This is a genomic window from Jatrophihabitans sp. (genome assembly GCA_036399055.1).
GTDB lineage: Bacteria > Actinomycetota > Actinomycetes > Mycobacteriales > Jatrophihabitantaceae > Jatrophihabitans_A.
Map to the genome: position 1 here is coordinate 1 of DASWNX010000019.1, position 55118 is coordinate 55118.

A 55118-nucleotide genomic window follows, 5' to 3' on the forward strand; every position below is an offset into this window, starting at 1 on the left:
TTGGTCCTGGTAGAAGGCCGCTGACTCCTGGTCCAGGGGCAGCAGCAGCCGCTCCAGCGAGCCCAGGGCGCGCGAGTGCAAGGTGTGGGCGTGGGCGGCGGCCTCGGCGTGGGGGTGCATCTCGTGGATGGCGGAGTGGATGACGAAAGCGCTCGGGTTGACCTTGTGCTTTCCTTCCACGACCACCCCGGCGCTGTCGACGCAGATCAGGTCCTGCACGGTCACCAGCTTGAACGAGACCCCGAACGGGTTCACCCAGAAGCGGTCGCGGTGCTCGGGGTCGCGCACGGAGATGTGCCCGGCGATCCCCTCTCCGAAGCCGAGCCGGCCGAAGATCCGCAAGGCCGCGGCCAGGCGCAGCTTGCGGTGCTCGCGCTCCTGCTGATGAGTGGCGAAAACCGGAGCGGAGGGCAGCGGAAGACCCGTGTGCGTGTCGGCCAGAAACGCCTGCTCCTCAGACTTGGTCATAGTCATGCCGGTGCTCCTTGAATGGTGGCCGCCGACGCCTGCGGGCCGAGGCGTTCTGGCGGAGCGGTCCGGCTGCGGATCGCCAGGTCGCGCGCGATGTCCACCGCGCGGTCGACCAACGACTGCACGCCGAAAGTGAAGAACAACGAACCCGAGGCCGGATCGCCCAGCGTGTAGAGCCGGGACGGCGACCCATCCGGGCGCCGGGCCCTGCTGTCAGCCCGGTCAGTGACCAGCCCGCCGTGGCGATGGCGTAGCGCCAGCCCGTGCTGGACCAGCGAGTCCGTCAGGTCGGCAGCGCCGAGGGAGTACCCCCGAACTCGCGCGTTCACCGCGCTGACCACGACGTCGGTGCTCTCGACCCGGCCGTCGACGGTCACGTCGAAGTGCGAGCCGCCGGCGCCTGGCCGGATGTCCTGCAGACCGGGCTCGACGCTCAGCTGTCCGTTGTCGGCCAACTCCAGCAGAAGACTGGCGCTGGTCGGGGGCATCGGGCAGCACAGGCTCATGATGATGCGGTAATGGCTGCTGAGCATGAGCTCCTGCTCGTCGCTGCTCAGGTACGGCCAGATGTCAGGGCCCACCTCAGGCACGGCTTGCTGGATCAGGCGAAGCGCCACAGAGGTGTCGTCCACCAGACTCAGATGCCGGCGTAGCCGGCTGATCCCGGACTCGTCGCGCACACCTGTTATCTCTTTGAGCAACTCGGTCGGATCCTCGCCCCAGTGCGCCAGCTCCTTCGACATCAGGTCGATGACGTCGGCGATGTGCAGCTGGCCCATGGAGGATTGCCGGAGCTCAGTGAGGGCCTCGGTGGTGAAGTGGCGCATCTCGAGGGTGACCGCGCGCTGACGCACCCCGGGGAGGGAGCCCGAGCGTGACAGCAGGCGAATGGGCCCCCGGTGTCCTTTGGCTCGTAGGCCCAGGGCCACATCGACCGCCGTCAGGCCGGTGCCGATCACCGCGACCGAGCTGTCGTCATCGAGCTCGAACAGCTTGTGCGCCACCGGATAGGGGTCGGCGATGAAGTTCTCGGCACCGGCCAGACCGTAGACGTCGGTGGGCGTGCCGGCGCCCGTCGCCAGGATCGCGTAGTCCACAACCTGGGTCTGGTCGGCGGACTGGACCGCGAGCCGGCCGTCGGGCAGTTGCCGGATCTCAGACACCAGCTCGCGGACGAATGTCACCCGCCAGCCACGGCGGCCCAGTGACATGAGCGCCTGCCGCGCCGACTGCTCGAGGTAGTCGCCGTACACGGCTCTGGGAATGAAGACGCTGCCGGACAGCTCGTCGGTGAGGACCGACTTCTCGAGCATGATTTCTCGAGCTTGGAGCCAGTTCATCAGATGGTGGGGGTCATCAGCGACCACCGACATGTCGGTGGGCACCGAATTGACCCGGACGCAGTCATCGTCTGGCTGGTAGGCCCGCCCTCGCCAGAGATACCTGGACGGGTCGTAGATGAACAGCTCGCCCGGGTCTAGGTCGTCTCTTTTGTCGAGCGCGGCCAGGAACGACACCGCGGATGCTCCGGCACCCACCACCGAGATTGAGATTCCCGTCACTCGATCATCTCCATCCTCGGTGTCCAGGGCATCGGCGATTGTTCCTGCGTAAGTTTACGAATCCGTCCGAATTGTGATGTGCAGAGCGCGCCTTGGCTCTGACGTATTTGCGCATGACTACTACGGGCGGGGCCCCATGACTACTGGCGGCGGGGCTGCATGACTACTGGCGAAAACATTTTCACAATCAGCGCCGAAGGTGCGTGGACGGGCCACAGCGCGTGCGCGGATAGGCAATTCGACGCGCTCTGCGAATGCGAATCTGTCACCGTGCAGAAACCAGCAGCCCTGCCGCCGACCTCGGGCGTCGCCGACGTGAGGGACGTCATGCGCTCCATCGTCACCGGCGTCTGCCTGGCTACCACCTACCGTGAGACGCCCGAAGGCCTCGAGCATGACGCGCAGACGGTCAACTCGTTGACCGAGGTCTCCATGTCCCCGCCGCTGGTGTCGATCTGCCTTCCCAGGGACTCACCCTTTCTCCAGGACCTGCGAAGCTCGCTGAGCTGGGGCATCTCGATCCTCGACGTGTGCGGCGACGACATCGCGGTGCAGTTCGCTCAGGACCGGCCGGCCCGGGCATCGGCACTGGCCGGCCTGGGGTTGACACCGGCTCCCCGAACCGGAGCGCTGGTCATGCCGGGGCGGAGCTGGCTGGAGTGCGAGCTGTTCCGATGCGTCGACGCAGGTGATCACACCGTCGTCATCGGCGAGGTCCTGAGCGCGCAGCTGGCCGTCGGCAGGCCGCCGCTGATCTACCTGGACGGGCAGTTCCGTGTCGCGTGACCTGTCGCGGTCCCCGGCGGACGGCGCGGCATCAGCTACCGACACAGAAGGGCAAGCCATGACTTCGCTCGACACCGAGCAGGAGACCAAGGGCGCCTGGGAGGCGCTGCTCAGCTCCGTCGTCGGCCCGGAGCGGGTGACGGCCGGAGCTCAAGCGCAGGAGCTCATCGCCCAGACGGCGAGCATGTCCGCGCCCAGATCGGTGCCGGTGCTGGTTCGGCCGCAGCACCCCGAGCAGGTAGCGGCCATCCTGAGCCACGCCAGCACCGAGGCCTCCGCCCTGCCGGTGCACGCGTTCAGCACTGGCCGCAGCTGGGGCATGGGCTCGCGGCTGCCGGCCGTCGGCCCGGTGACAGCGCTGGACCTGTCCGACCTGCGGCAGATCCGCGAGTTGGACACCGAGCGCGGATTCGCCGTCATCGAGCCCGGCGTCAGCCAGATGGAGCTGTCCACCGCGCTCGCCGGCAGCGATCGAATGATCAACGTGACGGTGTCCTCGGCGCACACCAGCTTCATCGGCAACATGCTCGACCGAGGGGTGGGCCTGCGGCACCAGCGCACCGAGGACGTGCTCGGCCTGGAGGTGGCGCTGCCCAGCGGCGACCTCGTCCGGCTGGGGTGGTGGCCCGAGAACGGCCGTGCCGCGGTGTACCGGCACGGGCTCGGACCGGATCTGCTGCCGGCATTCACGCAATCGAACCTGGGCGTGGTCACCGCTGCGGTCATCAAGCTGTTGCCCCGTCCAGAGGCCTCTCGGCTGATCCAGTTCGGAGTGCCGGCGGATCTGCTTGAGCCGGCGATGGAAGAGGTCCGTCGCTGGGTGACCCAAGGCATGGCCAGCGGCGTGGTGAAGGTCTACAACCCGGCAGCCGCTGTCCCCTACGGCGCGAAGTCCGAAAGCTATCTGGTCCACGTGGTGGTGGACGGCGTGGCGGCCTACGTCGACGCCGTCAGCGACGTGCTGGTGCGCCGGGCCCGCGAATGCGGGTTCTTCGACGATGTCGACCTGGCGGCCAACGCGGCGCGCACCCCGCAACAGCGTGACGTCGACGCCGAAGTGCAGGCCAGCTACCTCGGTGAGCTCGATTCCTCGGACCGGCTGTTCACGGCGAAGATGGGCGTGCCCGTCCCAGACATCGACACCAGCGTCGGCTTCCTGATGTTCCTTCCCCTGATCCCGTTTCGGGGAAGAGACATCCGAGCCGTGTCCGATCTGATTTCCGAGGCAGATCGGGCGCAATGCGGCGTGACGTTCAATGCCATCGACGACGACGTGATCGACTGCGTCGTGACGGTGCGCTTCGAGCGGACGCCCGAATCCCGCCAGGTGGCGCACGAGGTGCTCGGCCAGCTCGTCGCCGACCTGGCACAACGGGGGTACCAGCCGTACCGCCTCGGCATAGACCAGGCGGAGGACTTCACGAAACTGGTGCACCCGAACGTCCGAGAACTGGTTGAGAAGGTCCGCAAGGCAATCGATCCGACTGGCGTGATCGCGCCGGGCCGTTATTCGTGAAGGGGAAACACACATCGTGACCATGCTCACCGACCCTGCGACAAGCAACTCGACGAACCCTCCCACGACTCCCGAGGAGGTCCTGGAGCGGGCTCGGGCCGTCGTTCCTGAGCTGCGTGCCTGGACCGAGCGCATCACCGCGGCGCGGCAGCTGCCGAGCGAGGTGGTCGACATCCTGCGATCGACCGGTGTCTTTCGCATGGGCGTCACGACCGCGGCGGGTGGCCCGGGACTGAACTCCGCCCAGCAGACCGAGGTGATCGAGATCCTCTCGCAGGGCGACGCGTCGGCCGGCTGGTGCGCCATGATCGGAATGGACACCCCGCTCTACGCCGAGTTCTTGAGTGAATCGGTGGCCCAGGAGCTGTTCGCCGACCTCGACACCGTCACCGCCGGCCTGATCCTTCCGGTGGGTCGGGCGGACCGGGTCCCCGGCGGCTATCAGGTCACCGGGCAGTGGCCGTTCGGCAGCGGTATCACCCACGCCAAGTGGGTGGTCGCCGGATGCCAGGTGTACGAGAACGGCGAGCTGGTGCCCGGCCCTCACGGCATGCCGTTCACCTGGCGCATCATGGTCGTCCCGCGCTCGGACGTGACGCTGCTCGACACCTGGAACGTCTCCGGCCTGGCCGGCTCAGGCAGCCACGACTACCGGATGGACTCGCTGTTCGTGCCCGAAGAGCGGAGCTTCAGCTTCGGGAACCCGCGCAACCCCGGACCGATGGCCACTTCCGACGCGATCCTTCGCAACATGCCGGGAGTGCCCCTCGGCGTCGCCCGCGCGGCCCTCGACCATGTCAAGTCCCTGGCTGAGAATCGCGTGGATCGCGCGACCGGAACCAGCTGGCGTGACAGCTACCGGGTGCAGATGGCGGTCGCCTACGCCGAGCAGCAGCTCGATATCGCTCGCAGGGCGGTCTATCACGGGCTGGAGGAGCAGTGGGACCTGCTCGTCAGAGGCGTGGAGCCGACGCCCGAACAGCGGGTGGCGCCGGTGCTCGCCAGGGTTCACTCCTTCCGGGTGGCACGGCAGATCCTCAACGACCTCACCGACCTGGTCGCCACTCAAGCGGTGCGGACGTCCTCGCCGCTGGCCGGCTGGCTGGCTGACGTGACGGTCATGCGTCAGCACATCATCGCCCAGGACGAGGTGCTGCAGTCTGCCGGCGCCGTGCTGCTGGGAGGAACCCCCTCGAATCTGTTCAGCGTGGGGCTGGTTCCTGGCACCTGAGGGCGCCAGCCGACGGATCGAAGGACCTGACGATGGAATTCACCACGACTCTCGATCGGGATGGCGCCGTCCGGGCGGCGACGCGGATCTTTCGTGCCTACGGGTACTCAGACGCGACGCCGGTGTTGCTGGCCCACGCGGTAGGCGTGGCCAAGAGCGACCTGTACAGCGCCTTCGGCAGCAAGCACGACTTGTTCCTGACGTGCTTGACCACCTACGCCGATAGGGAGTTCGAGGAGTTTTCCGAACAGCTTTCCAAGGCAGGGCCGGCGCAGGAACGGATCCGGCGCGCTTTCGACGCGGCGGCGGCCGCGGATCAGGACGACCCCGACCACTGCGGATGCCTGATCGTGAGCACCGCTACCGAACGGGGGTTCTCCGACTCCGAGGCGAGCAAGATCGTCTGGGAGAGCATGTCGCGCACCAGAGCGGCGCTGCGAGGCGTGCTGGCTGACGGTGTGCAGGCCGGCGAGATCGACCTCGACCGGGATCTGGACGCGCTGGCCGACATGCTGCAGTGCACCATGATCGGCCTCCGGGTGCTGGGCTCCGCGGCGTCGAACTCGGCGAGCATCCGCGCCGTCATCGACAGCGCCGTCAGCAATATCTGACCCACCCGACGCCCTGTGTCAGGGCACGTACCCCACACACCCCCAGTCAAGAAGACGAACACCAGCCCGAATAGAGGAAAGATGTCCAGACAAGTCAACGATCAGGCAGACGCGATCGCCGCTGAGCCACCCCCACTGGCCGTCTGGTCCGGTCGCACCTGGGCCATGCTCATCGTGTTGTGCGGCGCGATGTTCCTCGACGCGTTGGACAACGCCATGGTCGGTATCGCCGTGCCGCCCATCCGGGATGAGTTCGGCATGTCGACCTCGGCGGTCCAATGGGTCGTCAGCGCCTACGTCCTCGGCTTCGGTGGCTTCCTGCTGCTCGGCGGCCGCCTGGCTGACATCGTGGGCCGGCGCCGGCTGCTGCTGATCGGCGTAGCCGTCTTCGCCGCCGCCTCGCTGGCCGGCGGCCTCGCGCAGAACGGCGTGTCGGTCATCGCCGCACGATTCGTGATGGGCGTGGCCGCGGCCTTCACCGCCCCCGCCGGTTTGGCGATCGTGATAACGACCTTCCCCGAAGGGCCGCAGCGCAACCGAGCGGTCGGCATCTACACCGCGTGCGGCGCCACCGGGTTCTCCCTCGGCCTGATCGCGGGCGGCCTGCTCACCGAGATCGGCTGGCGCTGGACGTTCTTCCTGCCGGTGGTCGCCGCTCTGGCCATCCTCATCGGCGCCCTGGTCTTCGTGCCCGCGGTCGGCAAGAACGCGAGCAGGCCGCAGATCGACGTCACCGGCGCGGTTCTGATCACCGGCGCCATGCTGATGTTGGTGTACGCGGTGGTGGAGGCGCCGACTCGCGGCTGGACCTCGGGGCTGATCCTCTCGCTGTTCGTGGCGTCGGCGCTGTGCATCGGCGCGTTCGTCCTCGTCGAGCGATCCGTGCCCGTGCCGCTGATCCGGTTGTCCTTCCTGCGCAACGGCGGCCTGGTCGGCGCCGCGCTGTTCGCGGCAGCCATCCTCGGCACGTACATGAGCTTTCAGTTCATCGGAGCGCTCTACCTGCAGCAGCTTCGGGACTGGAGCCCACTGGAGATGGCTATGGGCTTCCTGCCCTGTGGCCTGCTGATCGGATTCCTGGCGCCCCGGGCGGGCAAGTTCATCGGCATCGTCGGGGTCAAGTGGATGATCGTGATCGGGTTCATCGCCTACACCCTGGCCTACCTGGTCTTTCTCAGGATCGGCCTGGACTCGTCGTACGCGGTCTACATCCTGCCCAGCATGCTGCTCATCGGCATCGCGTTCCCGTTCTCCTTCACCGGCGCCTATGTTCAGGCGACGAGCGGCGTGGCCGACGACGAGCAGGGCCTGGCCGCCGGAGTTCTGCAGACCGGTTACCAGATCGGCGCGGCATTGGTGCTGGCCATCACCACCGCGACGATCAGCGCCAAGACCGGCAGCGGGCGAGAAGGAATCCTCGACGGTTACCACGCCGGTCTGTGGGTGGTGACCGCGGTGTCCGTCGCCGCGCTTATCGGAGCGGTGCTCTCGCTGGCTCGCAAGTCCGCGCGGAGCTGACCGCAGATGCCTGAGATGGAGGTGCTCGACGGCGGACCCGCTCCGGTCTTGGAGCACCTCCATCTGGCCGACCTGCTCCTCGGCGCCGCTCGGCGCCGTCCGTGCAACGGGATCAGCTCCATCGACGAGGCCGGCGGCTCCCGGCGTCGCAGCTATGCCGAGCAGCTGACGGTCAGCAGCCGGATCGCGCGCGAACTGCGGGCCGCCGGCCAACGATCCGGTGACCGGGTGATGCTGCCCGACATGCCCAACTGGGCCCTGATCGACGCATTCTGGGGATGCCAGCTCGCCGATGCGGTGCCCGTGGTGCTGCCCGCCGGAGCGCAGGTGGCGCCCGGGTATCACAGCCTCGTGGTCACGGGAGCGGACCTGAGCGTCGTGCAGCCGGAGCGAGGCCGCCCAGAGGCTCCGCACGAGCCGTTCGACGGTGCCGAGGGCGCCGCGGTGGTGTGCTTCACCGCCGGCGGCGGCGGCCGGCGACGGCCGATCACGCTGACCCACCATCAGGTGCTCAGCCGGACCGTCGCGACCTGCGAACACAACGGCTGGGACGACAGCGAGCGGACCTACAACTGCATGCCGCTGCGGCATGTCAGCGGCCTGCTCATGTTCCATGTCCGCGATGTCTACCTCGGCGCCGAGCAAATCCACGAGCTGCCGCAGGCCATTCTGAGCGATCCCGGGCTGCTGTTCGAGCGGTTGCGCCACACCCGCGCCAGCTTGTCCTGGATCTCGCCGCCGGTGCTGCGCTCGCTGGCCACTCGCCTGAGCAGCCCGGCGACGCCGGCCGGTTGCGCGAGGCTGGCCAACCCCGCGACGCTGCGCACCCTGATGGTCGGCGGAGACCGGATCGCCTCATCAGACGTGGCGATCATCGAGCGTCAGGCCGCGCTCAGCCCTGGGGTCATCGTCGCTGGTTACGGCCTGACCGAGGCCGGTTCGGGGATCGTGTCTGCTCCAGGGGCGGCCCCGTCGAGCAAGCCGGTGATGCCGGTGGGCCACCCTGAGCCGGGCAGCGCTGTTCGTGTCATCCCGCACGCGGGTAACGAGTTCGGTGACATCGAGGTCTCCAGCCCGTCGTGCGGTGGCGTGCACTGGCTCAGGACCGGTGACGTGGGCTTCATCGACGCCGACGGCTTGACCGTTCTCGGCAGCAAGGCCGACATATTTCAAGCGCAGGCGCGTCCGTACCACGCCAGCGAACTCGAAGAGTCACTGCGAGGGCTGCCGTGGCAGCATCCGGACCAGCTCGTCGCCTGCCCCGTCCGGGAGGACCTCGGCAAGGTAGTGCTGTACGTCTCGGCCAGCGACCTCGACGGCGAGGCGGCTCGCGCGGTGAGCGGGTTCCTTCACGAGGTCGCCGGTCTGGAGCTGGCGCAGATCAAGCGCCTGCCGCCGACCGGCATTCCGCGGGCCGCACATGGAAAGCCGCTGCGCGCACTGCTCGCCCAGTCCACGAGCTGACCCCGGGTAGGGCGGCCGGGTTCGGCCAGCGCCGCCATAGCGCTGGCCGAACCGGATGGCTCAGGCGCCTGCCTGGGTGCCGAGCCGCTTGAAGATCTCGTCGATCCAGTCGCTGTCGTGGCTGTCTACCACCGGGAAGCCCTCGGCCCACGGTCCCTGCCAGTGCACCGAGATGCCCGGGTTGTTGGCCTCCCAGCCGTCCGCCAGAAACAGGTGCGGGCTGCCCTTGACCTCGTCGCCGCTGCTGACCGCGAAGTCGTTCATCACGTCGATCCGGTGCCGGCCGGTGTCCAGCGCCTCGGTCAGAGCCGCCACGTCCAGACCGGGAACCTCAGCCGCGATGTCGAGGATGACCTGCCGGTGGGCGATCGAGCGCGAGGAGCTCCAGAACCCGCGGCGCAGGGCCAGGTCGAGCTCGGCGGAGAGGTTGAGGCTCTGCTCCTTCGCCGCCAGCACGGCCTCGGCGGCCAGCAGCACGGTGGACGGGTAAGCCCATTCCGGCCCGGTCCACAGCCGGAACTGGGCGTCCGGCTCGATCTGCCCCAGCCCGACCGCCTCGCTGTCGGTGCCCGGCCGCGGGTGCGGGCCGTTGAACAGCTCCAGCGGGAAGCAGTGGTGATCGATCTGAACCTGCTCGGTCAGTCCTGCCTTCTCGCGAGCCGCCATCAGCCGGTGGATGGCCACGTAGGCAAACGGGCAGAGCAGGTCGGACCAGATCTGGACGGTGTTCGGGGCGGGGACGGGCCGCTGCGCAACGGAGTGCGTCATTTAGGTTCCTCGTGGTCGGTGCCGGATGGGTTGGAGGAGAAGCGGATGGGCCGCAGCAGCACCGCGGTGCGACGCTCGGCGACCATCACCTGGTCATACTCCTCAAGGTCGGAATGCTTGCCCCCCGCGGCGTGATAGATGTCGCGGAACAGTTGGGCGTGCTCACTGGCCGGAAAGCCGTCGAGCTGGTCGTCGGGACCGACCAGCTCGACGGCTCCGGTGACGCCGATCCACTCCCACCCTGACCGGAACACCAGTTGAGCCCGGGGGGATCGACGAAGATTGGCAAGCTTGGCAGTGCTGCCGCGCGATACGAAGGCGAGCACCGATTCACCGGTGACAGGGTGGGGCATGATGCCCACGTTCACAATGCAGACGCTGGGATCGCGATCGCCGCGATGGGTGACCAGCACGGCGAGGTACCGCTCCGCTGCGGCAAGCTGCTCGACCTGGCGTAAGCCCTCGGCCGTGTCGATGGCCGTGGTCATCGGGCCAGCTCCGCGGCGTGCAGCAGCAACTCTTCATAGATCGCCGGAGCGTCAGAGTCGATCACCGGGTAGCCCTCGCCGAAGCCGCCATTGATCCAGTGCGCCTCGACGCCTGGGTTGGCGGCGTTGACGCCGTCGCTGAGGAAGATGTGCGGGCTGCAGATCACCTTGTCATCGCGAGCGCTCTCGAATTGGGCGAAGACAGCCGCCCGTGCCGAGCCGCTGTCCAAGTGCTTGGCCAGCTCGGAGACGTCCAACGCCGAGGTGGACTCGGCGATGTCAAGGATCTCGTGCCGCATGGTGATGCAGCGGCTCTGCTGCCAGAACGCTCGGCGCAACGCCAGGTCGAGCGCCTCGCTGGCATGCCAGCCCTGCGCCTTGGCAGCCTGGACCGCCTCGAGCGCGGGCAACGTGCTCACCGGGTAGCGCCAGTCCGGCCCCTGCCACAACCGCCAGCCTGCTTCGGGTTCGAGGGCGCCGACCACGGCGATCTCGGAGTCGACGCCCGGCCGCTCGTTGACCGACTTGTTGAACAGCTCCAGAGGGAACGCCCGGTGGTCGAAGTGGATGAGCTCCTCAAGGCCGAGCCGGCTGCGGGTCTGGTGCAGCCGGTACACCGCGACGTGCGCGAACGAGCAGTTGAGGTCGGTGTACACCGCGATGGTGTTGGCGGCGACCGGCAATCGAGGATCGTCGCGGGCGACGGTGGACATGTCCAAACTTGCGCTCATTGACTGTGGCCTTTCAATCTGCCGCCCGCGAGAACCGGCAATGGGAATGAACCTGACGGCGCGGGCGAGGCCGCTACCTTGCCGAGGGCCGCTGTCAGCACCCGCCGTTCGGCGTCAGTCAGATGGGAGGAGAAATGCTCTTCTATGCCGCGCAGGTAGCGCGGCGCGGTCTCTCGAAAGCTCTTGCGGCCGACATCGGTGATCTTGGCCCACACCACCCGGCGATCGTCGTCGTCGCGGACCTTCGCCACGAGGTTGTCGATGACCATCTCGTCAACCAGCCGGGAGACCCGCGTCCGGCTCAGGACCACCCGGTCGGACAACTCCTGCATGCGCAGTCTGCCCTCTGGCGCCGCGTTCAGCTCGAGCAGGACGTCGTACCAGGTGAGCGGGATGCTGCCGGAGGCTTCGAGGTCCGCGTCGATGGCTCGCATCGCTGCGTTGTAGGCGAGCAACATGGCTCGCCACGCCTGCAGTCCGTCGACGTCGCGGGGGGTCATGGTCACAGCATATAACCAGATGCGTGCGTACGCACGCATCTGCTTTTCTCATCACAGCCACCTACGTTTTCAACGTCAAACCGGTAGCGTGCGTTCGCACGCATCTGTTAATGTGACCGGGCTATTCGCTCCTATAGGAGCAACCATGCCGCAGAGGAGATTCCATGACAACTGCCAGTGCGGTCACCCGCACGGTTGATGGGCACGAGGTGCCGATTGCCGGCACATGGAACATCGATCCCGGCCACGCCCTCGTAGGTTTTCTTGGCCGGCACTTCATGTTGACCAAGGTCCGGGGACGGTTCACCCGCGTCGAGGGCAGTGTGGTCGTCGCCGAGAACCCGCAGGAGAGCAAGGTGAGCGTGACGATCGACATGACGTCGATCAACAGCGGTGATGACACGCGGGACAACCATCTGAAGTCCGAGGACTTCTTCGACATAGAGAAGTTCCCCAAGGCCTCCTTCGTCTCGGACTCGGTCACCTTCGACGGTGAGAACGGCTCGATGACCGGCGCCCTGACCATCAAAGACATCACCCGGCCGGTCACCCTTCAGTTCAGCTACGTCGGTTACGCCCGCGATCCGTGGGACAACGACCGCGCCATCTTCTCGGCCCACGGCCGGGTCAACCGCGAAGACTGGAACCTGACCTGGAACATGCCGCTGGCCAACGGCGGCCTGTTGGTCTCCAAGGAGATCGAGCTGGAAATCGAAGTGGAAACCATCCTGGAGCGCTGAACACACGGCGCCGGACGCGGCTCTGCCGTAATGCCGGCGCCTACCTGCTCGACTGCTGTGAGCTAAAGCTCGACTGTGTGAAGTGTGGACGGGGAACAAGGTGACTGCCGGCGGTCCGGTGCATCCCGCACCACGTGAGGACCGCCATTGGTGTTGTCCCGCCCCTTCCCCCCACATTTGGAGTGCGTAGTGAGCATCGAAGTAGCGGTCCAGGACGTGTTGTCAGACGACGTGCGGGACCTGACCCAGCACGAGATCCAGGCTCTGAAGATGCGCCATAACCTGGCCGACGCGCACACCCATCAGAGCCAGTCAGCCGACCAGCGCGAGATCGTCAGCCGCTTGCCTGAGCTGTGGTACGAGGCGGAGCGCAAGACCCAGGCCGAGTGCGAGCAGCGGTTCCTCGACGCTTTCTTCCGGTTGCACGGTCAGCCCACCGCGCGCGCCAAGAACAAGACAATGCTGTCCTACGCGGCCTCCATCTCGACCCTCGTCGCGGCGATGTACCTCCGGCGTGAGCGGATGTCGGTCACCCTCATCGAGCCGTGTTTCGACAACCTGCACGATGTGCTGGCCAACATGGGCGTCCCGCTCTACCCGATTGACGAGTCGGCCTTCGCCGACGTCGGTTCGATCTATGACAACCTGCGTCGGCAGGTGAAGACCGACGCGCTGTTCCTGGTTGACCCGAACAACCCGACCGGCAGCAGCCTGCTCCAGCACGGCACCGAAGGCTTCGCCGAGGTCATCCGGTATTGCCAGGACTACCGCAAGCTGCTGCTGATCGACTTCTGCTTCGCGTCGTTCACCCTGCACGGCACCGGTCCGAGCAGGTTCGACATCTACGAGATGCTCGAGGACTCCCAGATCAGCTACCTCGCCATCGAGGACACCGGCAAGACCTGGCCGGTGCAAGATGCCAAGTGCGCGATGTTGACGCCCAGTGACGACATCAAGCGGGTCGTGTTCGACCTGCACACCAGCGTCCTGCTCAACGTCTCGCCCTTTGTGCTCAACATGCTCACCTGCTACGTCGAGGCATCCATCAAGGACAAGATGCACTCGGTCTGCAGCCTGCTTGAGCAGAACCGGGAAACCGCCCGGACACTGCTCGACGGGACCGCGCTGACCTATATGGAACCAGTGTGCAACGTCAGCGTCGCGTGGTTCCGCATCGACCACCCGACCCTCACCGCCACCGAGCTGCAACGGCTGGGCGCCAAGAGCGACGTCTACATCCTTCCCGGCAAGTTCTTCCTCTGGAGCCAGCCGAGCAAGGGCGACCAGTACATCCGGCTCGCGCTGGCCCGCGACGCCGACATGTTCACCAGCGCGGTGACCAACCTTCGTGCCACCCTCGACCTCTACCGCGATGAGCACTGAGTTCGTCGATGCCAGCTCCTTCCTCGGCATGAACAGCGCCGACGAGGATGAACGGCTGGCATGCGTGCGGTTCTTCGCGGCCCGGCTGGACGGCTCGCTCGGCATCAGCGCCGAGCAGGTCGGCGTGTGCGATGACACGGTGTGGGGATTCGGCCGGCACGAGCAAGACCTTTACTACCCGTTTATGGATAATCTGCACACCGAGCTGCGCTTTGACCGGTTGGCCTACACCGAGGCCGACCTGGTCGCGGCGCTGGACGGGGACCGGCTCGAACTCTCGATCACCGAGCGCCTGACCCTGGCCATGGTGATCAACCGCGACGCGACGCTCTACACCCTCAACCCGCGGCTGCTGGCCCTCGCCGACGCGCCGGTCCGGCATCCGGCCACCGACGCCGCTCACGACCAGGCCTTTCCTGCCTGGCTCGACCAGCTCTACCAGGACTCGTTGGTGCTGCGGGTGGCGCCAGCGGAGGTGCTGACGCCATGATCGCCTCGGGCGTGCTGGTCCCGCTGGTGACGCCGATCGACGCGACGGGCGCTGTGTCCTCCACAGACGTTCGCTCGTTGACCGATTTCCTGCGGCCGCACGCCGATGCCCTGGTGCCCGCGCTGAGCACCGGTGAGGGCGGGCTGCTCAACGGCCAGCAGTGGAGCGCCATGGTCGCCGCCACCGTCGAGCACTCAGGTGGGTTGCCGGTGTATGCCGGCGCGCTCAGTTCCACCACCGCCGGCGTGATCGAGAAGGCCGAGCGCGCCGCCGACCTCGGCGCGGCCGCGGTGGTCGCGACGACGCCGTACGGCATAGCCGTGACCCAGCAGCAGATGGCGCAGCACTATGCCGAAGTCTGCGCGGCCAGTCCGATACCGGTGATCGTCTACGACGAGCTGGAGCAATCGGGCAACTCCCTGGAGCTGAGCACGCTGCTGGACATCTGCCAGTTGCCCGGCGTGGTGGCGGTCAAGGACTCTCAGGGCGACCTGCAGCACTGGACCGCGCTTGTCCAGGCGCGCCCTGACGTGGCGATGTGGCTAGGCCGTGAGGAGCTCATCGGCCACGCGGTCGGAGCGGACGGCGTGCTGCTGGCCGTGTGTAACCTGATCCCCGAGCTCTGCCAGCGCTGGTGGCGAGGCAAGGAGCCGGCGTTGGCTGAGCGGATCGGTGAAGTGTGCCTGGGCCACTCGCTGTTCGACCCGGAATGGTTCATCCACGTCAAGACGGCCCTGCGAGCGGCCGGGCGCATCGCTCACGACGAACCGGTATCACAGATGAGGACGACATGACCCTCGCGATCGAGACGGCTCCGTTGCGCAGCCTGTTCCTGTTGAACCGCAGCGTCCCCGACCCCGCGGTCTACGCCCGGATCGCCGAGATCGAGCAACCGTGGATCGACGGCTTGCTGGCTGAGCTGGAGGCAGAGACCGACCCGGTCCCCTCGCGCGCCGCTTGGCTGGATCTGCTGGACGCACAGCTCCAGGCTGAAGCCGCGGATCTGGGCAGCCTGGCCTATCTGGCGCACGAGGCCAGCTACGAGGAGTTCCGCACCTTCGTCCTGGAGTTCGGGCCCGACGGCCTCACCGAGGCGCAGAACTTCTTCCCCGCCATCGCGCGGGTTCCGATCAAGGCGCAGTTGGCCCTGATGCGCGTTCTGATCGACGAGTTCGGCTGCGGCAACCTGCAGCAGTCGCACTCCTACCTCTACATCAAGTTGCTTGCCGAACTCGGCCTGCCGACCGAGCTCGACCAAGTGCTGGAGCACACCTCCGAGCCCACCTTCGCCTTCATGAACGCCTTCTACTGGCTCGCCCAGCGGGCGCCGCACGTCGAGTACTTCCTGGGCGCGCTGGCCTACCTGGAGGCGAGCATTCCGCCGGCGTTCTCGCTGCTGGCCGAAGGCTGCCTGCGGCTGGGCATCCAGAACGGCGCCTACTACTCCGAGCACGTGCACATCGACGCCTTCCACATGAAGGAGATGCAGACCGCTATCCGCGAGCACGAGGTGGTGCACGGCCTGGACGCCACCAAGGTCTGGATCGGGGCGAAGCTGCTGTCCCGGGTGCTGGGCGAGGCAGTGGAGAACGCGGTCGAGCGGGCACGGAGCACTGCCGATGCCGGCCGCTGAGCAGCCGACGACGCAGGCACTGCCCGACGAGAAGGTGCTGGTCACGGCGGGCGAGCGCAGGTTCGTCATCGACGAGGCCTGCCCGCACCGCAAAGGCCGGCTGGTCTTCGCCCATGTCAACGCGAACACGCTGCGGATCACCTGCCCGCTGCACCGTTCCACCTATGACCTGACCGACGGCCACCAGATCTCTGGACCGGCCGCATCCTGCGCTTTGAACGTGGAAGAGGTCCGATGACCGATCGCGGGTACTACGTCGAGGAGCCATGGCTGCCGGTGTCGGAGAGCCTGACCGAGTGGGGTCAGGACTTCCATGCCCTGTTGCTCAACGACCAGCTGCGCATGCGGACCTTCCGCGCCGCGATCGCCGAGGTGGTCCGCCCGGGCGCTGTCGTGGTCGATCTGGGCACCGGAACCGGCATCCTCGCGCAGTGGGCGCTGGAGTTCGGCGCCGCCCGGGTGTACGGCATCGACTTCAACGCCGAGGTGCTGGCCGACGCCACCGAGCGGCTGGCCGCGGCCGGCTACCGGGACAGGTTCATCCCGGTCCGCGGGCTGTCCTATGACATCGAGCTTCCCGAGCAGGCTTCGGTGATCCTGTCCGAGACGCTCGGCAACCTCGCCGACAATGAGAGCTGCGTTCCGATCCTCGCCGACGCGCGACGCCGGTTCCTCGCTCCGGGCGGCGTCCTGCTGCCCTCGAAGGTCGAGAGCTACCTGGTTCCGGTGGCAGCCACCGACGCCCACCGCAAGGTGGCGCAGTGTCAGGTCCGGGGCGGGGACGAGTCGCTGTCGGTTGAGCGCCAGCTGGCCCAACTCGGCGCGGCCAGCCCGTTCGACACCTACTACGACGCGGTGATCGGCTGGGACCGGCACCTGGCCACGCCTCGGTTGGCTCGCGAGTACCAGTTCCTCGAGGCAGAGACCGACGAATACGAGATAGCGCTGTCGTTCACCGCCCGCCAGCACGGCACGCTCACCGGGTTCAAGGGCTACTTCATCGCAGACCTCTCCCCGTCGACGGCGATGGACATCTCCGGAGATGACATCGAAGCCGGCCAGACCTCGGACAGCTGGAAACACTGCTACCTGCCGATTCGCCTGCCCATCGAGGTTCGCCCCGATGATCGGATCAGCCTTCGCTTCGCCCGCAAGCGCACCGGCGACGGCTTCGGCCAGTCCTACCGCTGGGCCGGCGAGGTGCACCGGGACTCAGACCAGGTGGGCGGCTTCGAGCAGAGCTCGGGCGCCGGGCCGGTGCTGCAGGACGCCTGACCAGCGGGTGGGTGAGCCCCTGGCGGTAGCGCTCACCGCGCGCCGTCGACGGCGACCATCCGGAACTCGCAGCTGTAGCGCTCGTCGGCGGCATCGACCAGCCACAACTGATCCAGGTCGGGCAACATCTCGGTCAACCGGATCGTCGCCGCAGGGTCGGCCTCGGCGGTGCGCCGGATCAGCTTGGTCAGCAGGTTCACCAGCGCCAGGCTGCTGAAGTCGACCGCCGTGGGCTTGTCCTCGACCGGCACGCTGAGAAAGCAGCGCTCGGGCAGGCCGCACGATGCCCGCCAGCGCCGCGCCAGCAGATATCGCTCGCTCTCGTCCTTCGCCCACACCCAGCCGGCCTCGGACACCGGCAGCCGCCACGACTCCCGGCTCAGCACCAACCGGTCGATCGTCACCCGTGGCTGGCGCCCCTGGATCGACATCGGCCGGAACGCGTTGATCGCCGCGCCGGCCAGGAACTCGCTGAGCACTTCGAGCAGGTCATATTCCACGCCCGTGCTCCGTGACCGCACCACCAGTCCCGATGATCCGGGGTGAGCCGTTGACGAGGTGACGGCCAGAGTTGACGAGGTGACGGCCAGATCAGCCGCGGCCAGCACCGGGGCCGGGGGCCAGGCCGAGTCCACCCACTCCGACCGCGACCAGTACGTCCAGTCCGGGGACAGCAACGCCGAGGGCGGCGCGCCACGCGAGGAGACCATCATCGAGTTCTTCGTGGGGATGGCGTAGATCCGCCGGCCGGCGTGATCGGCCTCAGCCCAGGCCAGCAACCGCTCCGGATCATCGTGCTGCTCGACGAACAGCCTGCCCTCCAGGGTGTTGACCGACATGTGCAGCTCACCCAGCACCAGCAGGAAGTCCCCGTCGGCCACCGCCTGCGCGCTGCCGGCGGCCAGCATCACGTCCGGGCTGTGGTGGATCGCGGTGCTCCAGGTCGGCTCGTCGGTGACGGCGAACGCCGCTGCCGCCGAAGCCGAGATCCCGGCGTGACTGACCTGCTGGCGCCTGACCTGCTGGTGGCCGGTCTGCTGGTGGCCGGTCTGCTGGCGCCCGCCTTCGGCGTCCGTCGCGAGCACCTCGCGCCAGCGGCGCTGGAACTCCCGCAGGATCTGCTCGACCGGCTCGGCAGGTGTGCGGCCGACGCTGAACAGCACCGGCGCGGCCAGCCTGAGCAAGGTGGCCAGCGGCAACTCGTCCTCGCCGGTCCGTTCGCGTTCAGCCTGGTAGAGCTGGGAGAACACCTCTCGGTAGGTGAGCGCGAACTGCTGCAACAGCCACCGAGCGCTGTCCAGCACGAGCGCCAAGGGGCCGGACAGCGCGTCCAGCACCGCCGCGCCGATCTCGATCCGGGCGTCGCGCACGGCGTCCTGGTACAGCAGGGTGCGTCCGGCGTAGCTGGTGCCCGGCCTGCGGACGCCGGACTGCCCGGTGTGCTCGACGAACAGCTCGCGTAGGGCCTCGGTCGCGGCCAGCACGGCCTCGGCGTCACCGGAGGCCGCCGCCACCGCGTCCCGGGCGGCGACCAGTTCTGTCAATGGCACTAAGGCGCTCGCGCGCACCTGCGGATCGGTGATCAGCTCGAGCTGAGCCGCCAGGGTGCGCTCGGGGTAGGCCTCGATCGGCCCGATCGGCGCCAGCATGACCAGGCCTAGCCGGTCGAGCTCGATCAGAGCCGCCGGCACGTCCGCCAAGTCACCCACGTCCGTCACGTCACCGCTCAGATGGTCGCTCAACTGCGCGACCGTCCGGCTGCCGTCGGCCAGCGCGAACAGCCGCGCCTGCAGTGGTGTCAGCTCCCGGCTGTCCCCGCTCGGGTGGCGAACCATGGCGCCTTCGAGCTGGCAGGCGGTGTCCCGGCGCGGCCGCAACCACGCCAGCATGCCCGGCTGGTCGGCGATCGCGGCCGCCAGCTCGTCGATTCCCCAGCTCTCGAAGTAGGTGGTGCGGCGCGCCAGCAGCTGAGCCCCCGGACGGACGGACAACCCGGCGACGCCGCGGTCTGCCCTGGCCCAGCCGACCGGGCCGAAGAACCCGATGGTCTCGTTCTTCAACGTGTAGCGCTGCAGGTAGCTGACGATCGCCTGCTCGTGGTTGCGCCCGCGCGCGTTGCGCGGCTCACCGCGTGCGATCTTGTCCAGGCAGGCCGGCACCAGCGCCGGGTTCTGCCAGGCGATCGCCTCGCGGAACCGCTGATCATTGGCCAGCGCCCGGACAGCTTGGGACAGCCGCCGGACCGCCGCGGCGTAGGCGTCCTGGTATGCGGCCTGCTTGTCGTCGGAGGCAGCGTCGGCCGCGGCGGCCAGCGAGGGATCGCGCAGCGTCAGCGCCAGCCGCGCCGGAAAGCCGGCGCCGCGCACCGCGATGTCAGGCCAGATGCTCCAGGCCGAGTCGCCGAGCGGAATCCGGTCCGACGGGGTCATCGGGTGCGCCGGGGTCATCGGGTGCGCCTGGTCATCGAGTGCGACGGGGTCACCTGGCACGCAGGAGGTAGGTCCAGTCAGGCACCCGGCAAAGGTACCGCCGAGAAGGCGCCGCCGGAGGTGAAGACCTGACGGAACCAGGGCGGTGACATTACGATTCCGCAGGTGACCGATCCACCGGCCGGCGCCGCGCCTTTCGAGCAGTCGCTGGCCTGTCCAGGGATGCCAGCGTGGCTGCCGCCGGTGCTCAGGACGCTGCACGACGGCCAGAACCCCGCCACCGCGGCGCGCTGGGGCTCGCGTGTCAACGATTCGCTGCACGCCCTTGGCCGCACCCGGGGTGAAGCGCACCCGCCGTGGGAGGTGGTGCACGACTGGCAGGCCCGCACCGTCGTCCCGCTGATGCTGCAGGCGTGCCAGCCGCACACGTGCGAGCCGGCCGCCTGCGAGCCGGCGGCAGCGCTGCGACAGCTGCACGTCCGAGCGGCGGCAGGTGAGCGGATCGGCCAGGGGCAGTGGCAGGCGGTGCTCGAGCCGGCGCTGCATGAGTTGTACCGGCACGCCTACGGCTACGCCAGCGCCTACGCCACCGCGCACGCCAGCGCCAGCGCCTACGCCAGCGCCAATGACTTCAGCCAGAGCGGAGCAGTCCAGTTCGCGAACTCTTACGCCGAGCTGAGCACCGAGGCGAACCGGCAGTCCTACGCCCGGTCCAACGCCGTCGCCAACGCCGCTGTGCTGGCGGTGGCTTACGCCTCGGGTGAGGATCAGGCCTACGCCGAGGCCTATCCGTTCGCCCTGCTGCACGCCTGCGCGCACGCGTTCGCCAACCGTCAGAGACCGGCCGGCGAGCAAGCGGGACTCGCCGGCGCCGAACCCGCAGGCGAGCAGTCCACCCCCGAGGTCGAGCGCCGGGCCGCCTACACCCGGCTGGCCGACGGCCTGGCCGACAGCCTCGACAACCTCGCCAGCCTCGACATTGTGCGGCCTGAATCCGCGCGTTGACTCAGCCGCAGCGCGGATTCAGGCCGCACAATGCGGCACGGGCAGCCTCAGGCGGTGGGGCGGGCGCCGTTGATCGACACCCGCTGGCCGTAGCGGGCATGCGGGTAGTAGTCCCAGATCGCGTGGTGCTGGGTGCAGCGGTTGTCCCAGAACACCAGGGTGTTGGGAGCCCAGCGGACCCGGCAGCTCAGCAGCGGCTTGGTGGCGACCAGGCCGAACAGCAGATCCAGCAGCGCCCTGCTCTCCTCGGCGGACAGCTGCGTGATGTGCGTGGTGAACCCGGGATTGACGAATAGCAACTTGCGGCCGGTGTCGGGATGGCGCACGACCACCGGGTGCTCGCTCTTGGGGACGACGTAGTCCGCCGGCGGCTGGTGTCCCTGCCACGGCACCAGCCCGTCGTGCACCGCGGTCAAGCCGTCCAGAAAGCCGCGCATGGTCGGCGACAGCATCTCGTAGGCCAGGTGCATGTTGGCGAACATGGTGTCGCCGCCGCTGCCGATGGCCGGTGGTTTGGTGAGGTAGAGCATCGAACCCAGGGACGGCTCGGCGTCGGCGGTGCCGTCGGTGTGCCAGTCGTTGCCGTCGACGAAGGTGGAGTCCTGGTCGGCCCTGATGTCCAGGATCTCCGGGTCGCGGTCGTCGCCCTCGGCGCGCTGCTGCCGGCGCAGCTCGCCGAAGTGGGCGGCGAACCGCTTGTGGTCCTCAGGGCTCAGGAGCTGGTCGCGAAACACCAGCACGTGATGGGTTCCGAAGGCGTGCTTCACCTCCGCCAGCTGCTCCTCGGACAGTCTCTGGGACAGGTCGATTCCTGACACCTCGGCGCCGATCACCGGCGTCAGCGAGTGCACCGAGATGTGCTGATAATTCTCAGGCGGGCGGGTGGTCAACCGCTGCGCCGCGGCGAGGGTGAATTGGTCCATGCTCAACAGTCCTTTCGGTGGATCGTCAGTCGAGGATGGTGCGGGTCGCCGGTCACAGCCCGCGATCCAGCAAGTCGGTGAGGATCAGCCGGCCGAAGGCCAGGTTGCCGTGAATCGGGTCGCCGGCCTCGCACAGCTCAGGCCGCTGAAAACCGGTCGCGTCGGTGACCCGCGCGCGCAGGTCCACCAGCTCCACGCCCCACTCGGCCAGCGTGCCCGCGATGATGTCCTGCGCGGCCAGGAACACCTGCGGGTCAGCCATCGCCGGCACCCGCTGCGGGGGGAGCGCCGCCAGCACCCGCAGCCCCAGGCCACCGGCGTGACGGTAGAAGGCCAGCGCGTCGCCGGCCATCACCCGGATGATCTCGGCGAAGAGCCGGCTGGTCAGGAATCCGGGCGCGAAGTCCCCGTCGGCTGAACGGTAGAACTGCCAGTTCTCGGTCGTGGCGAAGGTGTGCACGTTGAAGCCGAAGGTCGAGACCACCGGAACGTCGAGCTGACCGAGGGCCGTCACCCCCAGCTCGTCCAGAAAGCCCCGGTAGTAGGCGTGGGGCTGGGAGTCGCGAAACGCCACGTCGTCCTCACGCAGCTCAAGGAAGCCGGCGTTGAAGTCGCGTCCGGAGCCGATCGGCCCGCCGCGGAAGCTGATGCCGGCCGCCTTCGCCGCCCGGCCGATCACCCCGGCGTGCGAGTCGCCCAGCAGCAGGAATCTAGCGGGCGTTGTAGTAGTCGAGCACTGCGTCGTCACAGAGCAAGTCCGCCCCCTCTCCGGACTCGGACGTCACAGACTCGGGCCGGCTGGCCGGTCGCTGGCCGGCCTGCCGGCTGAGCGCGGCGGTGAACCGGCGCATCACGAATTGCACTCCCTCGGCTGTGACCGAGCGCAGGTTCGGCTCGAAGAAGGCGCTCCGGAAAGGGATGCCGGTGATGATCTCGTAGGCGGGGAAGTAGTCGATGCGCTCATGCTCGGCGGCCAGCTGGCCGGCGACCGCTCGCAGCACGGACTTGGAGTAGGTGTTGGCGGTCAGGGCATGCTCGCCAGTGGCGGTCGCGGTGAGCGGCACCGGGGACACGGTGAGCAGCAGCCGCAGCCCCGGGTTGACCTTGTGCGCCAACGCGAGGGCGGCCAGGACGTCCTGGCGCACCCGGTCGAAGGTGTGGTTGCTGAACACGTGGCGCTCGGGGTCGAAGTCACCGCGCACGGTGCCGGGGCACACCGGGTACGTCACGCCGGTGCCGCGGTCATGCCAGGCCTCGGTCAGGCCCAGCGTGAAGACCAGGCAGCTCGCCTCGGCGACCGCGCTTCGGATGGCAGCCAAGGTCACCTCGCGCGCGGCCAACATCGCCTCGGCCGAGTCGTAGCCGGCCGGCTCGACGGACGGGCGGAACGGGTCGAAGTGCCGGCCGTCGGAGATCCAGCTCTCGGCGCCGGGGCTCTCGGCGCCGGTCGCCCAGCCAAGCCATTGACGCAGCGTCGCCGCGGTGTAGATGTTGCCGGCGCGGAAGGAGAACACCCCGTACTGGCGAGCCGCTCGCTGCTCGGCGGTCAAGCCGGGCGGCGCCGGCTCGGCGTCACGCCAGTTCATTCCCAGATCGAGCAGCGTCCGGCCGATATGACGGGCGAAGCACGAGCCGGCGGTGAGGATCGGGTCGTCCTGCCCCAGCGCGAACTTCGGCGTCCACAGCTCATCGATGTCGGCCATCTCGGGCTCGGCCGCCGCCGAGCGCCAGAACGAGCGGGCCGGCAAGGACTGGTACGGGTTCGCCGCGCTCATGGCGTCAGCCGCGGCTGGGTGGCCGGCCAGTCGAGGTCGGCCCTCGGATCGTCCACGTCCTTCGCCGCGACGTCGCCCTTCGCCGCGACGTCGGCTAGCAGGGCGGCGATGCTCTGCTGATGGGCGTTGAGGAAGAAGTGGTCGCCCGAGTAGAGGCGCCGTCGCACCGGCCGGCTGCTCTCCAGGGACCAGCCGGCGGCTCGGTCGAGCTCGACATGGGGGTCCTCCTCGCCCAGCAGCAGGTGGATCGGCAGGTCCAGCGGCGGCTCGGGGCGATAGACGTAGAGCTCGCTCAGGGCGAAGTCAGCACGCAGCCCTGGCAGCACCAGCTCCATCAGCTCCTGGTTGCCCAGCAGGTCCGTGGCCGTGCCGTTGTACTCACCCAGCGCCGCGATCAGCTCGGCGTCGCCCAGCTCGTGCAACCGGCGCCGGACCGCCCGGGTCTGCGGGGCCTCGGCGCCGGACACCCAGAGGCTGGTCGGCTCGGGCAACCCGCCCCGGCGTAGCTGGCGAGCCACCTCAAAGGCCACCAGCGCGCCGAGGCTGTGGCCGAAGAAGGCGAACGGCCGGTCGGCCAAGCCGGCTACCGCCCGAGTCAGCCGGGCCACCAGCTCGTCCATGTCCGCCAGCGGCGGGTCGAACAGCCGCACGCCGCGAGCGGGGAGCTGGGCGATCCGCAGCTCCAGCCGCGGTCCGAGCAGCGCCTGCCAGGGCAGGAAGGTGTTGGCGTTGCCGCCGGCGAAGGGAAAGAGGAACAGCCGCATGGCGCCGGTCGGGTTGGCGCCGGCGGTGAACCAGGCTTCGTCGGTGTCCACGTGACTCTTTCCTTCAGGGAGCGGTTCTTCAACACAGGCCGCAGCTCTCAGCACACGGTCAGCAGTTCTCATACACCGGCAGCTCGGCCGCGTCGAGGGCCGCGTTCACGCTCTGGGCGATCGCCTGCGCCATCGGCGGGCGGACGATGCCGTAGTGGGTGGTGTCCAGCACCGAACAGCTGACCAGACCCGGCAGCAGCGCGTGCCACAGCTGTCGCCTCTGCGCTGCCGAGCCCTGTTCGGGCAGACCCGCCACCGGCCGGCCGGCCAGCCACAGCTCGGTCGGCGTCTCGGCCAGCGCCGGCAGCTCGTAGTGCGCCATGCTGGCCAGGTTGGCGCGGCAGCAGCGCGCCAACCGGTCGGCGTAGGCCGCTGCCTCGACCCCACCGCCCGCCGCTGATCGGTCCACCGTGGGGACGCCGGCTGTCGGGGCGTCGGACGGGTGACTCGCCTTCGCGCCGTGCCCGAGCTCCAGCGCGAACACGGTCCTTAGCTGTTGCTCGTCGTAGGCCTGCAGGGACGTCCCGCTGCCGGGTGGTGGCGGATCGAGCAGGTAGAGCGCGGTCGCCGGCTGACCGGCCGCCTCGCACTCGGCGGCCATGGCCAGCGCGACCCAGGCGCCGAATGACCAGCCGGCCAGCCGCCAGCGCCGCTGGGCTCGGGGAAAGCGCTTGTGCAACGCCTGGTGATAGCGCCGCGCGCGCTCGTCCAGCGACCACGGCGGCAGCTCCGGCCGGTACAGCGCGGGGTCGGCGATCAAGCAGACGGTCAGCCGTGGGTCCAGCGCCGACACCAGCGACCGGTAGGCCTGAATGTCACCACCCACCGGGTGGATCAGGCACAGCAGGTCGTTTCCGGTGCCGGTCTGCCAGACCTCGACCGTCACCGGCTCGCCGGAGCCGTCGCCGGTCGCCGCGCCGGCGGCGATGCCGTCCGTCGCTGCCGCGCCTGGCGCCAGTGCGGCGCCGCCGGCTGTCGCCTCGTACTGGGCCAGCACCTCAGCCAGGCTGGCCCGGTGGCTCAGCCGGGCCAGCTCGATGTCGACGCCGAAGCGCTGCTTCACCTCACCGATCAGGTCCAGCAGGACCAGCGAGTCGGCGCCCAGGTCATACAGCGAGGCGGCGGGATCGAGTCGGTCCACGCCCAGCCAGCGACACAGGCAGTCCGCCAGGTGCTCGGCCACCCAGCCGTTCGAGTGCGGCAAGCCGTTCGAGTGCGGCAAGCTGGTCGCGGTGGTGACCGTCCTGGCGCCGTCGGCGGTCGAGCCCATCGGCGGCACCGGCGCGCGGTCCGCGTGATGGCCCGCGCCGGCCGTCGGCGCGTAGAAATCACGGGCCTGTTCCAGAGGGGTGGTGCTGACCAGCACCTGCGGCAGCCCCAGCCGTAACGCCCGGGCGAACACCCGCTGGGCCTCGGCCACCGCGAGCCCGACAGCCAGGTGCGCCTGGTGGCGGGCGTCGCCGCGCAGGGCCTGGCGCGCCATGCCGACCTCGCTCCAGACGTCCCAGTCGATGCCCAGGCGCTCAGTGCTCTCAGCCTGGCCCCGATAGCGGGCGAAGCCGTCGGTCAGGCCGTTGGCGGCGGCGTAGTCGAGCTGCCCGATGCCTCCGAACAGAGCCGACATCGAGGAGCAGTAGGCGGCGAAGGCCGGTTGGTAGCGCTGGATAAGGCCCTCCACGAGCAGGCAGCCGTGCAGCTTGGCGGCCATCGCCTGCCGCATCGCGGCCGCGTCGCGCCGGGCGATCAGAGCCCCGGCTGCCACGCCGGCGGCATGCACCACCCCGTCGAGCCGGTCGAGGTGTCGCTCGAGCCGGCCCAGCACCGTCTCAAGCGGCTCCTGGGCCAGGTCGGCCTCGACCAGCTCGATCCGGTCAGCCCAGCTCGCGAGGTCAGCCGGCAGCTTCGCGCGCCGGGCCAACAGGACCACCCGGCAGTCGGCCTGAGCCAGCAGCCAGCCGGCGATGCTGCTGCCGACACCGCCGGTGCCGCCCAGGACCAGGTAGACGCCGCCGTCGATGGGCGGCCCGCCGGCTGTCCCGGCAACGCCGTCGACCGCGCTGCCGACCGGCTCGGGCGCGGTCACCGGCAGGGTCGCCGGCTGCCACCAGTAGCCCTGGCGCAGTGCCAGCCGTCGCGGCAGTCCGACCTCGGCGCCGGTGCCCATCCCGGCCAGCAGCGCTGCCAGCGGCGCCGCCCAGTCGGCCGGGTCGGGGCAGGGCAGGTCCAGCCACCGCCCGTCGACACCGCATTCCTGGGGCGCCACCTCGCAGGCGCCGGCCAGCAGGCCGAACTCCGGCCGCGCGACGTCGCCTTGGACCGGCTGCCCCTGGTAGGACAGCCACCAGAGCCGCAGTCCGATAGCCGCCGGGAGGCCGGCCACCGCCTGCAGCAGCGCAGCCGGCGTGTCCAGGCAGGCCCAGCCGGCGCGGCTGAGCGCGTGCTGGCCGACCGGACCGTCGACCGCCAACGGCAGCGCGTGCAGCCAATCGATGCCGACCTCAGCCGGAAGGCTCAGCTCGTTCAGCAGCCGCGACAAGGATGCCGGGTCACCTGGATCGACCTGGTAGGCGTCGTCACCGGCCAGCTTGGCGAATGCGTCCCCGGCGCTGACCCGGACCACCCGGGAGTAGGCCTCGTCGAAGGGCCGCAACGCCTCGGCCGGCGCCGGCCGAGCCGTCATGATGACCAGCAGCCGGGATGTCCGGGCGCCGCCGCCGACGGCTGCGCGGCGCCATCGCGCCCACTGCGGCTGGTGCAGCCAGGCGTCCTCAGGTAGACGCTCCAGGGCGGGCGGAGCCGCCGGAGCGGGCTGGGCGGTTGCCGGCGCCGCCCGTCCGAAGTCGAACTCCGCGAGCTCGAAGGCCGGCGGCGGGAAGTCCCACGGTGGCTGGGATGGTCCGGCAGGCCAGCGGAGCGTGGCGCCGCTCAGCCAGGCGGCGCTCAGCGCCTCGATCCGCTGATCATCGACCGGCTCACCGGCTTCGACCGGCTCACCGGGGGGTGCCAGCACCCCGGCTGTCGTGCGCAGCCATGCCACCGCGCTGGTCACATCCGGGCAGTGCGCCGCCATCCGCCAGCGGCGAGCGGGCCGGCCGGCCTGCAGGTGCCGCAGGACCTGCCGATAGCTCTCGGGGCGCCCGGTCAGGTAGTCAGCGATCCGGTCGGCGTCGGCGCGCAGGGCCGCGGCGCTGCTGCTGGACAGCATCAGCAGGGCGGGCGGACAACCAGCGCCGGCTGCCGACTGGGGCGCTGCCCACGGTGCCGACTGGGGCGCTGCCCATGGTGACGACGGTGACGATTCAGCGGCCTCCAGCACCAAGTGGCTATTGGTGCCGCCGATGCCGAAGCTGCTCACCGCGGCCACCCGCGGCCGCCCGGCCGGCCAGCGCGCCGCCTCGGTCGGGATGTAGAACGGCGCCGGGTCGGGCCCGAGCTCCGGATTGAGACGGTGGAAGTCGACATTCGGCGGGATCACCCCCGCATGCACCGCCAGGGTGGCGCGGACGAGCCCGATGACCCCGGACGCTGCGCCGAGGTGCCCGATCTGGCTCTTCACCGAGGACAGCGCGCACTGGGCGGACTCGGCCAGCTCGTAGGCCTGGCGCAGCGCGCCGACCTCGACCGGGTCACCGAGCCGGGTGCCGGTGCCGTGCGCCTCGACGTAGCCCAGCTCGGCGCTGGTGCGACCGCTGCGCCGCAACGCCGACCGGATGACCTCGCGCTGGCCGGCAAGCGCCGGTGCGCTGTAGCTGAGCTTGGCGGAGCCGTCGTTGTTGACCGCCGAGCCGGTGATCACCGAGTAGACGGTGTCGCCGTCGCGCTGGGCCAGCCGCAGTGGCTTGAGCACCACCACGCCGACCCCGCTGGCGCCGATGGTGCCGCTGGCGTCGTCGCTGAACGGGCGGCAGTGGCCGTCGGAGGAGAAGACGTGCTGCGGCCGGTAGCGGTAACCCTGGCTCAGCAGCGGGTCGACCAGCACACCGCCGACCAGCATCACCTCGCTGTCGCCCTGGCGCAGCATCCCGGCGGCGACGTGCACTGCCAGCAGCGAGCTGGAGCAGGCGGACTGCACGGTGAAGGCCGGCCCGGTCAGGCCCAGGTGATAGGCCGCCTTGGTGGCCAGGAAGTCCTTGTCATGATGCAGGGCCAGCTGGAAGCTGTCCGGCAGCCGGGCCGGGTCGCCCTCGCGCAGCATCGACTGGAAGTAGGTGTTCTCACCGCAGCTGGCCACCAGCCCGACCCGCTGATCGGCCGGCTCGGCGATGCCCGCATGGGCCAGCGCCTGGACGCAGCTCATCAGCAGGTGCCGCTGCTGCGGATCCATCAGCAGGGCCTCTTGCCGGCTGATCCCGAAATGGCCCGGGTCAAAGGCCAGCACGCCGTCCAGCTGGCTGCGGGCGCCCACCAGCCCGTCGGCGGCGTCGAAATGCTCGATGCCCCGCCGGCCGGCGCACACCAGGTCCCAGAAAGCGGCCAGGTCACTGGCGCCGGGCAGCCGGACCGCCATGCCGATCACCGCGATCGGCTCGATCGCCGATCCGGCCGGTGCCGGCTCGGCAGTGTCGGGACGGTCCGCGACGCGGACGCCGCCGCCGATCCGAGGCTGGTCCGCGGCGCCGTCGACAAACCTGGCCAGCCCGCGGATGGTGACGTGCTCGAAGAGGTCGGCGATGCTCAGCGACAATCCCAGCTCGGCGGTGCAGCGCAGCTGAAAGCGCATCAGGCCGAGGCTGGACGCGCCGGCGTCGAAGAACCGCTCATCGAGGGAGATCGGGCTGCCGATGACCGCCTCGAACAGCTCGCTCAGCTGAGCCTGCCGCGTGGTCAGGTCCAGCGCGTCGCCGGTGCGCTGGCGCAGCTCCTCACCCGGCGCGCTCAGCATCCGGCGGCGGTCCAGCTTGCCGCTGGCGGTCCTGGGCAACGCCGCCAGCAGGCGGAACCGGTTGATCCGCACGTAGGAGGGCAGCAGCGGGGCCAGGTGCTCGGCCAGCTCGGCAACCGAAGGCGGGTCCGCGCGGCACTGCAGGCAGGCCACCAGCTGCTCGCCGTCGAGCACCACCACCGCCGCGGTGATCGCCGGGTGCCGCAGCAGGGCGGCCTCCACCTCGCCCAGCTCCAGGCGATGGCCGCTCACCTTGACCTGGTGATCCTCACGGCCCAGGTAGTGCAGCAGCCCCTGCCGGTCGAACCGGGCCTGATCCCCGGTCCGGAAGAAGCGCCCGAGCCCGGGCAGCTCGAGGAAGCGGGCCCGGTTGAGCTCGGGGTCATCCAGGTAGCACGGCGCGACCAGCGGGCCGCCGATCAGCAGCCGGCCGGGGCAGTCCGGCGGAACGGGCTGGCCGGCCTCGTCGACCACCCGTAGCCAGTGGTTGGCCACCGGCTCTCCGATGGCCGGGCGGACCGGCCAGCGCGCCGGGTCGCCGTCCAGGCATAGGCTGCTGACCACGTGGGTCTCGCTGGGGCCGTAGTGGTTGAACAACCGGGCGCCGGGCATGCGTGAGAACCAGCCGCGGATCGCCTCGGTGCACAGCAGCTGCTCGCCCGCGGTGACCACCTCGCGCAGCCCTCGCGGATAGCGGCCCAGCAGGACGCCGTGCTCGGCGAGCAGCTGCAGCGCCACGTAGGGCATGTAGATCCGCTCGATGCCTGCCGAGTCCAGTTGCTCCAGCAGCGCGGGCGCGTCCTGGCGCCAGCCCGGCTCGATCACATGCAGGCATCCGCCGCCGCACAGCGTCGAGAAGATCTCCTGGAACGAGACGTCGAAGGACAGCATGGAGAACTGCTGGGTGACCGCCTCGGACGCCAGGTCACCGGCCTCGTGCTGCCACTGCAGCAGGTTGCACAGCACCTCATCGGGCACCTGCACGCCCTTCGGCGTGCCGGTGGAGCCGGAGGTGAACAGGGTGTAGAGCGGCCGCCGACCAGCGTGCGGAGGCAGCGCCGGCCCGGTCGCGGCGCGCAGTCGCACCGGGTGCCGGGGCAGGTCGCCGGTGTCGATGACAGCCGTGGAGTCCGGTGGGAGAAGGACGCACAGCGGGTCGATCTGGCTCAGGATGTGGCGCAGCTGCTCCGGCGGGTACTCCGGGTCCAGCGGCACGATGGTCAGGTTGAGCCGGGCCAACGCCAGCAGCGCCACCACATGCTCGACCGAGGCCTCCAGGTGTAGGGCCACGCAGCAGGGCTGGTCATCAGCTGAGGGCAGCGAGTAGTTCGCCAGCAGCTCAGCGGCTAAGGCGCCTGCGTAGGATTCGAGTTCGGCGTAACTGACGGCCCGGTCGCCGGCCCGCAACGCCGGAGCGTGCGGCGAGCGCCGGACCTGGCGGTCAAAGCCCTCGGCCACCGTGGCGTAGCTCAGCGTCCTGCTCGGGCCCCGGCCGGGCTCGGGCAGGCCGGCGCGGTAGCCGGCCACCAATTCCGACAACGTCGCCGACCGTCCCTCGACCAGCCAGTCCAGCCCCTGGGAGAACAGCGCGGCCAGCGCCTGGGCGTCGGCGCGGTCGAAGTAGGCGTCGGCGTACTCCCAGAGGCAGTCCAACCCCTCGGCGTGCTCGAGCACCGTCAGGGTCAGCGCGCACTTGGCGTGGGCGGGGGCCGAGAACTCCGGACGGCTGGAGCAGCCGGGCAGCGCCAGGCTGGCGAAGTCGGTGTTCTCCAGCACGAACAGAAAGTCGAACAGCGGCCCGTCCTCGCGGAACCGGTGATCGCTGAGCACGTCGGCCAGCGCCACGTCCTGCCGGTCCAGCACCGCCTTGCTTGCCTCGCTGTGGCGTCGCAGCTGCTCCCGCAAATCCTCGGCCGGGTCCAGCGGCAGCGGGATGAGCACGGTGTTGGCGAACATCCCGACGCTGGCCTCGAACTCCTGCACCGGCCGGTTGGCGACCGGGCTGGCGATCAGCGGCCGGTTCCGGCCGGTCACGCCGTACAGGCTCCAGGCGAACACCCCGAGCATCAGCTGGAACCGGGTCAGCCCCAGCTCGGCGCCGAGACGGTCAAGCTCGGCGCGGCGGGCCTGACCCAGCTCGACGCGCTTCAACCGCCCGGGGGGACGGGCCGCCGCCGTCACCGGCTCAAGAGGCTCCGAGACCTCCGCCAGCTCGGCGTAGTGGGCCTGCAACTGCGCGCGCTGGAGGGCGTAGGCCGGCCGGCTGAACCACTCGGCCTGCCAGTCGGCGTAGTCGAGCGGGGTGGGTGCGGAGTCCGCGCCAGGCGCCGGGGCCGCCCCGAGCGCGGCGGCGTACTCGGCCGAGAGCGTCTGCAGCAGCAAGGTGACCGACCAGCCGTCCACGGCGATGTGGTGCAGCCGCAGCAGCAGCACCCCGCCGTCGCCGTCGGCCAGCCAGCAGGTCTGCAGCATCCTCGGCCGAGCCAGGTCGAACGGCTCGGCGAACAGCCGGTCGGCGAACGGGCGCCAGTCACTGGTCGGCGGGGAGCCGGGCTGCCGGTCCGGCTCCAGCCACGGGTCATACGGCTCGGCCACCACCTGGCGAAGGCCGTCGGCGGCGGGAGAGAAGCCGGTTCGCAACGCCGGGTGACGCGCCACCACCCGTCGCGCCGCATGCCGCAGCGCCGGCACGTCGACGACGCCGGCCAGCCGGAAAGCCAACCCGACGTTGTAGGCCACCGACTGCGGGTCCTGCTGCTGCAACAACCACAGCCGCTGCTGCTCGGTGGTGGCCGGCGCCGAGCTCGCGCCCGCCGCCGTCACCGGCGCCGGATAAGGCGAGTCAGCCTGGTCCCGACCGGTCGCGATCGCCTCGGCCAACTGCCCGAGCTCGGCCTGCAGCACCAGCCCGGCCGGCAGCTCGCTTCCCCAGCGCCGCCGGACCTCAAAGCGCAAGCGCAGCGCCTTGAGGGAGTCGCCGCCGTTGGCGATCCAGCGGTCACCCGGGCGCAGCCCGCTCACCCCCAGCACCTCGGCGGCCACGTCCAGCACCTCCCGCTGCCATTCAGTGACCGCTGCCGAGCCGGCGTCGGCGCGCCATGGCGGGTCCTCGCGGCTGAGCAGCGCGTCCCGGTCGACCTTGCCGTTGGCAGTCAGCGGCAGGGACTGGAGGAGATACACCCGGTGCGGGCGCATGTAGGACGGCAGGCTCGCCGCCAGGTGGTCCTCGAAGGCCTGGAACGTCAGCTCCTGGCCCAGCACCAGATAAGCCAGCAGCTCGTTGGCGCCGAGCGCGTCACGACGGGTGCAGACGTAGGCCTGGCGCACCGCCGGATGAGCCAGCAGCTGCCGCTCCAACTCGCCCGGCTCGATGCGGAAGCCACGCACCTTGACCTGGCGGTCGGTCCGGCCGACGTAGCAGATCAGGCCGTCGGCGTCGCGGCGGACCAGGTCGCCGCTGCGGTAGTAGCGCTCGCGCCCGCCGTCCAGCCACGGCAGCCGGAGGAAGCGCAGCGCCGTCTCATCGGCCAGGTTGCGGTAGCCGAGTGAGACGGCCTCGCCGCCGAGGTAAAGCTCGGCTGTCTCCCCGTCGGCGGCCAGGCGCCCGTCCTCGGTGACCAGCAGCGCCTCGGTGCCGGGCAACGGCCGGCCGATCGGCACCACGTCGGCGTCGAAATCCCGGGGGATCGGGTGGCAGAGCGCGAACGTGGCGGTCTCGGTGGGCCCGTAGACGTTGTGCAGCACGGTGTGGCTGCCGGGGTTGTCGCGGTACCAGCGCTTGATCAGCGCGGCGTTGAGCTGCTCGCCGCCCACCAGCACCTGGCCGACGCCGGCGAAGCAGTTCCGCACCTGGTCGATGACCGCGTTGAACAGCGCCGTCGTGATGAACAGCGTGTCGACGCGCTCGGCCAGCAGCGCCGCCGCGAGCCGCTCCGGCGCCTGCACCGTCTCGTCGTCGAGGATCACGCAGCAGGCGCCGGTCAGCAGCGGCGTCCAGACCTCGAAGCTCAGCGCGTCGAAAGCCGGGTTGGACAGGCTGGCATAGCGCGCGGCCTTGTCGAGCTGGAGATAACCCGGCCGGGCCAGCCGCAGGATGCCGGCGTCGGGCACCTCGACGCCCTTGGGCCGGCCGGTGCTGCCTGAGGTGTAGAAGATGAAGCGGGCGGGCGGGCAGTCGCCGGCCGCCTCGGTCCCGGGTTGGCCGTTTCCGGCGGCTGTATCGGTGGCGAGGTCGGCGGCTGTCTCGGTGGCGAGCAGGGCCGCCACCGTCAGCGGCCGCACCCCGTCCGGCAGGTCGGCGGTGTCGGCCTCGCGCCCGATGAGCGCCACGCAGCCCGAGTCGGTGAGCATGTGGCGCTGCCGCTCCGGTGGGCTCTGCCCGTCCAGAGGAACCACCACCGCGCCCGCCCGCAGGATGCCGAGCATGGCGCAGACCAGCTGCCAGGACCGCGGCAGGCACACCGCGACCGCGTCGCCCGGGCCGACGCCGGACCGGCGCAGTCCCTCGGCGACCGCGGCGCTGGCGGCGGCCAGTTCGGCGTAGTCCAGCCGCCGGTCGCCATCGACCACCGCAACGGCGTCTGGCGTCTGGTCGGCCTGGGCCAGCACCGCTTTCGCCAGTGACTGGGACATCGGCTGGTTCACGATCCGTGCCTCACCGATTCGCTCAGCCCTGCCGTTTCGCTCAGCCCTGCCGATTCGCTCAGCCCCACCGATTCGCTCAGCCCTGCCGTTTCGCTCAGCCCCACCGAATCGGGTCTGACCGAATCGGACCCGACCGAAGCGGACCCGACCTCATCAGGCCGTGACAGGCAGTCCAGCTCCCGGCCGATCAGCGCGGCCACCCCCCGCACCTCGTCGGTCTCCAGGATCTCCCAGTGATCGCAGTCCACCACCTCCACAGCCAGGCCCTGACCGGCCCGGCGCTGCCAGAACTCCAGCGCCTGCCGGACCGAGGCCTCGTCCCGGTTGGCGACTGCCTGCAGCAGCACCAGCCGGGCCGGCGACGGCGGTGTCAGGTAGTCGCGCATGCTCAGCCGGTTGTGGTTGTAGACCCGGAAGTACTGCTCGATCTGGGAGTCCTCGATGCCCGGGTACATGCCGTTGAACTTAATCAGCTTGTCCCGGAACTCCGGCAGCTCCACCGGCTCGATCTCGGCACGTTCGGCCGGGTCGTCGGTGCCCTGAGTGTCCAGCAGCAGCACGCTGACCCTGGTGTTGCCGGCTAGCGCCAACCTGCGTCCCATCTCATAGGCCACCAGCCCGCCGTAGGACAGCCCGGTCAGCACCAGCGGCCCGTCGAGCATCGGCTCGATCAGCCGCAGGTAGGCCTCGGCCATCGCCTCCACCGTGGGCAGAAAGGCCTCGCCGGGATTCACCCCCGGCGACTGGATGCCGTACACCCCGAACGCCGCGGGCAGTGCCTTGGCCAGCGACAGATAACAGAACGCGGTGCCGCCGGCGGGGTGCACGCACACCACCCGCCGGTGGGCCTGGCCAGGCTCGGCATCGCCCGGCCGGAACTCGATCAGGTTTCCGGGCGGGCCGCCGGCGCCCCGGCGCAACCGGGCTGCCAGCGCCTCGATACTCGGGTGCGCCACGATCTCTGAGATCGGCAGCCGCTGGCCGAACGCCTCGTTGATGGCGTGGGCCAGCTTGATGGCCGAGATGGAGCTGCCGCCGACGTCGAAGAAGCTGTCGGAGATGCCGATGTCGGGCTGCAGCAGCAGCCGTTCCCAGATCTTGTAGAGGGTCAGCTCGACGTGGTCGCGCGGGCTGGCCTGGTTGACCTGCATCGGCGCGTCGGCCAGCCCCTGGCGCAGCAGCGCCGCGCGGTCGAGCTTGCCGTTGGCGGTCCGCGGCAACTCCGCCAGCTCCAGGAACACCGCCGGGATCATGTAACCGGGCAGCTGCCGGGACAGCGCCTCCCGCCATTCGGCCGGCTGCTGCGCCGAGGCCTCGCCGCGCGCGACAGCGGCCACCAGCCGTGGTTCGGCGCCGCTCTCATCGAGCAGGACGGCCGCCTCGCGCACGCCGGGCTGCTCGCGCAGCACCGCCTCCACCTCCCCGAGCTCGACCCGGAAGCCGCGCAGCTTGACCTGGTGATCGCGGCGCCCGGCATAGCAGAGATCGCCGTCTGGCAACCGCCGGCCCAGGTCGCCGGTGCGATACATCCGCTCGCCCGGCACGAAGGGGTCCGGCACGAACCGCTCGGCGGTCTGGCCTGGCCGGCCGAGGTAGCCGCGGGCCACGCCGGCGCCGCCGATGTAGATCTCGGCCGCCACCCCGATCGGCACCGGCCGCAGCCGCTCGTCCAGCAGGTAGATGCGGGTGTTGTCCAGCGGCCGGCCGATCGGGCACTGGCGAGCCAGCGGTCGGGGGTCGAGATAGGCGCTGCTGTAGACGGCGGTCTCGGTGGGGCCATAGCCGTTGAGCACGCGCAGCCCTGGCAGCTCCTGGCACATCCGGTGCAGCGCCAGCTCGGGCAGCGGCTCGACCCCGACCAGCAGTTGGCGCAGCGCCAGCCCGGACAACCGCTCGGCGGGCGCCTCGTCGATCCATGTGACGTAGGCCGGCGGCAGGTAGGCCTGTTCGATCCGATGCTCGCGCAACCAGGCCATCAGCGCCTCGGGATCGACCCGGACCTCCTCCGGCGCCAGGTGCAGCGCGCCACCGCTGGTCAACGGCAGCAGGATCTCCTGCACCGAGACGTCGAAGCCGATGCTGGACCACAGGGCCGCCGCCGCGCCGGGCGCCGGGCCCAGCCGGGCCAGCCAGTGGTCGAGCAGGGTGGTGACGCTGGCGTGGCTGACCGCGACGCCCTTGGGCCGACCGGTCGAGCCGGAGGTGTAGATCACGTACGCCAGGTTTGCGGGATGGACGGCGACGCCGGGTCGGTCCTCGCGCCCGCCCTCCGCCTCCAGGGCCGCCAGCGGCGTCCCGCCCACGGGAGCGGAGTCAGTGAGAGCTGAGTCAGTGAGAGCTGAGTCAGTGGGAGCGGAGTCGGTGGGAGCGGAGTCGGTCAGCACCAGGGCCGGCTGGGCGTCGGCGACCATGCCGGCCAGCCGCTCGGCGGGCAGCGCCGGGTCCAGCGGCAGGTAGCCGGCGCCGGCCTTGAGGATGCCCAGGATGCCGACCACCAGCTCGACCGAGCGCTGCATGCACAGCCCGACCAGCTGGTCAGGCCCGACGCCGCGGCCGATCAGGGCGGCGGCCAGCCGGTTCGCGCGGCGGTCCAGGGTGGCGTAGTCCAGCGACTGGCCTCGGCTGACCACCGCGAGTTGGGCGGGAAAGCGGCTGGCCTGGACCTCGAACCGCTCGACCAGGCCGGCCGGTCCTGCCAGGGCGTCCGGGGCGGCGACGCTCAGGGCGGCGGCGTGCGGGGCGGCGTTGTAGCCGTAGAGCTCGTGCTGCCGTTCGGCGGCGCTGAGCAGCTCGAGCTCGCCGATCGGCCGGTGCGGATCACGGCTCACCTGCTTCAGCAGCCGGACGAAGTGCGCCGCCATCCGGGCGATCGTGGCGGGCTCGAACAGGTCGCTGTCGTACTCGAACAGCAGCTCCAGCTCACCGCCGCGCTCGGTCACCTCCAGCGCCAGGTCGAAGCGGGCCGCGCCGGTGCTGGTCTCCAGCGGTCGCAACGCCAGCCCGGGCAACTCCTGCTCTCCCAGCGGCATGTTCTGCAGCACCAGCATCACCTGGAACAGCGGCGAGTAGCTGGCGTGCCGCTCCGGCCGCAGCGCCTGGACCAGCTGCTCGAAGGGCTGGTCGGCGTGGGCGTAGGCCTCCAGCACCCGGTGGCGCACCTGGCCCAGCAGCTCGGAGAAGGGCTGGCCCGGCGCCAGCTGGCTGCGGATCACCACGGTGTTGATGAAGTGGCCGATCAGCTGCTCCAGCTCGCTGGAGTCGCGGTTGGCGAACGGCGTTCCGACGCACACGTCGTCCTGCCCGCTGTAGCGCCACAGCAGCACCGACAGGCTGGCCATCAGCGTCATGAACAGCGTCGCCTCGCCGGCCCGGCTGAGGGCGTGCAGACCGCGGAGGGTGCCGGCGTCAGCGGTGACGTAGAGGCGCCCGCCCTGAAAGCGCTGGGCGGCCGGTCGCGGCCGGTCGGTCGGCAACGCCAGCAGGGTCGGCGCGTCGGCGAGGCGGGAGGCCCAGTACTCCAGCGCGTCCCCCGGCTCGCGCTCGCGCTGCCACAGCGCGTAGTCCGGGTACTGGACGGCCAACTCCGGCAGCGGTGACGGCCTGTCCTGCAGGTAGGCGCCGTAGAGCTGGCCCACCTCGTGCACCAGGATGCCGATCGACCAGCCGTCGGCGACGATGTGGTGGACGTTGAGCAGCCAGCGGTACTGCTGTGGGCCCAGCTTGAGCAGGCTGGTGCGCAGCAGCGGTCCGGTGGCCAGGTCGAACGGGGCCCGGGCGTCGGCCTCGGTGATCTGGCGGGCCCGTTCCAGCCGCTCGGGCGCCGGCAGGCCGGTGAGGTCGGTCAAGGTCATCGGAGCCGGGCCGGCGGGCAGCACCTGCTGACAGGGCTCGCCGTCGACGAGTGGGAACACGGTGCGCAGCGACTCGTGCCGGCGGACCACCTCTGACACCGCCCGTCGCAGCGCGGTGAGGTCCAGCTCGCCGGTGATCTCGAACGCGGAAGGGTTGTTGTAGAAGGGGTTTCCGGGCGACAGCTGGTCGAGATACCAGAGCTGGCGCTGGGAGGATGACAGCGGCAACGGCGCGTCCGAGGGCGGCCGGCGGTTGAGCCGACCGGCGCCGGGCTGCGCGTCGCCGCTGAGGATGGCGATCAGTTGCTGCTTGTTCCGCTTGAGCGCGGCCAGCCGGTCGGGGGTGAGAAAGCCTTTGGGCGCGGTGAGCCGGAGCTTGCCGTCGGCGACCTCGAGGCCGACGGCATGGTGGTGAAACAGCTCCAGCAGCTCGTAGGCGTTCATATCTCGATCTGTTCCATCTCGGCGCCGTCCATTTCGGCGCCGTCCATCTCGGCGCCGTCCAGCTCGATGCTGCCCGGCTGCGGCGCCCGCAGGCCGCCCACCATCGAGTAGACCAGCTGGTGGGTCGGGCCCAGCTCCAGCAGCGGAGCCAGCTCGGCCCGCTCCACCGAGCCGATGCCGCACAGCCCCACGCCCAGCTCCGGCGCGGCCATCGTCAGCAACTGCGCCATCGCACCGGCCTCGACCTGGCAGAAGCCCAGGCTCTCAGACCCGTAGAGCGGCTCGATCGCCGCCAGCTCGGCCACCAGGAACAGCGCGAAGGCGGCCGCCTGGAACACCGGGCGGTTGACGAAGTAGTCATAGGCGTCCGGGCTCAGCGTCCGTCCGGCGCCGACCGCCACCAGCCGGTGCTCGCTCGGGTCGTAGTAGTACGCCCCGCCCGGCACGCCGGCCACCCGGCCCGGCTTGAGATAGAGGTAGGTCTGCACCGGGTAGCTGCTGCCGGCCGAGCCGTAGAGGTACTTCCCACGGCCGTCCAGCTCGCGCTGGGACAGCCACGCCAGCAACTGGGACAAGGTCTGGACGCCGACCGGCTCGGTGCGGAACTGCCGCACCGAGCGCAGCTGGGCATAGCGGCGCGCGAAGGCCGGATCGGTCGGGGCGGCCAGCGCGACGGCCGGCGCGCCGCTGTCGACGCTGCGCAGCCCGAGACCGGCCGCCTTGAGCTGCTGCCGTGCCCGCGGGTCCTCGACCACGCCGACGCCGTCCGCGCTCGCCGGACCGCTGGAGGCGCCCGGCGCGTGCTGGGCGCCGCGCTGGGCGCGGGCGGCGATCGCCTGCTCACGGCAGTGCTGGCCGAACATCGCGAGCAGCTCGGTCAGAGTGGGCTTGCGCATCAGCTGGGCCAGCTGCGGCCGGAAGCCCAGCTCGCTGGACAGCGCGTTGGCTATCCGGACGACGTCGATCGACGTGGCCCCGAGTTGCAGCAGGTTCGCCTCCGCCGCGATGCACGGCTGGTCCAGCACGCCCTCGACGATCGCCACCAGCCGAAGCTCGGCCGGTGACCGCACCGCCGGGGCCTCGGCCGCGGGCTGGCTCGCGCGGCCGGGCTCGGGCAGCCGGCTTCGGTCGACTTTTCCGTTGGTCGACAAGGGGAAACTGTCGAGAAAGGTGATCGAGGACGGCACCATGTAAGCCGGCAGCTTGCCAGCCAGGTGCTCGGTCAGCTCGTGCCGGCTCGGCTCATCCTGGCCCTGCCCAGCCCGGTCCACCACCACATAGCCGGCCAGCCGCTTGTCGCCGTGCGCCTGCCCCCAGACCCGGACCGCGGCGGCCCGCACCGCCGGGTGCGCCTCGAGCGTCGCCTCGATCTCGCCCAGCTCGACGCGGTAACCGTGCACCTTGACCTGGCCGTCCTCCCGGCCGAGGAACTCGATGTCACCGCTGGGCAGCAACCGGCCCAGGTCGCCGGTTCGGTAGAGCCGCTCGCCGGTGATCGGGTGGGTGATAAAGCTGGCGGCGGTGCGGGCCTCGTCGCGCCAGTACCCCTGGGCCAGGCCGATGCCGCCGATGTGGAGCTGGCCCGGCACCCAGGTCGGGCAGGGTCGCAGCGCGTCGTCGAGGACGTGGAACTGCTGGTTGGCCAGCGCCTTGCCGTACGGGACGCTGCGCCAGGCCGGGTCCAGTTCGCCGATCGGGTAGTGGATCGACCAGATCGAGGCCTCGGTGGCGCCGCCCAGGCTGTGCACCTGGGCCGCGGGCGCGAGCCGGCGCAACCGGCCCGGCAACGCCAGCGGGATCCAGTCGCCGGACAGCATCACCAGCCGCAGCGAGGGCGGCAGCTCGCGGCCGCCCTCGGCGTACTCGACGAGCATGCCGAGCAGCGTCGGCACCGAGTTCCAGACGCTCACCCGGTGGGCGTGCAGCAGCTCCAGCCAGTGGGCCGGGTCGCCGGCCAGCTGCGGCCTCAGCAGCACCACCGCCGCTCCGGCGGCCAGCGCGCCGAAGATGTCGAACACCGACAGGTCAAAGCTCAGCGACGACAGCGCCAGCACCCGGTCGGCCGGGCCGACGGCAAAGCGCTGGTTGACGTCGAGGAGGGTGTTGACCGCGCCGCGGTGATCGATCATCACGCCCTTGGGGGCGCCGGTCGAGCCCGAGGTGTAGATCACGTAGGCCAGGTCATCCCCGGTCCGGCTCACCGGCTGCCAGTCCGGGCCGGCGGGGCCGCAGGAGCCCTCGTCGACCGCCAGCGCCGACACGCCGGCTGGCAGCTCCACGGCGTTGGCCCGGCCCGGTTGCACCAGCACCAGCCGGGCCTCGGTGCGCTCCAGCAGGTGGGCGACCCGCTCGGCCGGCAGCGTCGGGTCCATCGGCAGGTAGGCGGCGCCGGCGTACAGCACCGCCAGGGTGGCCGCCACCTGCTCCCAGCCGCGTTCCAAGCTCAGCGCCACCAGCTCGCCGGGCCGCACGCCGGCCGCCTGCAGCCGCCCGGCCAGCCGGCGCGCCTGGAGGTCCAGCTGCCCATAGCTCAGCTGCCGGTCCGCCGCCAGCACCGCGACCGCCTCGGGCTGGGCCTGCGCCCGGCGCTGGAACAGCTCGTGCAGCAGCGGCAGCGCCGGCGGCGACGGCTGGACCGACGGCTGCAGCCGGGCCAGCGGCAGCAACTGGTCGACGGTGGCCTGCCAGGCCGCCGGCTCGGCCAGCCGGTCCAGCAGCGCGCAGTAGGCGGCGAACATCTGGGCCACCATGCCCTCGCCGAACAGCTCGTCGATGCTGTCCCAGTTGAATTGAAGCCGGCCCTGGACCTCGAACACCGTGTGGTCGATCCACACCTGCGGGGTCTGGGTGATGCTGTGCGCGGTCTCGCCGCCTAGTGCCCGGGCCAGGTCGCCTTCGGTGAACTGCGCCTGTCCGGGGGCGGTGTCGGCCATGCCCACCGTGCTGTTGAACACCACCGGCATCGCGCCGGGCTGGGTGCCGCGTGCCTTCGACAGCTCGCGCACCACCAGCACGCCGCTCATCGCCGAGTGGTCCATGTCCTGCCACAGCCGGTCCTGGACCGCGCGGGCCTGCTCGGCGAAGCCGGCGTCGGCGGCCACGTCCACCTCGAGCAGCACCAGCGAGGTGAAGTCGCCGAGCACCGAGTTGATGTCCGGGTGCAACGGCAGCCGGTTGAACAGCGGCAGGCTCAGGGTGAAGCGCGGCTGCCGGCTCCACAGCGCCAGCACCTCGGCGAACGCGGTCAGCAGCAGCGTCGAGGCGGTCACCCCGTGCCGTCCGGCGATCGCCTTCAGCGCGTTCCACTGCTCGGCTGGCAGCACCTGCTGGTAGCGGGTGAAACGCGGCCGGCGGACGGTGTCGGGCTGGCGGGCCAGCGGCAGGTCCGGCGGCCCGGCCAGGCTTCCGGCCCGCTGCTGCCAGTACCGCCGGGCGCGCTGGTAGCGCGGGCCCTGCCGCAGCGACCGCTCGGCGAGCACGCAGTCGCGGAAGGTCACTCCCAACGGCGGCAGCTCGGCGTCGGGGTCGGTGTAGAGCTGAGCCAGCTCGCGCTCCAGCAGGTCGGTGCTCGCGGCGTCGAGAATCAGGGCGTCGGTGCTCAGGTGCAGCCGGACCTCGCCGTCGAGCAGGGTCACCGCGAACTCGAACAGCGGCCAGCGGCCGGCGTCGAACAGCTGGTGCGACATCCGGTCCCGGATCTCGGCCAGCCCGCGGTCGGCATCCGACGGCGCCAGGCCGCGCAGATCGTGGTGGGTCATCTGGTACGGCGGCGTCTGGGCCAGCACCCGCTGCTGGCCGTCGGAGGAGAACACCGCCCGTAGCATGTCGTGCCGGTCGATCAACCGGTTGAGCGCCCGGGTGAAGCGGTCGGAGTCGAACTCGGGCAGCCGGATCTCCTCATAGCCGTGCGCGCCGACCCCGCCGAGGGAGATGGTGGAGTCCCGGCCCACCCAGTAGGCCTGCTGGATGTCGGTCAGCGGGAAGGGCTGGTGGCGACCGGCCGGGTCGGGCGCCAGCCGCGGCAGCACCAGCGCCTCCTCGGCGGCGTCCCCGTCCGGCAGCGCACCGGCGGGCTGCTCGGTCGACTGGCGGGCCAGATGGCTGGCCAGGTCGGCCAGCACCGGATGCTGGAACAGGCTGCGCAGCGACAGCCGCGCCGACATCCGCTGGTTGACGGCGGCGATCAGCCGGGTCGCCAGCAGCGAGTGCCCGCCCAGGGCGAAGAAGTCATCCCGCGCCCCGACCCGGTCCAGGCGCAGCACCTCGGCCCAGATCTCAGCCAGCCGCGCCTGGGTCTCGGTGGCCGGCGGCTGGTAGCCGGCCGCGTCACCGGCGCGCTCCGGCGCGGGCAGCGCCCGGCGGTCCAGCTTGCCGTTCACCGTCAGCGGCAACCGCTCCAGCGGCACCCATCGGGTCGGCACCAGGTGCCCCGGCAGCCGCTGGGCCAGTTGCTCGCGCGCGGCCTCAACGGTGATGGCGCCAACCAGGTAGCCGACCAGGTGCTGATCACCCGGCTGGTCCTCGCGCACCAGCACGGCCGCCTCCCGCACGCCGGGCAGCGCCAGCAGCGCGCTCTCCACCTCGCCGAGCTCCACCCGGAAGCCGCGCACCTTCACCTGACGGTCGGCGCGGCCGGTGTAATCCAGGCTGCCGTCGGGATGCCGGCGGACCAGGTCGCCGGTCCGGTACATCCGCTCGCCCGCCGCGCCGAACGGGTCGGGCAGGAAACGCTGCGCGGTCAACCCCGGCCGGTGCAGGTAGCCGCGGGCCAGGCTGGCGCCGGCGATGTAGAGCTCGCCGACGACGCCGACCGGAACCGGCTGCAACCGGGCGTCGAGGACGTAGAGCCGGGTGTTGTCCACGGCCGTCCCGATCGAGGGCAGCGCCGGCCAGCGGTCGGCGTCGGCGACCGGCAACACCTCCTGGCTGGCCGCGTGCGTCTCGGTGGGGCCGTACTGGTTGTAGAACCGCTCGCCGCCGAGCCGCCGCAGCCAGGCCCGCAGCTGGTCGTTGACCTGCAGCGCCTCACCGGCGGTGATGATCTCGCAGCCGGACGGCGGCCCGGGCAGGGCGCTGTCTGCTAAGCCCGCCACCTGCTGCAGCACCGCGGACGGCAGGAACGCGCGCTGCACATCGTGCTCGGCCAGGAAGCGGTCCAGCCGGTCCAGCTCCTGGTGGCTGCCGTCGGGCAGCAACACCAGGGTGGCCCCCTGGCACAGCGTGCTCCACACCTCCTGGAAGGAGACGTCGAAGCTGATGGAGGCGAACTGCAGCACCCTGGCGGCGGGCCGGCTGCCGGCTGTCGCGCGGGTCAGCTGCCACTGCACCAGGTTGTCGGCGGTGCGCCAGGTCTGGGCGACGCCTTTGGGCTGGCCGGTCGAGCCGGAGGTGTAGAGGACGTAGGCCAGCTGGGCGGGCAGCCGGTCGACCGCCGGGTCCTGGACCGGCGCGCCGGCCCAGCCGACGGAGTCGGTGTCGAGGCAGAGCACTGCAAGCGAGCCTGGGGCCAGCGCCCCGGCCAGCGCCGCCCGGGTGCTGCTGTCGGTGAGCAGCATCGCCGGCCGGCTGTCGGCCAGCAGGAAGCCCAGCCGCTGCGCCGGATACCCGGAGTCCAGCGGCAGGTAGGCCGCGCCTGCCTTGAGCACGGCGGCCAGCGCGACGATCAGCTCGGGGCAGCGCGGCAGGCAGACCGCGATCACCGAGTCGGGCCCGACGCCCTGGCCGCGCAGGTGATGGGCCAGCTGGTTGGCGGCGGCGTCGAGCTGGGCGTAGGTCAGCCTCTGGCTGCCGGACTCCACCGCGATGGCGTGCGGGGTGGCGGCGACCTGTGCCCGGAACAGCTCGGCGATGGTGTGGGCCACCGGCTGGTCGGTGGAGTGCGCCTCCTGCGCCAGCCGCCGGCGTTCGGCCGCGTCCACCAGGGCCAGCGTCGCGGCGGGCTGGTCCGGCTGCCGGGCCAGCTGGTCCAGGGCGTGTCGCAGGTAGCCGGCGATGCGCTCGGCCGACTCCGCGTTGAACAGCGCGCTGGCGTACTCCAGGGTCCCCACGACCCGGCCGTCGGACTCCCCGAGTGACAGCGTCAGGTCGTACTTGGCCACCGAGCTGACCGCGCCCAGCGCGCGCACCTGCACGCCAGGCAGCTTCAATTCGGAATTCTCGTTGTTCTGCCAGGCGAAAAGGACTCCGAACACCGGCGCGTGGGCCAGGCTGCGAGCCGGGTTGACCAGCTCGACCACCTGCTCGAACGGCAGGTCCTGGTGCTCCAGCGCCGCCAGCGTCACCGCGCGCACCCGCTGCAGCAGCTCGGCGCCGGTGGGGTCGCCGGTCAGGTCGACCCGCAACGCCAGGGTGTTGACGAAGAACCCGATCAGGTTCTCCAGCTCGGGCCGCCGGCGGTTGGCGGTGGGCGTGCCGATGACCACCTCGTCCTGCCCGGACAGCCGGCTGAGCACCAGCGCCCAGCCGGTCAGCACGGTCATGAACAGCGTGCAGCCATGCCGCTGGCTCAGCGCGTGCAGTGAGGCGGTCAGCTCGGCGTCGAGCTCGACCCGCAGTTGGTCACCGCGGTAGTCCTGCTCGGCGGGACGGGGGGTGTCGGTCGGCAGTTCGAGCAGCGCCGGCGCGCCGTCCAGGGCCCGCTTCCAGTACTCGCACTGGCCGGCCAGCACCTCACCGCTCAGCCACTGGCGCTGCCAGGCCGCGTAGTCGGCGTACTGCGCCGGCAGCGGCGGCAACTGCGCCGGCCGGCCCTCGCGCAGGGCGGCGTAGAGCACGCCGAGCTCGCGGGCCAGCACGTCGATCGACCAGCCGTCAGACATCACGTGGTGCAGGGTCAGCAGCAGCACGTGCCGCCGCGGACCCAGCACCACCAGCCGGCCGCGGGCCAGCGGCCCCCGGGCCAGGTCGAAGGGCTCGGCGGCTTCCTGACCTCGGATGCCGACCAGCTCGGCCTCGGCGTCGGCGTGGCCGCTCAGGTCCACGATCGCCAGCTGAAAGCCGGTGTCGGCCGGGTCGATCTGCTGAACGGGCGAGCCTGAGACGGTAACCAGGCGGGTGCGCAGCGCCTCGTGCCGAGCGGCCAGCGCGTCGAGGGCGCCGGCCAGCGCCGACCGGTCCAGCGGGCCGTCCAGGCTGAACGCCTCGACCACGTGGTAGGCCTCGCTGCCGCCTTCCAGCTGCGCCAGGAACCACAGCCGCTGCTGGGCGAAGGACGGCGCCAGCGGCCCGGTCCGGTCGGCCACGGGTATGGGTGGCAGGCCCTGCTGACCGGCTGATGTCAGCTGCTGCGCTGAGGTCAGCCGCTCGGCCAGGCGCGCCACCGTGGGGGCGGCGAACAGCGCGGTGGCCGGCGCCTGATGGCCCAGTCGCTGGCTGATCCTCGACATCGCCCGGGCGGCCAGCAGCGAGTGCCCGCCCAGGGCGAAGAAATCGTCGTGCCGGGAGATCGGGCGCACCTCGAGCAGCTCGGCGAAGATCGTGGCCAGCTCGCTCTCCAGCGGCCCGACCGGCTCGGCGTGCTCACCCTGGCCGAAGGACTGCGCGTCGGGCGCGGGCAGGGCCTGCCGGTCGAGCTTGCCGTTGGGCGTCAGCGGCCAGGCGGCCAGGCGCACGTAGGCGGCCGGCGCCATGTGCGCGGGCAACGTCTGGGCCAGCCACTGCCGGACGGCGTCGGCGCTGGGGCCGGCCGGCTCGCTCTCGGAGTCGGGGCCGTCGCTGGGAGGGTCGGCGAGGTAGTAGGCCACCAGGCGCCGGTCGCCGTCGGCGAGCTCTCGGGGGGTCACCACCGCCTCCCGCACCCCGGGGCAGGTCGTCAACCGAGCCTCGATCTCGCCCAACTCGACCCGGAAGCCGCGGATCTTGACCTGGTAGTCCTCGCGTCCCAGGAACTCCAGCTCACCGCTGGGCAGCCATCGGCCGAGGTCGCCGGTGCGGTACAGCCGCTCGCCGTCGAGGAACGGGCTGGCCACGAAGCGCTCGGCGCTCAGCTCAGGCCGGTTCAGGTAGCCACGGGCTACCCCCGCGCCGCCGATGCAGATCTCCCCGGCCACGCCGTCGGGCGCCGGCTGCCCCGCCTCATCCAGCAGGTGGATCCGCACGCCGGGCAGCGGCCGGCCGATCGGCAGGATGTCCAGCCGGTCCAGCCCGTGCGCGGGCACCACGTAGTGGGTGCTGTCGACGCAGGCCTCGGTGACGCCGTAGGCGTGCACGATCTGCACCGTCGGACCGCACAGCTGTCGCAACCGGGCGGCGCTGGCCGCCGTCCAGACGTCGGAGCCGCAGACCACCGTCCGCAAGGCGGGCAGGCCGGCGCCGGCGCTCTGCCAGTGCTCCAGCATTGCGTTCAACACCGCGGGGACGAAGTCGGCGAAGCCGATCTGGCTGCGCCGCATCAGGGCGAGCAGGCCGGCGCCGTCGAGCAGCAGCTCGGACGGGCAGAGCACCAGCCGGCCGCCGAAGCCGAGCGCGCGCACCACGTCCGCGGTGAACACGTCGAAGGAGAAGCCGGCCATCTGCAGGTGCGCCAGGCCCGGGCGCAAATCCAGCACCTGCCCCCAGGCGTCGGCGATGGCAGCCAACTGGCCGTGCTCGACCAGCACCGCCTTCGGCTGGCCGGTGGACCCCGAGGTGTAGATGACGTAGGCCAGGTGCTGGCGGGTCAGGCCGACCTGGTGCGGGTCCGGGTCGGTGGTCGGGGCCTCGGCCCAGGCGTCGGTCTCGTCCAGCAGGAGCACGGAGGTGTCGGCCGGGACGGCAGGTCCGACGATGGCGGAGGTAGCGGTGTCGGTGATCAGCAGGGTGGGGTCGCTGTCGTGCAGCAGGTAGGCCAGCCGCTGGGTGGGGTAGTCGGGGTCCAGGGGCAGGTAGGCGCCGCCGGCCTTGAGCACGGCCAGCAGCGCGGTGATGAGCTCAGGGGTGCGGGGCAGGCTGATCGCGACCCGGGTGTCGGGGCCGACGCCGCGCTCGCGCAGATGGTGGGCGAGCTGGTTGGCGCGGGCGTTGAGCTGGGCGTAGGTCAGCTGCTCGGTTCCCGCTTCGACGGCGACGGACTCGGGGCCGGCGGCGACCTGTGCGCAGAACAGCTGGAGAAAGGTGCGGTACTGCTCAGCTGCCGGCAAGACCGATGCTCTCCTGTTCCGCCATCGCCTCGATCAAGCTTGCGGGGCGCATATCCGTCCAGTGCCGCTCGACGTAGTCCAGGCACTCCTGCCGGCTGCTGGCCGGCAACGCGATCGTCCAGCCCGCCGGGACGCCGGCGAACGCCGGCCACAGCGCGTGCTGCGCTTCGCCGTTGACCACGACGAGGTACTGGGCGTCGGGATCGTCGAACGGATTGCTCACCGTCGTATCCGGCGGCGAGCAAGGGAAAAAGCGCACGATGCACCAGCGGACGGTAGAGCCATGGCCGCGAGCATATCGGCTGAATTTCAGTTGGCTAGGGAGTTCTCCTTTTCAAACCCAGAAAGCGACCGCAGACACCTCGGTGTGGCACGGAATGCGGGCCTCAATGAGATCCAGGCACACAATTTGCTTCTGCACCAGCAAAACGGGCGATCGAGGACCGAGGCAATAGTCTTGCTCATACCGTTTTAGCCAAATACTGCCGAGGTGCCGGTGGAGTTCAAATCCCGCCCGATCCGGCAGCAATTCAGCCGGTGTGAATTCCCAACTCGATAGCCGCCAGCGATAGCTCGGTGCGGGTCCCTGCCGCTAACCCCCGGTTGCCGACTGCTGCGCGTGCAGGTGGCCGAGCAGCTGGCGGGGTGTCACTCCGAACGGTCCGTGCAACCGGTCGTTCGCGGCATCGGTGTAGTACCAGTGCAGCTCCTCCCAGGCCCTGAAATTGAGTTCCAGCAGAAACAGCAGGTGGTCCATCGCCCGTCGCTGACCGGCCGGACTGACGACCGGCACCTGCGCGAGCAACCGGCGAGCCATGGTTGTGTGGTCGAGCTCGACGTTGACCTCCTCGTGCTGGCGCATCACCTGTGCCGCGTCGGTCCCGGCCAGGGCGCCTGCCTGTTCCAGCAGGTCATTGACAGGAGTGCGGGTGCCGGGCAAACCCTCGGTCACCATCACCGATGCCAAGAAGCCGACCGGGTCGGTGGCGGCGATCCGGGCGAAGACATCGAGGTAGGTGACCCAGGCCGGCAGCGCGGTGGCCAGCACCACCTCGGATTCGGTCAGGCCGAGGGCGAGGCAGGTCTGCAGCTCGAAGACCTCATGCCCGACCTCTTCGGCGTAATACCTGAACAGGCTGTCGCGCAGCTCCGGTCGCAGGCGTTTGGCCAGCAGCGGAAGTATGATCTCGACGAACCGGCGGGTGATCAGGTACTGCTCCAGGTACGTGCCGAGCGCCAGCCGGTCCGGCCGGTCACCATCGCTGGGCGCGCCGCTGCCGAGCGTGCGGTGGTAGCTCGACGGCCCCAGGACCCGCAACCCCCGCACCGCCAGGCGCTCGCCTGCCAGCGCCAGGTTCGTGCCGCTGCACGGGCCGGTTGCGGTGTCCGCCGCGCTCAGCTCCAACAACCGGTCGTTGCCCGGCCCGGCTGCCCGGCCCAGGGTCACCACGAGGCAGCTCAGCTGGGTGGCGGTCTCGGCGAGGTCGTAGGGACCGCCGGCGAGCTCCGCGAGTAACCGGAGCGCCAGCTCGCCGTCCCCGCCCGCCGGGTCGGCCTCGCGCAGTGCCAGGCAGGTCAGAAGAACTGCCGCAGGTGCGGTGTAGCGCCAGTGGGTGAGCAGCTGGTCGACCAGGTGGCCGTAGAAGTCCGTCGCCGGCCGGATCCGGGCCGCGCCGCCCGCCGCCGGTAAACCCGAAAGCCCCAGCTCGCTGGCAAGCTCGATAAGCAGGCTGTGGGCATGCGCCAGCGTGCTGCCCAGCACGGTGGCCAGCCGGTCAGCCATCGGCGCCGGCGCCAGCTCGCTCAGCTCGTCCAGCCAGCGCCGTGCCTGGGCGGCCAGCTCGAGGTAGCGATCGGTCTCAGCTGCGGCCACCGCACTGAGCTGATCGTCGGCCTCGGCGATCAGGCCGAACACGTCCAGACTCTCCACCAGCTTCGACCAGGGACTGGGCTTGCGCAGTTCGAGCCACACCTCATGTTCGGGGTCACGCATGGAGCTCAGCAACCGCGCCATCGCCTGCTGGCTGACCCCGTCCGGGGGCCCGAGCTCGAAGGTCTCCTCGGCGGCACACAGCAGGATCTCGCCCGACGGATCGGTCTGAACCTCCGCCACCTGCAGGAACGGCTTGCGGTAGGAGGCGAGGGACCACGTTGTCATGGGCGTCACTCCGCGTCCGGCTCGAAGATTCGCAGCGCCAGCTCCGGGCCGGCGTAGTGCAGCAGGATGTCGCGCTCCAGCCTGCTCAGCGATTCCACCAAAGCGGCCACCTGCTTGAGCACCGCCTGCGCATGCTCCAAGCCCAGGGCGCTGGTGGTGCTCAGCAGCGCCAGCGACACGTCGGCATGCCCGGCGTCGGCGTTGACGTCGGAGTGATCCAACAGCGGTTGAATGAACTCGGCCGGAAGCTCCAGCGACCGGGCGCGTTCGGCGAAGGCTCGGTTGAACTGCGGGGAGGGTTCCTCGACCACCGACAGGCAGGCTGCGAACGCCAGCGGATCCTGCGCGGCCACCGCGCCGAGCGTGGCGCAGACGGCGAAGGTCGCCGGCAGCGGCTGGGTGCTGGCGAGCACCGGTCCTGGCACCCCGACAGCGGCCAGCGCCGAACGGGTCATCCGATCGTGCCCGATCTCATCGCGCAGGAAGTTCTGCAGGATTCCGTAGGCATCCGGGTGCCAGGCGTGCGCCAGCGCCGGTGCGATCAGGGCGGGGCTCTGCCAGACGACGTGGTGGTACTCCAAGGCGTAACCGATCAGCTGATTGCGGGTCGCGGTCCCGTTCGTCATCCGGGTGAACAGCTCCGAACCGGCGCTGGTCGCTTGCAACCGGCGGGTGAATCGCCGCACCAGCCGGTACAACTGCTCGCCGGTCATGGTCGCCGGCGCCGGCCGCTCGTCCTCGGTCAGCAGTCCCAGCCGGTCCAGCTCGTCCAGCATGCCGTCGAAGTCACTCAGGTTGGGAGCGCGTTCCCGCAGCTGGGTGGACGGCGCGCCGGCCATCAGCCCCTCCAGCAGTTCAGCGACCTCCGCTGCCGCGAAGTCCGGCACGTCCAGGTCCGCGCTCTGGCTTCGGTAGGTCAGGGCGAAGCCGGCATCGGCGCGGGTGATTTGGACCCCGGGCCGCAGCCGGGGCCGCCGGAAGAAGGTGTGGGTCGCGGTCACAGCGCTTCCTCGGCTGTTCCGATGCCCATGACGTCCCCCACCAGGCCAGAGATCGATCGCAGCAGCGTTGTGGCGGTGCTGTAGTGCTCCCAGATCCCGCGGTAGAAGTCGTCGTACAACTCGACGAACAGCACGGTGCGCGCCCGCAACCGGCTCAAGGTCTGCGCGCTGATCGCCGGGATGTCGGCAAAGACCTGGCGGGTCAGGCTGCCGTGCCCGCCGGCCAGGTTGATCTGCGAGTGGGTCCGCATCGGGCCCACCAGGTCCGGATCGACGTCGCGGCTCTCACAGGCCCGCACGAATGAGTCGACCGCGAGATCTCGGCCTTCCAGCACACCGATCGTGGTGATGAAGAAGAGTGGGTCGGTCCGCGACCACCAGGCCAAGGAGTTGCACAACGCCGCTGTAGTCTGCAGGGGAATCGTGTCGGCCAGATCGTCGCGGGTGTGCCCCAGGGACTTCAGCGAGTTCAGGATCAGCTCGTCGTGGCCGCTCTCCTCTACGAAGAACTCGTTTAGGCTGACCCGGACGCCCCGGGAGTAGGGATAGCTGAGCGCCGGGGCGTCGAACCAGCTTTCCCGGAACAGGAAGTGGTAGTTCTCCACGATGGTGCCCTGCAGGACTAGCTCGGGAATCACCGCGGCAGGGTCCTGCATCGCCTGCCAGTACGGGTTCTTGTACAGCGTGTCGTACAGCTGGCCGGTGACCAGGTCCTCCAGCTCCAGCAATGCCGCTGTGCCACTGATCGGCTGGTGAGCCGGGCCGCCTTCCCGCACCAGATCTCCCCGGACTAGGTCCTGGTCGGCGAGCTGGGAAACAAGCTGGGCCGCTTCGGGCAGCGGCAGGCCGGCGGCAGCCGCGGCCGCGCTGACCTCCTGGGTGCCGTCCAGCGCGGTCAGGAAGCGGTGCACCGTGTCGAGGTGTTCGGCCGGCGCCTGGACCTCGACCGCGTCAGGCCCCTCGCCCAGCACCAGGAGGTCCTCGACCCGGGCGATGCCCGCGAGCAGCCGCGGACGTGCCGCAGAGACCATCGTCAGCCCCCTCTCTGCTGCGGGCCGGCAGGCCCTGGCTCGGCTAGGGCGGCGGCCGGCATCAGCGAGGCGGCCGCTGCCGACGTGGCTCCTCGGTGGCGGTAGCTGGGGTCGAGCACGACGTCGATGACCGCGGGCAGGTTCGAATCCGCCGCCCGCCGCAAGGCGCCGGCAATCTGATCGGGGAGTTCCACCCGCTCGCCGTAGCCGCCCAGCGCCTCGCTCACCCGGTCATAGCGGGTGCCCTGCGACAAGTACTGGGCCTGCATGTTCTCGGCGCCGTACATCGTCTCGTGGAAGGTGCGCATCTCGCCCCACGCGCCGTCGTTGCCGATCGCGGCGACGAACGGCAGCGATTGCCGGACGGCCGAGTCCAACTCCATGCCGTTGAAGCCGAAAGCCCCGTCGCCGAGAACCGCCAGCACCTGGTTGTCGGGATGAGCCAGCCGGGCGGCCATCGCGAACGGAATGCCGACACCGAGGCAGCCGAACGGCCCGGTGTCCAGCCAACGGCCGGGTGCGTTCGGGGCCAGCGCCGATGCTGCCATGGAGGCGATGTCGCCGCCGTCGACGATCAGGGTGGCGTCCGGGTCGGCGAACCGGGCAAGCTCGGCGATGAAGCGCAGGGGATGGATGGGCACCTGGTCCAGTTCGATGGCTTGCTGCGAGGCGGCTCGCCGCCGGTCATCGCAGGCGCGGAGTTCGGTCAACCAGTCAGGCTCGACACGGCGGGCAAAGCTGTGGCCAAGCCTGTTGAGCGCTTCGAGGAACAGCCGGATGTCGCTGACCACCCCGTGCCGGACGTCGCGCGCGTGCCCGATCCGACTGGCGTCGGGATCGACGTGCACCACTGCCACGTCGTCGCCGAACACCGGCGGACGGCCGTAGCCCAGCCGGAAGTCGAAGTCGGCGCCCAGGACCAGGACGACATCGGCCGAACGCAACGCCTCCGAGCGACTGAAGCGCAACGCCGACGGGTGGTCGGGTGGCAGCATCCCGCGGGCCAGGCCATTGCAGTACGTGGGCGCCCCCAGCGTCTGCGCCAGCTCCGTCAGGCTGTCCGCGGCTGCGGACCAGTACGCGCCCGAGCCAGCCAGCAGCACCGGCCTCGTTGCCGAGCCGATCAGCCGGGCCACCGCTGCCACCTCGTCCGGGTCCGGGCCCGGCGCTGAGGTGAACCGGCGGCAACCCGGCAGGACGCCATCGGTGACCGGCGTCAGTTGCACGTCCAGCGGCAGGTCCAGCAGCACCGGGCCGCTGCGCGGGGCCTGAGCCGCCGTGAACGCCCACTCGGTGAGTTCGGCCAGCCGCGAGCCGTCCATCGCGGTCTCGGCGCGTTTGGTGATAGGTCGCAACAACTCCACGTGCGGAGCGTCCTGCAGGCCGCCCAGGCCTTCCAGCAGAACGGGATTGCGCCCCGACAACAGCACCACCGGGCTCTGCGCATACCACGCGTTGGCGATCGCGGTCACCGAGTTGGTCAGCCCCGGGCCAGCGGTGACGGCGGCGACCTGAGGACGCCGCCGGAGCCGGGCCAGCGCGTCAGCGGCATGCACCGCGGCAGCCTCGTGCCGGAAGTCGATCAACCGGATGCCCTGCTGCGCGCAGCCCTGAAAGATCGGCGAGATGTGGCCTCCGGTCAGGGTCATGACCTCCGTGATTCCTTCGGCCGTCAACTGGGCGCACAACAGGTCTGCGCCGGTGCGGGCCTGGGCCGGGATGCGGCCGGCTGCCGGGGCCGGGATGCGGCCGGTTGCCCGCGCCGGCTGGGCCTCGGCGCCTGTGACCGGGTCGATGGCCGGGAGTTGATCGAGATCGCGCGAGCCCGACCAGCCGGGTGCCATCTCCTCCAGCAGCAATTGCACGACCAGCGCGGTCAGGCCCCAGATCACACCACCCCCAGGCAGCCGCCAGGCCACGGCCGCGCGGCCGTCCTCGGCGACGGCCCTGCGGTGGGTGGACTCGTCCAGCAGCACCGCGACCGGCACTAGCAGCGGGTCGGCGACCTCGGCCGAAGATTTCAGCGGATGCGGCTTTCGCCATCGGGCGTACACCGCAACGATCAGATCGTCGTTCTCGGGCAGCCTGATCAGCGGGCTCTCCCCGAGCACCTCCACCGTCTCCGGCTCCAGCCCGACCTCTTCGAACGCCTCCCGCAGGACGGTCTGGGCCGGCGACTCACCGGGTTCACATCGGCCGCCGGGCAGCGCGATATCGCCGGGAAAGGCGCGCAGCTCCGCTGACCGGGTGGTGAGCAGGAGCCGAGCAGTTCCATCGACGCGGCCAATCAGGGCGAGCACCGCATGCGAGGGATGAAGGCCAGGCATCTGGCCCGTGCTAGAGGTGAACGGCGATCAGAACCGGCCGACCCTCGCGGGGCTTGATCAAAATGTCGTACCGTCGCCCTTCGGTGAGCCCGGTCTTGAGAATGACGTCCGGTTCCATCTCCTCGCGCAGCATCCTGCCGATGCTGTTGGAATCCTCAGTGACCTGCGCCTGCACTTCATCAGCCATCGGATGCCCCCTCGTACCACGCGGCTATCAGGCGTGATGTATATCACACATCTGCACCAGATGGGGTCGTAGTCGGTCTGTTGCAGTTCACCGGCGCCAGTCCGCTGTGCTTCCTCGAGGCCGCGGCTTGTCTGCGGGCACGGAGTGTGGACATACTCGCCCGCGAAATCTGCCCCGGGCTCCTCCAGGGTTGACGCCTGAGCGATGCAGGGAGATGTTGGTGCTCGCTGTCCCGACGCGCTGCGTACTGCGGTATGGCTTCCTGACGTCCGGATGAGCGCGCCCATCCTGATCCTCGCAGCGGGCCAGCGGTGCGGGAGCACGCTCATCCAGCGGCTGCTGTCCTCCCACCCCGAGGTCCTGATCTGGGGTGAGCATGCGGGCCAGCTTCGCCAGATCCTGGCGGTGAGCCAGCGGCTGCACGAGTGGGCGGCCGAGCACGGCCAGCTCGGACGCCTGGGCTACGAGCGCGCCGGCCACCAGAGCTTCATGGCCAACCTGACTCCGGAGCCCGTCCATATCGATGAGGCGGCGCGTGCCTTCGTCCAGACCCTGTTCGCCAAACCCGCTGAGAGCGCGGGTAGGCCGATCTGGGGGTTCAAGGAAGTCCGTTACGGCCTGGCCGAGGCCCTCGCCATCCAGGGCCTGTTCCCCGGCTGCCGGGTGGTGCACATCGTTCGGGACCCGCGCGACGTCCTGCGCAGCCTCGATGTGTGGGAGCGAGCCGGCGGCTGGCCCAGGAGCGACACCGAGGTGGTGGTGGGCGACTGGACGCGAGTCGCGGGCAGCTTCTGGTCGGCCTCGCCCGACCTGCCCCCGTGGGTGCTGCGAGTGCGATACGAGGACCTGATCTCGGACCCGATGCGATGGTGCGCGCGGATCGCCCAGCACTGCGGCCTGCAGACCGACCTGTTTGACACCACGGTGTTCGACAAGCGGATCCACGCCGCCGGCCTGCGCGGGCGGACCCGCAGGGACATCAGGGATTGGGCTGATCTGCCGGCCTCGATGCGTGCCCTGCTGGACAGCGACGAGGTGCGCCTGGTCGGCCGCGCCTGCGGATACGACCTCGGCGCCTGAGCGTCCGCGCTTGTCCGCCGCCGCGAAGTGCGGTCATACTCGCAGCGATTTCCGCCTCGGGGCTGTCCGGGGTGTGGGGCGCCTTTTCCGAAGCAGGGAGACACCGGTGGCCGCTGTCGGAAGGTGCAGTGTCGTCATTCCCACCTATAACCGGGCGGAGTTGCTCAGGCGCACGCTGGACTCGTTGATCGGGCAGGACCTGGGCAGGGACGCTTTCGAGGTGCTGGTGGTCGATGACGGCTCCAGCGACGGGACGGCTGAGCTGGCGCGGGGGTATCGGGAT

General features: G+C 70.4%; 35 protein-coding genes. 15 read left to right on the top strand and 20 right to left on the bottom strand.

The features are described from left to right. Nucleotides 1-474 (bottom strand): class II aldolase/adducin family protein (locus tag VGB75_07445; GenBank protein HEY0166858.1); only part of this gene is annotated, 474 nt, incomplete at its 3' end. Next, nucleotides 471-2033, bottom strand: a complete 1563-nt coding sequence (locus VGB75_07450; GenBank protein ID HEY0166859.1) for an FAD/NAD(P)-binding protein — start codon at nt 2031-2033, stop codon at nt 471-473. The genes VGB75_07450 and VGB75_07445, both read right to left, overlap by 4 nt. A gap of 270 nt (nt 2034-2303) precedes the next feature. On the opposite strand from VGB75_07450, the gene VGB75_07455 reads away from it, so the two are divergent. From VGB75_07455 to VGB75_07480, 6 genes are all read left to right on the top strand, one after another. Further along, a complete protein-coding gene (locus VGB75_07455; protein ID HEY0166860.1) occupies nt 2304-2819 on the top strand; it encodes a flavin reductase family protein in 516 nt (171 codons plus the stop codon). Nucleotides 2820-2877: 58 nt separating this feature from the next. After that, on the top strand, nt 2878-4335 hold the full coding sequence (locus VGB75_07460) for an FAD-binding oxidoreductase (protein ID HEY0166861.1): 1458 nt from the start codon (nt 2878-2880) through the stop codon (nt 4333-4335). 22 nt (nt 4336-4357) lie between these two features. Then, nucleotides 4358-5566 (top strand): acyl-CoA dehydrogenase family protein, encoded by a 1209-nt coding sequence (locus tag VGB75_07465; GenBank protein HEY0166862.1) that lies wholly within the window; start codon nt 4358-4360, stop codon nt 5564-5566. A 32-nt stretch (nt 5567-5598) separates the two neighbouring features. Continuing rightward, nucleotides 5599-6177: a TetR/AcrR family transcriptional regulator gene (locus tag VGB75_07470; GenBank protein ID HEY0166863.1), complete on the top strand. Its 579-nt coding sequence runs from the start codon at nt 5599-5601 to the stop codon at nt 6175-6177. A gap of 81 nt (nt 6178-6258) precedes the next feature. Then, nucleotides 6259-7695 carry an MFS transporter gene (locus VGB75_07475; GenBank protein HEY0166864.1) on the top strand — a complete coding sequence of 479 codons (1437 nt, stop codon included), beginning with the start codon at nt 6259-6261 and terminating at the stop codon, nt 7693-7695. Between the two features lie 6 nt (nt 7696-7701). Further along, on the top strand, nt 7702-9159 hold the full coding sequence (locus VGB75_07480) for an AMP-binding protein (GenBank protein HEY0166865.1): 1458 nt from the start codon (nt 7702-7704) through the stop codon (nt 9157-9159). 60 nt (nt 9160-9219) lie between these two features. Here VGB75_07480 and VGB75_07485 read toward each other — a convergent pair whose 3' ends face one another. Genes VGB75_07485 through VGB75_07500 form a run of 4 tightly spaced genes read right to left on the bottom strand, consistent with a single transcriptional unit; the run spans nt 9220 to nt 11646 of the window. Next, a complete protein-coding gene (locus VGB75_07485; GenBank protein ID HEY0166866.1) occupies nt 9220-9927 on the bottom strand; it encodes a DsbA family protein in 708 nt (235 codons plus the stop codon). Further along, nucleotides 9924-10415, bottom strand: coding sequence for a pyridoxamine 5'-phosphate oxidase family protein (locus VGB75_07490; protein HEY0166867.1), 492 nt, complete (start codon nt 10413-10415; stop codon nt 9924-9926). The genes VGB75_07485 and VGB75_07490 overlap by 4 nt, the downstream gene beginning before the upstream one ends. Then, a complete protein-coding gene (locus tag VGB75_07495; protein HEY0166868.1) occupies nt 10412-11146 on the bottom strand; it encodes a DsbA family protein in 735 nt (244 codons plus the stop codon). Before VGB75_07495 ends, VGB75_07490 begins: the two co-directional genes overlap by 4 nt. Beyond that, nucleotides 11143-11646 carry a MarR family transcriptional regulator gene (locus tag VGB75_07500; protein HEY0166869.1) on the bottom strand — a complete coding sequence of 168 codons (504 nt, stop codon included), beginning with the start codon at nt 11644-11646 and terminating at the stop codon, nt 11143-11145. The genes VGB75_07495 and VGB75_07500 overlap by 4 nt, the downstream gene beginning before the upstream one ends. 164 nt (nt 11647-11810) lie before the next feature. Here VGB75_07500 and VGB75_07505 point away from each other — a divergent pair, with 164 nt between their 5' ends. From VGB75_07505 to VGB75_07535, 7 genes are all read left to right on the top strand, one after another. After that, nucleotides 11811-12386: a YceI family protein gene (locus tag VGB75_07505; GenBank protein ID HEY0166870.1), complete on the top strand. Its 576-nt coding sequence runs from the start codon at nt 11811-11813 to the stop codon at nt 12384-12386. A gap of 189 nt (nt 12387-12575) precedes the next feature. Next, a complete protein-coding gene (locus VGB75_07510; protein ID HEY0166871.1) occupies nt 12576-13769 on the top strand; it encodes an aminotransferase class I/II-fold pyridoxal phosphate-dependent enzyme in 1194 nt (397 codons plus the stop codon). Then, nucleotides 13759-14259: a DUF6190 family protein gene (locus VGB75_07515; protein HEY0166872.1), complete on the top strand. Its 501-nt coding sequence runs from the start codon at nt 13759-13761 to the stop codon at nt 14257-14259. Before VGB75_07510 ends, VGB75_07515 begins: the two co-directional genes overlap by 11 nt. Further along, nucleotides 14256-15053, top strand: coding sequence for a dihydrodipicolinate synthase family protein (locus VGB75_07520; GenBank protein ID HEY0166873.1), 798 nt, complete (start codon nt 14256-14258; stop codon nt 15051-15053). The genes VGB75_07515 and VGB75_07520 overlap by 4 nt, the downstream gene beginning before the upstream one ends. Next, a complete protein-coding gene (locus VGB75_07525) occupies nt 15050-15892 on the top strand; it encodes an iron-containing redox enzyme family protein (protein ID HEY0166874.1) in 843 nt (280 codons plus the stop codon). The genes VGB75_07520 and VGB75_07525 overlap by 4 nt, the downstream gene beginning before the upstream one ends. Next, nucleotides 15879-16130: a Rieske (2Fe-2S) protein gene (locus VGB75_07530; GenBank protein ID HEY0166875.1), complete on the top strand. Its 252-nt coding sequence runs from the start codon at nt 15879-15881 to the stop codon at nt 16128-16130. The genes VGB75_07525 and VGB75_07530 overlap by 14 nt, the downstream gene beginning before the upstream one ends. Continuing rightward, nucleotides 16127-17167, top strand: coding sequence for a class I SAM-dependent methyltransferase (locus VGB75_07535; protein ID HEY0166876.1), 1041 nt, complete (start codon nt 16127-16129; stop codon nt 17165-17167). Before VGB75_07530 ends, VGB75_07535 begins: the two co-directional genes overlap by 4 nt. A 32-nt stretch (nt 17168-17199) precedes the next feature. Here the strand turns inward: VGB75_07535 and VGB75_07540 are convergent, their stop codons facing one another. Continuing rightward, a complete protein-coding gene (locus VGB75_07540; GenBank protein ID HEY0166877.1) occupies nt 17200-19614 on the bottom strand; it encodes a lantibiotic dehydratase in 2415 nt (804 codons plus the stop codon). Nucleotides 19615-19761: 147 nt separating this feature from the next. On the opposite strand from VGB75_07540, the gene VGB75_07545 reads away from it, so the two are divergent. Next, nucleotides 19762-20601, top strand: a complete 840-nt coding sequence (locus VGB75_07545; protein ID HEY0166878.1) for a hypothetical protein — start codon at nt 19762-19764, stop codon at nt 20599-20601. Between the two features lie 47 nt (nt 20602-20648). Here VGB75_07545 and VGB75_07550 read toward each other — a convergent pair whose 3' ends face one another. The 13 genes from VGB75_07550 to VGB75_07610 form a co-directional block, all read right to left on the bottom strand. After that, a complete protein-coding gene (locus VGB75_07550) occupies nt 20649-21524 on the bottom strand; it encodes a TauD/TfdA family dioxygenase (GenBank protein ID HEY0166879.1) in 876 nt (291 codons plus the stop codon). A gap of 52 nt (nt 21525-21576) precedes the next feature. After that, on the bottom strand, nt 21577-22272 hold the full coding sequence (locus VGB75_07555; protein HEY0166880.1) for a hypothetical protein: 696 nt from the start codon (nt 22270-22272) through the stop codon (nt 21577-21579). Further along, entirely contained in the window at nt 22235-23299 is a 1065-nt protein-coding gene (locus tag VGB75_07560) for a GSCFA domain-containing protein (GenBank protein HEY0166881.1), read from the bottom strand. Before VGB75_07560 ends, VGB75_07555 begins: the two co-directional genes overlap by 38 nt. Beyond that, a complete protein-coding gene (locus VGB75_07565) occupies nt 23296-24114 on the bottom strand; it encodes an alpha/beta fold hydrolase (GenBank protein ID HEY0166882.1) in 819 nt (272 codons plus the stop codon). The genes VGB75_07560 and VGB75_07565 overlap by 4 nt, the downstream gene beginning before the upstream one ends. 58 nt (nt 24115-24172) lie before the next feature. Further along, nucleotides 24173-33640, bottom strand: coding sequence for an amino acid adenylation domain-containing protein (locus tag VGB75_07570; protein HEY0166883.1), 9468 nt, complete (start codon nt 33638-33640; stop codon nt 24173-24175). Then, nucleotides 33637-37935: an amino acid adenylation domain-containing protein gene (locus VGB75_07575; GenBank protein HEY0166884.1), complete on the bottom strand. Its 4299-nt coding sequence runs from the start codon at nt 37933-37935 to the stop codon at nt 33637-33639. Before VGB75_07575 ends, VGB75_07570 begins: the two co-directional genes overlap by 4 nt. Next, nucleotides 37932-47051, bottom strand: coding sequence for an amino acid adenylation domain-containing protein (locus tag VGB75_07580; GenBank protein ID HEY0166885.1), 9120 nt, complete (start codon nt 47049-47051; stop codon nt 37932-37934). Before VGB75_07580 ends, VGB75_07575 begins: the two co-directional genes overlap by 4 nt. Continuing rightward, nucleotides 47038-47274 (bottom strand): MbtH family protein, encoded by a 237-nt coding sequence (locus VGB75_07585; protein HEY0166886.1) that lies wholly within the window; start codon nt 47272-47274, stop codon nt 47038-47040. Before VGB75_07585 ends, VGB75_07580 begins: the two co-directional genes overlap by 14 nt. A gap of 369 nt (nt 47275-47643) precedes the next feature. After that, the gene (locus VGB75_07590) at nt 47644-49209 is read right to left on the bottom strand and encodes an iron-containing redox enzyme family protein (GenBank protein ID HEY0166887.1); all 1566 of its coding nucleotides are present in this window, start codon (nt 49207-49209) and stop codon (nt 47644-47646) included. A gap of 5 nt (nt 49210-49214) precedes the next feature. Continuing rightward, nucleotides 49215-50210, bottom strand: a complete 996-nt coding sequence (locus VGB75_07595; protein HEY0166888.1) for an iron-containing redox enzyme family protein — start codon at nt 50208-50210, stop codon at nt 49215-49217. Continuing rightward, complete coding sequence (locus VGB75_07600) at nt 50207-51241, bottom strand: hypothetical protein (GenBank protein ID HEY0166889.1); 1035 nt, start codon at nt 51239-51241, stop codon at nt 50207-50209. The genes VGB75_07595 and VGB75_07600 overlap by 4 nt, the downstream gene beginning before the upstream one ends. Before the next feature lie 2 nt (nt 51242-51243). Next, nucleotides 51244-53568 carry a thiamine pyrophosphate-binding protein gene (locus tag VGB75_07605; protein HEY0166890.1) on the bottom strand — a complete coding sequence of 775 codons (2325 nt, stop codon included), beginning with the start codon at nt 53566-53568 and terminating at the stop codon, nt 51244-51246. A 10-nt stretch (nt 53569-53578) separates the two neighbouring features. Further along, entirely contained in the window at nt 53579-53755 is a 177-nt protein-coding gene (locus VGB75_07610; GenBank protein ID HEY0166891.1) for a hypothetical protein, read from the bottom strand. Between the two features lie 273 nt (nt 53756-54028). Between VGB75_07610 and VGB75_07615 the strand changes: the two genes are divergently transcribed. Further along, nucleotides 54029-54835: a sulfotransferase gene (locus VGB75_07615; protein HEY0166892.1), complete on the top strand. Its 807-nt coding sequence runs from the start codon at nt 54029-54031 to the stop codon at nt 54833-54835. The last annotated feature ends 283 nt before the right edge of the window (nt 54836-55118 follow it).

Excerpts from the sequence above, each read along its gene's own strand:
- VGB75_07460 (HEY0166861.1), top strand. The coding sequence starts at position 2,878 with ATGACTTCGCTCGACACCGAGCAGGAGACCAAGGGCGCCTGGGAGGCG.
- VGB75_07465 (HEY0166862.1), top strand. The coding sequence starts at position 4,358 with ATGCTCACCGACCCTGCGACAAGCAACTCGACGAACCCTCCCACGACT.
- VGB75_07470 (HEY0166863.1), top strand. The coding sequence starts at position 5,599 with ATGGAATTCACCACGACTCTCGATCGGGATGGCGCCGTCCGGGCGGCG.
- VGB75_07475 (HEY0166864.1), top strand. The coding sequence starts at position 6,259 with ATGTCCAGACAAGTCAACGATCAGGCAGACGCGATCGCCGCTGAGCCA.
- VGB75_07480 (HEY0166865.1), top strand. The coding sequence starts at position 7,702 with ATGCCTGAGATGGAGGTGCTCGACGGCGGACCCGCTCCGGTCTTGGAG.
- VGB75_07485 (HEY0166866.1), bottom strand. The coding sequence starts at position 9,927 with ATGACGCACTCCGTTGCGCAGCGGCCCGTCCCCGCCCCGAACACCGTC.
- VGB75_07490 (HEY0166867.1), bottom strand. The coding sequence starts at position 10,415 with ATGACCACGGCCATCGACACGGCCGAGGGCTTACGCCAGGTCGAGCAG.
- VGB75_07495 (HEY0166868.1), bottom strand. The coding sequence starts at position 11,146 with ATGAGCGCAAGTTTGGACATGTCCACCGTCGCCCGCGACGATCCTCGA.
- VGB75_07500 (HEY0166869.1), bottom strand. The coding sequence starts at position 11,646 with ATGACCCCCCGCGACGTCGACGGACTGCAGGCGTGGCGAGCCATGTTG.
- VGB75_07505 (HEY0166870.1), top strand. The coding sequence starts at position 11,811 with ATGACAACTGCCAGTGCGGTCACCCGCACGGTTGATGGGCACGAGGTG.
- VGB75_07515 (HEY0166872.1), top strand. The coding sequence starts at position 13,759 with ATGAGCACTGAGTTCGTCGATGCCAGCTCCTTCCTCGGCATGAACAGC.
- VGB75_07520 (HEY0166873.1), top strand. The coding sequence starts at position 14,256 with ATGATCGCCTCGGGCGTGCTGGTCCCGCTGGTGACGCCGATCGACGCG.
- VGB75_07525 (HEY0166874.1), top strand. The coding sequence starts at position 15,050 with ATGACCCTCGCGATCGAGACGGCTCCGTTGCGCAGCCTGTTCCTGTTG.
- VGB75_07530 (HEY0166875.1), top strand. The coding sequence starts at position 15,879 with ATGCCGGCCGCTGAGCAGCCGACGACGCAGGCACTGCCCGACGAGAAG.
- VGB75_07535 (HEY0166876.1), top strand. The coding sequence starts at position 16,127 with ATGACCGATCGCGGGTACTACGTCGAGGAGCCATGGCTGCCGGTGTCG.
- VGB75_07540 (HEY0166877.1), bottom strand. The coding sequence starts at position 19,614 with ATGACCCCGGCGCACCCGATGACCCCGTCGGACCGGATTCCGCTCGGC.
- VGB75_07550 (HEY0166879.1), bottom strand. The coding sequence starts at position 21,524 with ATGGACCAATTCACCCTCGCCGCGGCGCAGCGGTTGACCACCCGCCCG.
- VGB75_07560 (HEY0166881.1), bottom strand. The coding sequence starts at position 23,299 with ATGAGCGCGGCGAACCCGTACCAGTCCTTGCCGGCCCGCTCGTTCTGG.
- VGB75_07575 (HEY0166884.1), bottom strand. The coding sequence starts at position 37,935 with ATGAACGCCTACGAGCTGCTGGAGCTGTTTCACCACCATGCCGTCGGC.
- VGB75_07590 (HEY0166887.1), bottom strand. The coding sequence starts at position 49,209 with ATGACAACGTGGTCCCTCGCCTCCTACCGCAAGCCGTTCCTGCAGGTG.
- VGB75_07600 (HEY0166889.1), bottom strand. The coding sequence starts at position 51,241 with ATGGTCTCTGCGGCACGTCCGCGGCTGCTCGCGGGCATCGCCCGGGTC.
- VGB75_07605 (HEY0166890.1), bottom strand. The coding sequence starts at position 53,568 with ATGCCTGGCCTTCATCCCTCGCATGCGGTGCTCGCCCTGATTGGCCGC.
- VGB75_07610 (HEY0166891.1), bottom strand. The coding sequence starts at position 53,755 with ATGGCTGATGAAGTGCAGGCGCAGGTCACTGAGGATTCCAACAGCATC.
- VGB75_07615 (HEY0166892.1), top strand. The coding sequence starts at position 54,029 with ATGAGCGCGCCCATCCTGATCCTCGCAGCGGGCCAGCGGTGCGGGAGC.